The following is a 43,518-nucleotide window of genomic DNA, read 5'->3' on the forward strand; positions in this document are numbered from 1 at the left end:
CCGCTCAGCAGATCCGTCGGTTGGCGCGGGGTGCCGCGCTCGCTCAAGTAAGCAGGAGAGGCCAGCAGCCGCAACCGCGAACGACCCAGCGGCAGCGCGCGCAGGGAGGAGTCGGTCAGCTCACCGATGCGGATGGCCATGTCCACCCGCCGCTCCATCAGATTGATAAAGCCCTCCGAGCTGTGCAGCTGCAACTCGATGGCAGGGTAGCGGCGGCGAAACTCGCCGATGATCGGCACCAGCCGGTGCAGGATAAAGGGGGTGGCCGCATCGACTCTCAACACCCCTTCGGGTTGTTCCCGGCGCATCAGCAGATGCCCCTCCGCCTCGCTCATCTCGGTCAGGATCTTCACCGCCCGCTGATAGAACCAGCTCCCCTCCTCGGTCAGACTGACTCGGCGGGTGGTGCGATTGAGCAGCACGGTGGAAAGCTTCTCCTCCAGCCGCTTGATGCCACGGCTCACCACCGAGTTGTCCATGCCGAGGTTCTCCGCCGCCTGGCGAAAACTGCCCGCCTCCACCACCGCCACAAACAGGGTCAGTTCATCAGAATGGGTCTTCATTGCTGTTATCCGGACAAGAGTAATGGGCCTTTATAGGCGCAGCCGCTGTGGATTGGCAAGCGTGCGCTGAGGCCAGTTCTTTTTTCTACAGAGAAAGAACGTGACCGCGAGCCCACATCATGCCCGCGATTTGTCAGTACAATGCAGCCTGAAAAGCACCGTATGGCACCACTTATTTCACAAGGATGAATACCATGACATTTGAAGAGCGGCTGGCCGCCGCCCATCAGGAGCTGGCTAACAAAGGGGTATGGCATGCCAACTACAATCCACCGCTGTGCAGACTGCTGCGCAGGTTCGGTTATCCCGTCAAACCGCCTCACTATGAAGGTTGGCTAACCAACGTTCTGGTATTCGGGGTAGGCATTGGTCTGGTATGGGGCATGGCGATGTGGTTTTTCAGTTGGCACCCCATGGGGATAGATCCGCTATTTGCCCTGCGCCAAACAGCCCTGTTTGCGGGATTCTGCGGCCTGACCATGGCATCTTGGCTCTGGCTACGGCGCAAGCAGCTTAAACTGACCCCGTGGGAACAACTTGCTGAGCCCAGCGATGCTGATGATGAGGGAGACGAACTGAATGAAAGCCCATGAAAAATTGAACTATGTGGAGTTTGCGGCCAGGGATCTCGCCGCGACCAAGGCCTTCTTTCAGGCCGTATTTGGCTGGCACTTTGTCGATTACGGCCCCGACTACTGCGCCTTTGCCGATGAGGGGCTGGATGGCGGCTTCTATCGGGCGGATCAGTGCAACCTGACCGCTCAGGGCGGCGCCCTGCTGGTGTTCTACAGCGCGGATATTGAAGCGACTCAAGCCAAGGTGAGCCAACACGGTGGCACCATCAACCGCCCTCTTTTCGATTTCCCCGGTGGCCGCCGTTTCCACTTCGTTGAGCCCAGCGGCAATGAGTTTGCGGTCTGGTCCGATCCGGTCTGCGCTTGATGGTTAGGGGGAAAAGCTCCACAGTTGCGCCCCAAAAACATCTAAAACCAGTCGTTATCTCTCGCAACCATCTAAAAATGCTAATGAGGCACTTAATTTGTGATCTTACTGCTAACAGCTAAGAGACCAAATAATTTATCATTGATAACATCAAATAACTCATTAGACACTTCAAATAAGACTTTAAATATATATATTTTTCTCATTACAGGGAGAGAACAATGCAAGTTAATGAACTATATGAGCTTACAGACTGGATAAATAAAGAAATATAAAACAAGCAATTATTACCGCTGTATCAGACTCTAACCTCAATATTACAACAAAATACTTACAATCAAAGTAGACAACCATTTGAAAATGAAAGAAAAACATTGATAGATGCAATATCTTCTGTTGATGTTAGTAGATTGACATATGCACAGGAAAACATGCTAAAACAACTTGAGATATATGATTTCATTTGTTCTCATGGTGTAGATAATATTAATGACATTTTGTATAAAAACAGCCTTGACATATCAACAGCATACTCACGCTTAGATCAGATATCAAAAAGCATTGAGTCCGGAATAAACAAAAGCGACCAAATGCATGCAATTCTAAAAGGTCTATTAGTTGTAAATGAAGTTAACTCTGATGAAAATAATTCTGATGATGTAATTATAAGAGTTCATTTTCAGAGGGATGTCAGTTTTGCTAATGTTTCTGGTTTTAAAAAATGGGGGCAAGTATGGTGGGAGATAGGTCGTGGAATTTCTATGGTTCACAATGCATGCCCTGAAGATATTAAAGTTGTTGGAGCACAGAAAGGCTCAATAATTATTGAATTAGCCACATTGGCTGTTATAGCAACAACTGCTAGTAAAATAATTCTATCCGCATTAAGTATTGCTGAACGTGTTCTAGCGATAAAAAAACAAATTGAAGAGATTAAGGCGTTAAAGCTAACCAATCAAAAATTAGAGCAAGAGTTGGAAAAAGAAATTGACATTTCTAAACACAATGGCCTTAAAAATATAAAAGATGATTTAATCAATGAACTTAAAATACAGCAAGATGGTGATGGCGAGAAGATAAAAGTTCTAGAGAAAGCTGTAAAAAACTTGATTGAGTTTGTTGAGCATGGTGGAGAAGTAGACTTCGTATCAAAAGTTCAAAACGATAATAACCCCGACATTCAGCAACTAAAAATGAATTTTAGTGAAATAAAACGTATAGAGAAAAAATATTAGGGATCGAACAAAAATAATTTATGTATGTAATACAAATCGAGTGATGAGATGGCACTGAATATTTCGGTGCCATCTATTTGCTCCCATTGCTGCTCTCCCCTCAATACTGTTTTGCGACCAGCGCCCTGTTTCCTGCAAGTCACGGCAGGCATACTGACCCTTCGTTTTTGCCAAGGAGGTTCAGATGTCATCACCCGTGATTGTGATTGCCCAGCTTGAAGCCAAACCCGAATTCGCCCCCCAGTTTCGCGCCGCCCTTGAGCCGCTGATTGCGGCCACCTTGCAAGAGGCGGGTTGCCAGCGCTATCAGCTACATCAGGACTTGGACAATCCACACAGCTGGATGCTCTACGAGGTGTGGGAGAGCGAAGCGGCCCTCACCGCCCATCAGGGCCAACCCCACTTTACCGAGTTTGTCGCCAAGGCCGAGCCCTGGTTTGCCAGCAGCACCATTCGCCGCTATCAGCCACTGGGCGCCTGACTGGCCCTAGAGCCTGTTTCTGTTCAGCCCATCAAGGGCCAACCACCACCCCATTGAGGAACGAGATGATCAATATGCCACCCATGGGTCTGGGCACCTTCCGCCTGAAGGGCGAGCCGCTGCTTGCCACCCTGACCAACGGTCTGGAGCTGGGCTATCGCCATATCGATACCGCCCAGATCTATGACAATGAAGCCGAGGTCGGTGCCGTGCTGACCCGCAGCACTGTTGCCCGCCACGAGATCTACCTGACCACCAAGGTGTGGACCAGCGAGTTTGGCCCGGGCAAGCTGATCCCGAGCCTTGAGGTGAGTCTGGAAAAACTGGGCACTGACTATCTGGATCTGGCGCTGATCCACTGGCCCTCCCCCAAGGATGAGGTGCCGATGGCAGTCTATCTGGAGCAGCTGGCAGAGGCCAAGGCCCGGGGCCTGACCCGGGAGATCGGGGTCTCCAACTTCACCGTGGCCCAGCTCAAACAGGCTATCGAGATTTTGGGGCCGGGGGCCATCGCTCACCAGCAGATAGAGGTTCATCCCCTGCTGCAAAACCGCAAGGTGGTCGAGTTCTGTAAAGCCCAGGGTATCGCCGTCACCGCCTATATGCCGCTCGCCTATGGCAAGGTGCTGAGCGAGCCGCTGCTGATGGAGATTGGCAAGCGCCACGGGGTATCGGCGGCGCAGGTGTCGCTGGCCTGGCTGCTGGCGCAGGAGATGACAGTGATCCCGAGCTCCACCAAGCGGGAGAATCAGGCCGCCAATCTGGCCGCTCTCGATATCACCTTGAGCAGCGAGGAGATGGCCGCCATCGCCACGCTGGATAGGGGCGAGCGCTGCGCCAATCCCGACTTTGCCCCTGCATGGGACTGACGCGAAAGGCGTGAGACTAACGCGAAAGAAAGGCTGGCTCGCCAGCAAGCCAGATAGAACAGGGAGAGCATCATGCTCTCCCTGTCTCTTTTCTTGCCTCACGCTTTGCAGCGCTTGCTGAACGTCCAGCCGCCACATTGATGCCAGATGCAGCCCCGCAATCAGGGCGCGTTCTGGCAAAGGGCAGGATCGAACACTTGCTTCCAGTCTGATTTCATATCGACCACCACCCAGCCCCGCGCTTTTGCCTGTGCCAGCCCGTCGATCAGCTTGCCGCTGGCTGGCGGATGGCTGTCGTAGGCGTATTCGCGCTTGGCATCGGTGTGGTGCACCAACAAACCAAAAGTGTGGTAATCCGGGTTGGTCGAGGTGTATTGCAGCATGGGCACGTCGCCATCGCTGTTACCAAAGGCGCCGACCGGACGCTGCCCCATAAAGAGGTGAATGGCGGCCGGTTTCGCCTTGCTGTCATCGAAATAAGCGCCGTTCATGGTCTTGCGGATCTCGCTGCCCTCCCCGGTCAGGGCAAACTCGCCGAGGGTAAAGGAGCCAATCACCTGCTGGGGCGGGATGCCATACATCTGCTCGGACATCACCCGCATAAAATCGACGCCGCCGCCGGAGACAATCCAGGTCTGGAAGCCATTATCCCGCAGATACCCCAGCAGCTGCTTCATCGGCAGATAACCGAGCTGATCATAGTGGCAGCCAAAACGGGGATCCTTGCTGCTGTTGACCCAGCGAGTGACCCGCTCGGCAAACTCGGTGGTGGTCATGCCGCTGTGGGTCAGTCCCACCAGCTTGGCGAGCCCCTTCTCCCCCGATTTGGCCACAGCCTTGAGATCATTGTTCAGCACTGCCGCGACGATGGGGTCGGCCTTCCACTCCGGATGTTCCGGCGCCAGGCGCTTGATCTCGTCCATCGCAAACTGCAGCTGATAGGTCATGGGCGCTTCAGGCCAGAGGGTGCCGTCATTGTCAAACACCACATGGCGCTTCTCTGGCGGAATAAAAGTGGCCTGTTGCTGATCGGTGGCATTGGTTACCCAGCGGGTGATCGCCTGCTTGGCTGCCGTGTCATTCCAGGCAGAGAGGGGATCGCTCTGGCCGGCCTGTACCGCAAAGGCGCCGCACAGCAGCAAAAGAGAGGAGAGTCGATTCAATGTCATCATGTTACCTGTCAGCTGGATATTGCCTGTCTATTGCCTGTAGATGAAAGCGCACGGCCATCACACCACCGGCGCACATGGGTTCAACACACACGGGTTTCACAGGGAAAATCCTATGGCGGCCAGCTTGTACTGGAGCTTAAGCAAGCTCAGAAAAAGAGCAGCGTTCATCCCGTTCTGCGAGGCAGATCACTGCGTTGCGCTCACGCCGCGGGCAACACAACCCCCTCCCCCCCATCGCCATTGCTGCTGATTTGGCAAAAGTAATTTGCTGTCACCGTCATTTTTGCCAACAAAACCCATCGGCATACTGGCGCCATTCTCCCGTCGGGAGTCCCTAACCAAGGAGTTGTTATGCCACTGGCGTTATTTGCCCTTACCCTGAGTGCCTTTGCGATCGGCACCACCGAATTTGTGATCGTGGGGCTTATCCCCACCATAGCCCAGCAGCTCAATGTCTCGCTCCCCTCGGCAGGCCTGTTGGTCAGCCTCTATGCCCTTGGGGTTGCCATCGGCGCCCCTGTGCTCACGGCGCTCACCGGCAAGGTGCCGCGCAAGTGGCTGCTGGTAGGGCTGATGGCACTCTTTACCGCCGGCAACCTGCTGGCCTGGCAGGCCCCCGGTTATGAGAGCCTGATTGTGGCCCGCATCCTGACCGGATTGGCCCACGGGGTCTTCTTCTCGGTGGGCAGCACCATCGCCACGGGTCTTGTGGCCAAAGAGAAGGCGGCGAGCGCCATCGCCATCATGTTCAGCGGCCTCACAGTGGCGCTGGTGACCGGCGTACCGCTCGGCACCTGGATTGGTCAGGTCTTTGGCTGGCGTGAAACCTTTCTGGTAGTGAGCCTGCTCGGCCTCGTCGCCATGGTGGGTAGCCTGCTGCTGATCCCGAGCAACCTGCCCAAGGGGGCTGCCTCGACCATCCGCGAGCAACTCTCGGTACTGACCAAAAAGCCACTGCTGTTGGTCTACGCCAAGACCGCCCTCGGTTATGGCGGCGCCTTCACGGCGTTTACCTTCCTCGCCCCCATCCTGCAGCAGGTGAGCGGCTTTAGCGCCGGTGCGGTGAGCCTGATCCTGCTGGTCTACGGAGTATCGGTCGCCGTCGGCAATATCTGGGGCGGCAAGCTGGCCGACAAGATGGGCCCATTGCCGGCGCTGAAGCTGCTGTTTGCCGGTCTGGCGCTGGTGCTGCTGGCCCTCACCTTCACCGCCCCCCATCCGGTGCTGGCGGTGCTAACCGTGCTGGTGTGGGGCGCCTTTGCCTTCGGCAATGTGCCGGGTCTGCAAGTACTGGTGGTCAAACAGGCCGAACTGCACACCCCCAAGGCGGTGGATGTGGCATCGGGCCTCAATATCGCCGCCTTCAACGTCGGCATTGCGCTCGGTTCCGTCGTCGGTGGCTTGGTGGTGGAACACCTCGGCCTGATGCACACCCCCTGGATCGGCGCCCTTATCGTGCTGCTGGCCTACGGGCTAACCCATGTCAGCGAGCGCCGCGAAGCCCTCCGGCTCGCTGCCTGTCAGGCATAAGCTGCGCCAGCAGGCGTCACGCAAAGACGTGGCGCCTGCTGCAATCGGCGCGGCAGGCTTCTATGCTGTGACACAGCGCCAACCCGTCAACTGTTTCAGCAACTTTTTCAGCAACCAAGCCTGTCACCCTCGCATCATTTGCCACGGAGTCTGTTATGAAGGTGCTTATTGTCTATGCCCATCCCGAACCAAAAAGCTTCAACGGTGCCCTCTTCTGCCACGCCATCAGGGCGCTGGAGCAGGCGGGTCACACAGTGATGACCAGCGATCTCTATGCCATGGGCTTTGATCCTGTCTCGGATCGGCGCAACTTCACCGCCGCCAGCGATCCCGATTTTCTCAAGCTGCAACTCGAAGAGCTGGCTGCCACCGAGCAGGGCAGCTTTGCCCCGCAGTTGGAGCAGGAGATGCAAAAGCTGGAGGCGGCCGATCTGCTGATCTTCCAGTTCCCGCTCTGGTGGTTTGGCCTGCCCGCCATCCTCAAGGGGTGGGTGGATCGGGTCTTTGCCATGGGGCGAGTCTACGGTCAGGGCCATATCTACGAGAGCGGCAAGTTTCGCGGCAAGCGGGCGCTGCTGAGCCTCACCACCGGCGGCCCTGCAGAAACCTATCAGCCCGACGGCTTCAACGGCGATATCGACGGGGTGCTGCGCCCCATCCAGCGCGGGATCTTGCAATTTGTCGGCTTTGACGTGCTACGCCCCCATATCAGCTATGCCCCGGTGCGGGTCTCGCAAGAAGAGCGGGAAGCCTGGCTCGCCCAGTGGGCCGAGCGCCTTGGCCAGATTGAGCAGGAGTCCCCTATCGCGGTCGGCCGCTACCAGTAGCGGCTGACGCAGCTGACACTCTCCCCCCAAAAGCACAAAAACAGCGAGCGGCCCCCGGCCGCTCGCTGTTTTTCACGCTCTGTCGTTATGGTTTTTGTTATCCGTGGGCAAGCCTTATGCCGCCTGTTGCACGCCTGCTTTGCCGGTCACGGCACGCTTGAGCCAGTAGTCGAGGCTGACGTAACGACCCCCGCCGTAAACCAGCAGCACCAGCAGCATCACGAAGTAGGTAGCGGCAAACTCCATCCCGTTGTTGAGCATCACGGGATCCCCGAGCTCAGTGATGTAGTTGTAGCGACCGGGGAAATTCGCCGCCAGCCACTCGATAAAACCGTTGAGGCGCACAGTAGCCTCCATGCTGCCGGTGGCGATGGCATCCCAGCCGTGCTTCCAGTGCACCATGGCGCTCGCCACGCTCATCAGGAAGATGGTGGGAATGGCCATGATACGGGTGAAGAGGCCAAGGGCGATGCAGATGCAGCCCAGTACCTCGGTACCTGCCGCCAGAAAGGCGAGCAGGGTCGGGAACGGCAGGTTGAGCCCCCCTTCCGAGACTGGCGCACCAAACCAGGCGACCGTGCCGGCAAAGCCCATCACCTTGGAGTGGGCCCCCACATAGATGACCGGAATGAGATAGAGGCGAATGGCCAGCAGGGCCAGAAAATCGAGCCGCTTGCACTGGGCCACCGCCCGCTTGTACCACTGGATCAGAGTGTTGTTCATGGGAATTCTCCTTGGTGTTTGCTAAATGAGGGCCGAAGTCAGGGCACAGGGGCCGCCGGGCTGGCGCTCGCCAACGGGCAAGGTCAGCAGACCCAGCCGGTAAAAATGGCGTGCCCACTCGATCAGATCAAAGTCGCGGCGAACCTGTTGTACCTGTTGTTGGAACGCGGCTTGGGTGATCCCCGGCTGCTGTTGCAGCAACTGGATCAGCGCCACGTCCCATTCGCGCAAACGCTGGGTCACCACCTGATGCTCCGGGCTGCGAAACAGGCCATAGAAGTGGTTGCCCTGCCGGGTCGGCACCACGCCGCTGCGACGAATGGCAAAGGGGAGCTCCAGCAGTTGCAGGGTGGGATTGAGCGTAAACGAACTCTCCGCCGTTACCTCCTCCCCCGGCAACACTTGCGGCACCACCCCTTCATCAATCTCGACACAGAGGCAGGCCCACTCGTACTCCAGCAGCGCCAGCCGCTGCCTAGGCCAGTTGAGAGAGCCTTCACTGTGGCGATGCTGCACATAGCGGACAAACTCGGTGGCGATATGGTGAAACTCGGGAGCCTCGGCGCCGTGCGCGATAACAAAGCCCTCCACCAGTTGCCACCTGTCCACCGGTGCCCAGTGAGCGTGGGTGAGCGGAAAAGCGCTCTCCAGCACCAACTCCACATTGGCGCGCACGCTGCGGGCATAGTGGCTGGCGATGCCATCCTGCGGCAGCCGCACCCGGCTCGCCAGCCAGGCGGTCTGCTGCTGCATCCGCTGCGGCGCCGTTTTGGACGATGTGATCAGAGATAACCGTCTATCCATAGCGCACCTCCTGCACCTGATGGTCGATCGCCTCGCAACAGGCGCCGTGCACCCGCGCCAGCTCGGCCTCCAGCTCTGCCAGCGGTGGCAGATGGTGATCCCGCTCCAGCAGCAGGGGGCGCAGGCCATGGGTCTGCACCGTATAACGGGCCAGCGCCACCACCTCTTCGCAAACCGGTTTTCCGTGGGTATCCAGCAGAGTGCCGTCCGCCTCTTCCAGATGACCAGCGATATGGAAGTAACGGATCGCATTGCTCGGCAGCCCGGCAATCATCCGCTTGGGGCAGTAACCGTGGTTGCGGCTGTTCACAAAAACGTTGTTGATATCGAGCAGCAGCTCGCAGCCGCTGCGCGCCACCAGCTCGGCGAGAAAATCCTCCTCCGGCATCTCGTAGTCATAGCCGTGGTAGTAGGAGATATTTTCCAGCACCAGCGGGCGGGCCAGCGCCTCCTGCACCTGCGCGATCCGCTCGGCCAGATAGGGAATGTTCTCCCACTGGCGCGGCACCGGCAGCAGTTCGTAGAGATAACCCTGCTGGTCGCGGGAAAAGCTCAGGTGCTCGCTATAGATCCCGATGCCGAACTCGTCCAGAAAGGTGCGGATCTGGCTGAGCAGGGTGCGATTGAGGGGCTGGCAATCGCCGAGGGAGAGGCTGAGGCCGTGGGCCACCAGCGGGTAACGCTCGGCCAGCTGATGCAGCTGCGCCCGCTTGGCGCCGCCTATAGCCATCCAGTTCTCCGGCGCCAGCTCGAGAAAATCGATGCCGGGGCGGACGGGGCCGGAGCAGAGCGCATCCAGATGCTCTTGGCGCAGTCCGATTCCCCGACTGCGGGAGCTTATTGGCCGCATACCCCCTCCGTCATCTTGCTGCCCTTGCGGGAGCTGTCGCCATCAATCCCCTCGCCCGCCACGCCGCACTTGCCATCGCGGGCGCGCACCAGCCGACCCTGCGGATCACTGTCGAGGGCTTGCTTTTCAAAGCGCTTCTCGGTACCGCACTTGCCCGCCGCACACTTGCCGCCGTGCTGTTCGCTGGGGGCGGCCTTGACCGGCGCATCGCTCGGGGTGGCCGCCAGCGCAAGTCCCGGGGTCAGGGCAATCAGGCTGGTCATGGCGATGGAGAGGGTCAGTTTGCCGGTGGTTTTGTTGCTGCTTGAGTTACTCATGGGCGGACTCCTTGACTGCTGAAACGGGGTAACTGGAGAGATCGCGGGCGGCCACGATCTGGCCGTGGAACTGCTGCTTGACGATGGCCATCGCCTCTTTCTTGTGATTGAGGCCGACTCCCATCCAGTGGTTGAGCACCAGCAGCTTGGGGTTCACCTCGGCGGCAATCTTGGCCACCACAGATGGCTTGGCGTGAAGCGAGGCGGAGACCGGGTCGGCCCCTTCGTGGATGGCGAGCGGCATCACCAGAATGTCGGCCCCCTTGGCAAACGGCACAAAGGCCGGGTTGCTGCCGTTCTGATCCGCCGAGATAACGATGGTCCCCTCGGCGCTCTCAATGCGATAGGCCAAACAGGGCACGTCACCGTGAGGGATGCCGAGTGCGGTGATGGTCAGCCCATCCTGCTGATAGACGGTGTGAGGCTGCGGGCTCTGGTAGGGCACATCGTGCAAGGTGATGGGGAAGAGGCCATCGGTGCCATCCTTGAAGCCGCTCAGGTAGGCATAAGCGCCCTTGTCTTTGTTGAAGAGGGCATCGAAGTAGCCGCTCATGCTGGGAAAGGCCGAACCGGCTTGCGGCCCCGCCAGATCCAGCGGATCGCTGCGTTCGAAGAAGTAGGCCCCCTTGAGCAGGGCAGGCAGGTCAGTCACATGGTCGGTGTGGAAGTGGGTGATGCCGATAAAATCGACCTCTTCGAGCTTGGCCCCCGCTTGGCCGAAGCGCAGGTAGACGCCGCCACCGGCATCGATCAGGATGCGGGATTTCCCCTTCCACCAGATCACCTCGCTGGAGGAGGCGCGCAGATCGTCGGAGATGGGGCCACCACTGCCGAGCACCTGCAGGGTGAAGGTTTTATCCAGTGGTGTCAGTTGTACCGGCTCGGCACAGGCCGGGGCGACGGTGAGCGCGCAGCCGATGGCCAGCGCCACCGCTTTCAATCTCTGTTTCATCACAATTACCTGTCGGTTGGTTGTCGGTTGAAAGTGTGTCGTGTGTGTCGTTTAAAGAGGGGGAGAGAGGGGCCGATGGCGACGTGTGAACGCCAACCACCGGCCGTGGCGGGGCGCGAGCCCCCGCCGTCAGTTGCCGTCCCGTTCGTCCGCCTGCCAGCGCGCTTCCAGCCAGAGCAGGTTGCACAGGCCCAGCTGCAGGGCGAATCCGAGGCCCAAAATCCAGGTGAAGTACCACATAGCAGATCCCTTGAGGTCAGTAGAGTTGATGGCTGTCGCGCTTGATGCGGGCACGGTCGAGCTTGCCGCGCACCACCCGATAGACCCAGCCGGTGTAGCCCAGGTTGACCGGCATCAGCACCAGCACGAGGCCGAACATGATGGCCAGGGTCTTGTAGCTGGAGGTGCTGTCCCACAGGGTCAGGCTGCTGACCGCATCGAGGGATGAGGGCAGCACGAAGGGGAACAGGGCGATGGCCACCGAGCAGAGCATGGCGGCGCAGGCAATGGCGCTGGCCAGCAGCGCAATCCGGCCCCGCTCCAGCCAGGAGGCAATCCCGCTCACCAGCGGCGCCAGCGTCCCGATGATCGGCACCAGCCACAACAGCGGATAGTCAAAATAGTTGCGCAGCCAGCCTCCGGCGTGGGGGATCACCCCCTTCATCAGCGGGCTGATGGCAGCATTCGGGTCAAAGGGTTGTGTGCCCACACCTGTCAGCTGAAACCCTTGCAGATCCACCAGATGCCAGCCGGCCAGCAGGTAGCAGAGGCTCACCAGCGGGGCCAGCAGGATGGCGATCCCCCGTGCGCGCAGCGCAGGGGTGCCGGTCACCTTGGCTTGCAGAAAACCGGCGCCGTGCAGCAGCAACAGACTGATGGCAGTGGCCAGCACCGAGAGCAACCAGCCCCAGTGGAAGTCGAAGGCGCCGTAGTGCAGACGCAGCGCCGTGTCGAAGCGAAACGGCAGCCCTTCCATCACCAGACCGATAGCCGCACCGAGGATGAGCGCCGGTATCAGGCCACCGGCCACCAGCGCCCGATCCCACCAGCGGCGCCACAGCGGATCGGCCAGCTTGCTGCGATAGTCAAAACCGACCGGACGCAAAAATAGCCCGAGCAGCAGCACCACCATGGGGATGTACAGCCCCGAGAAGGCGGCGGCATAGACCAGCGGCCAGGCGGCAAACAGGGCGCCGGCACCGGCAATCAGCCACACCTGATTGCCCTCCCACACCGGCCCCACGCTGTTGATCACCAGACGGCGGTCGTCGTCATCTTTCGACACCACCGGCAGCAGCATGGCGATGCCGAGATCGAAGCCATCCATCACGATAAAACCAACCATCATGAAGAGCACCAGCGCCCACCAGATGAGTTTCAGGGTTGCGTAATCCATCAGGCGATCCTCGCAAGTTCGGGTTGTTCACCGCTGTAGCGGCCGGTATGGAGAATGGCGGGCCCCTTGCGGATCACATGGCGCAGCAGGAAGAGCTCCACCACCAGCAGCAGGGTGTAGATGGAACAGATGGCGATGAGGCTGAACCAGAGTTGGCCCGGCTGAAGCAAAGAGACCGAGGCCGACACCGGCAGCACATCGCTGATGGTCCAGGGTTGACGGCCGAGTTCGGCCACCAGCCAGCCCGCCTCGATGGCAATCCAGGGCAGCGGAATGCTCCAGAGCAGGGTCTTGAGCAGCCGTGGCGAGTCTTGCAGCCGGTTGCGGCAGAGCTGGACAAAGCTCATCACCATCAGCCCCAGCATGGTGACGCCAAGCCCCACCATCACCCGAAAGCCCCAGAAGAGCGGTGCCACCGGCGGGATAGAGTCATCGACCGCCTTGGCAATCTCCGCCTCCCCCGCCTTGGCGATATTGCTGGCATAGGGGGTGAGCAGCATGCCGTAGCCGAGATCCTTGCCGTGCTGCTCGAAGCGGGCGCGGTTGGCCGGGGTGTCATCGCCCTGCCGGATCTGCTCGAGGGCCTCGGCCGCCACCATGCCGCTGCGAATGCGCGCCTCGTTTTGCACCTTGATATCCTTGAGGCCGGTCACCGCCTCGTCGATGGAACGGGTAGCGATGATCCCCATCAGATACGGGATCTTGATGGCTGCGTGGGTGGTCTCGGCAGTCTGATCCGGGAAGCCGAACAGGGTAAAGGAAGCTGGCGCTGGCTCGGTCTCCCACTCCGCCTCGATGGCGGCGAGTTTGACCTTCTGCACCTCGCCGGTGCGATAGCCCGACTCATCCCCGAGCACAATGACCGAGAGAATGGCCGCCAGCCCGAAGCCGGAGGCGATGGCGAAGGAGCGCAGGGCAAACTGCACCTCGGTCTTGCGCAGCAGATACCAGCTGCTCACCCCCATCACAAACATGGAGGCCGCCACATAGCCCGCCGCAACGGTGTGAACAAACTTCACCTGCGCCACCGGGTTAAAGAGCACGGCGGCGATATCCACCAGCTCCATGCGCTGGGTCAGCAGGTTGAACTCGGCCCCTACCGGGTTTTGCATCCAGCCGTTGCCGATCAGGATCCAGAGCGCGGAGAGGTTGGAGCCGAGCGCCACCAGCATGGTCACCAGCAAGTGCTTGCCGCGGGAGAGCTTGTCCCAACCGAAGAAGAAGAGCCCCACCAGGGTCGATTCGAGGAAGAAGGCCATCAGCCCCTCGATGGCCAGCGGAGTACCGAAGATGTCCCCCACATAGTGGGAGTAGTAAGCCCAGTTGGTGCCGAACTGAAACTCCATGGTGATCCCCGTGGTGACCCCCATGACGAAGTTGATGCCAAACAGTTTGCCCCAGAAGCGGGTGATGTCCTGATAGATCACCTTGCCGGTCATCACATAGGCCGACTCGGCGATCACCAGGATCCAGGACAGCCCCAGCGTGAGGGGCACAAACAGGAAGTGGAACAGGGCCGTGGCGCCAAATTGCAGGCGAGACAGGCTGACCACGTCATCCGGATTGATCATGCGTCACTCTCTTTTGTTGTATTTGCCTTGCACGTTTCGTGCATGACAAGTACATCACGGAGCATGACACCTATAACAGATGCAGTTATATTGAATTACACCTATAACAGTTGATCCAGATCATGTCCCTTTACCAGCAGTTGGCCGACCGCCTGCAAAGCCAGATCGACGATGGTATCTGGCAACCGGGGGAGCGCATCCCCTCCATTCGCCAGAGCTGCAAGACCCACGGGCTCAGCCCCATGACGGTGCTGCAGGCCTATCAACTGCTCGAAAGTCAGGGGCGGATCCTCGCCCGCCCCCAGTCCGGTTACTACGTCAAAGCCGCTTCGCCGCAGGTCGTGCAGCACACCCCGAGCCAGACCCACTACAGTGGCTCGGTGGATATCAACGATCTGGTGTTCGAGGTGTTGCAGGCGAGCAAATCGCGGGAGCTGGTGCCCCTTGGCATGTCGGTAGCCGACCCGACCCTGTTCCCCCATCCCCAGCTCGGGCGGGCGCTGGCCAGCTGCATGCGCAAGCTCGATCCCTTCAGCACGGTGGCCGACCTGCCCCCCGGCAACGAAGCGCTGCGCCGCGCCATCGCCCAGCGCTACGCCAGCGACGGGGTGGCGGTCAATCCGCAGGAGATCATCATCACCACAGGCGCCATGGAGGCACTCTCCCTCAGCCTGCAGGTGCTGACCGAGCCCGGTGACTGGGTGGTGGTGGAGTCCCCCACCTTCTATGGCGCCCTGCAGGCCATCGAGCGGCTGAAACTCAAGGCGGTGGAGATCCCGGTTATTCCGGGGGTGGGTATCGATCTGGCGCTATTGGAAGACGCCCTCAGCCAAATGCCGGTCAAGGCGTGCTGGCTGATGGGCAATGTGCAGCACCCTCTGGGACACACCATGCCAGATAGTCACAAAGCGCAACTGATGGCACTGCTCAACAGCCACGGGGTGCCGCTGGTGGAGGATGACGTCTATGCCGAGGTCTACTTCGGCCGCGAGCGCCCCAAGCCGATCCGCCACTGGGATCAGCGTGGCGACAGCCTGCTCTGCAGCTCATTTTCCAAGTGTCTGGCGCCAGGCTTTCGGGTCGGCTGGGTGGTGGCGGGGCCCCATGCCGAGCGGGTGCAGCGGCTGCAGCTGATGTCCACCCTCTCCACCAATGTGCCGAGCCAACTGGCGCTGGCCGAGATGCTGCGCCAGGGCGGGGTCGATGCCCACTTTCGCCGCCTGCGCCACACCCTGGCCCAGCGCCAGCAGCAGATGCGGGCGGCCCTGCAGCGCTTGCTTCCGGACGAGGTGCGGATCTCCTCCCCCGATGGCGGCTACTTTCTCTGGCTGGCGCTGCCTGCCCATTTCGACAGCCGCGCCCTGCACGCCAAGGCTCTGGGCAGCGGTTTTTCAGTGGCCCCCGGCGCGCTCTTTTCCAGTCAGGGACAACACAACCACTGCCTGCGCCTCAACAGCTCCCATCCCTGGAGCGAACAGCTGGAGCAGGCCCTCACCCGGCTGGCGGCGCTGATTGCCGCACAGCTCGGTGAAAAGTAACGAGGCAAAGAGCCGCTGGCGAAACGAACAAAGGCCCGTAACGGGCCTTTGTAGTTGGGGAGTGACGCGGCGTTACTCGCCATAACAAACAGCTCATCTGGCCATGATCTGCGACTGCACCTTGAAGCCCTGCGCCTCGTAGAGGGCTTTGGCGCGCTCGTTGAAGGCCATCACCTCCAGCCGGATTTGCTGAGCATCACGGGCCTTGGCCCACTGGTCGCAATGGGCGATCAGTGCCTTGCCAATCCCGCGGGAGCGGTGCTGCTCATCCACCACCACCGAGCCGATGCGGCAGATAGGCAGCTTGCTGAGAAACGGCACAGAGTCATTGATATCGATCCGCGCAGTCAAAAATCCCACCACCATGCCATCCTGCTCGGCAACGCAGAATAGACGCCCTTCCGCGCCGATGGCGCCGAGCAAAAACTCCCGCTCCTCTGGCGAAGGGGGGCTGAACACTTCGGGATAGTGCTGATGGTGGATCTCTCCAATCTGCCGGTTCAGCTCGACAATGGCGTCGATATCCAGTTCGCTTGCCTTGCGTATCTCCAACGGTTGCTCCTTGCAAAAATGGTGATGGTTCTGCGCCATCTTAGGGGCTGTGCCCCGCAATCCAAATAGGCTTATCCGCATCTTTTGACGAGCAGCAGAAACAACAACGCCCCTTGAGCGGGGCGTTATCGGCAATCCATGGCGGTGAGGGGTATCAGGCGGGGGCGTTAAGCTGGGCCACCTGCCGCTCGATGCTTCCCTTGAGGTTGTCATCGAGTTTGAGGGCGCGCGCCAGTTCGTCGAGATAGCCTCGCTCCATAAAATGATCCACCTCGATGGCGAGCAGGGAGGCGAGATAGACCTCGGTGGCCAGCTCCATGTCGGTCACTTCCCGCGCCAGCGCGTGGGGATCGAGGGGGCGGGCCAGCTCGGCGTCAATCCAGCGGGCGACATCGCTCTGACCCTGTTCGGTCAGGTACTCCTGAATTTTCTGGCGCTCGGCGCCGTCGATATGGCCATCGGCCCGGGCCGCAGCCACCATGGCGCGCACTAAAAGCGCCGCGCGGGCATCCAGCGCATTGCCTTCCAGCCCGCTGATGGGATGAGTGGGCTGGGCGGGCGCCGCCTGCTGGGCCTGCCAATCCTGATAGAGCTTGTAGGCCAGCCCGCCAAGGGCTGCGGCGCCGCCCACGGCAGCGGCCTTACCGCCATATTTGCGCATCTTCTTGTTGCCCAGCAGCAGACCGAGCGCGCCACCGGCCAGCGCCCCCTGCATCTGCCCCTTGCGCTTGTCTCCGCCTTCGTTGAGCCAGCCTTTGCCAGCCCCCAGCAACTGTTCCAACATCTGTTTCATGGTGTCACTCCTGCGGCTATGTTCCCGTCGATAGAGCAAGATAGTGACCCCGCCCCCCTGAATCGGGGATGAACCCTTGACCGGGCCGGCCGATGGGGCAAAGCTCAGGGAAACCCTTCAGGCAATAAGGATGTAACTGTGCCCAATCGCGAACTGACCCTGCAATTTCTGGCCGAACCCTCCGACGTCAATTTCGGCGGCAAGGTACACGGCGGCATGGTGATGAAGTGGATCGATCAGGCGGGCTATGCCTGCGCCGCCGGCTGGTGCGGCGGCTATGCGGTGACCGTCTATGTGGGGGGGATCCGCTTTTTGCGCCCCATCCAGATTGGCCAGCTGGTGGAGGTGCACGCTCAGGTGATCCACACCGGCACCACCAGCATGCATCTGGCGGTGGATGTCTACAGCCGCCACCCCACCGAGACCGAACGCCACAAGACCACCCACTGCATCATCATCTTTGTGGCGATGGATGAGCAGGGCAAGCCGACCCCGGTGCCCCAGTGGCAACCGGTGAGCGAGAGCGATCTGCAGTTGCAGCAGTACGCCAAAAAGCTCATCGCCCTGCGCGAGGAGATCGACAAGGAGATGCGCCAGCACCTCTGACCTTGGTGATTCCCCTGCCCGATATAGCGGGCGCTTTCGGCCAACGGCGGCGCCCCTGTATAATCCCCCCTCTTCCCGCAACCGGAACCCTGCCCATGTCACTGGAAACTGCCCCGCCCGAGGTGAAACTCGCGGTGGATCTGATTGAACTGCTGGAGACCAACCAGCTAGCCCCCGAGCTGGTGCTGGCGGCGCTGGCCATCGTCAAAAATGACTACGAGCGCAAGCTGGCGGAGGGGAAGGATCACTGATCCCCCCGCACATTTTCCGCCTTATCTTTCCGGCTTCAGTTTTTCCCCACAGAATTTTTCCTCACATAGCCACTCACTGTGGCCCCATCACCTCGTCACAGAGGGCGATCAAGGCTGTGCTCAAGCGGGTGAGCGGTTCGCTCCCGCTTCCCTCAGCATGGAGGGCCAGCTCCACCGGCGCCACCTTGGGCCACTGGGTCAGGGCCAGCTGATCGGCGGGCATCAGCCGTTTGGGCAGCAAGCTCACGCCGATCCCCGCGCTCACCGCCCCCTGCAAACTGGCAAGGCTGGCGCTGACATAGGCGATGCGCCAACGCCGACCGAGGCCATCGAGCGCCTCGGTCATCTGCCGCCGATAGAGCCCTTCGCTCGGGAATACCACCAGCGGCAGCGGATCCCGTTCCCGTGCGGGCCAGTCGCGACTGTCGACCCACACCAGCGGCTCGCGCCAGCTGGCAAGGGGCGAACCCTGCCCCCGCGTCTGCTTGACCAACGCCAGATCCAGCTCCCCCGCCTCGAAGCGCTGCCAGATCTCGTGGCTCAGGCCACTTTGCACCTCCAACCGTACCTCGGGGTAGTCGCGGGCAAAGGCGGCCAGCACCGGGGTAATGGCCCCTGCAGCAAAATCCTCCGGCACCCCGAGGCTGAGGGACACGCTCCCCTCGCTCACCTGCTCCTCGGCCTGCGCCAGCAGCGCCAGAATGCGGCGGGCCAGCCCCAGCAATTTTTCTCCCTCCGCCGTTGCCACCACCTGCCGACCGGAGCGGTCCAGCAGCGGACAGCCGAGCTGCTGCTCAAGGCGGCGGATCTGCTGGCTGATGGTGGATTGGGTCAGATGGACCCGTTCACCGGCGCGGGTAAAGCTGCCGGTGTCGATAATGGCGACAAAACTGCGCAGTAACAGGGGATCCAGCATGGGGCACTCCATTTACAAAACCACTGAACTCCATTCTATCATTTAATTTCCAAATGACTTTCGAGCCCGCTAGGCTGCGCTTTTGTCTCCTTTGACGGTGATCTGCCATGTTCAGCCCCGATGACTCCGTGTCCCGAGTGCCCCCTGTCTCTCCCAGAACCGGAAACTGCACCCGATGAATCAACGAAATACGGATCAACCCGCAGGCCAGACTGCCCTGCTGGTGCTGGTGATCCTGATTGGCCTTAACCTGCGCCCCTTTCTCACCGCCATCGGCCCGCTGAGCGGCGAGATTGGCCGCGCCCTGTCGCTCGGGATGGATACCCTGGCTTGGCTCACCCTGCTGCCGCTGTGGCTCATCGGGGTCGGCGTGCTGCTCACCCCGCGCCTGCGCAGCCTTGCCAGTGCAACCACCCTGCTGGGGCTGGCCCTGCTGCTGCTCACGGCGGGCAGTGCCCTGCGTTTTGATGCCCAGAGCGGCGCCCTGTTGATCACCACCGCCGCGCTGTGCGGTCTGGGTTCGGCGCTGGTACAAGGGGTGCTGCCCGCCCTTATCAAGCAGCACTTTGCCCGCAAGGTGCCGCAAGTGATGGGGATCTTCTCCGCCTGCATGATGGGAGGCGGCGCGCTCGGCGCCAGCCTGACGCCACGGCTGGCAGCGAGCCTCGACTGGTCGCGGGCACTGGCGCTCTGGAGCCTGCCGCTGCTGCTGGCCCTCATCTGGCTTGGGTGGAAAGTGCGTCTGCCACGGGCCGCCGCGGTCGCTATTCCCCACGGCGAGCATCGGCTGATCACCCTGCCCCGCAGCTGGTTGCTGATCGTCTGCTTTGGCATCATCAACAGCGGCTACGGCATCGTAGTGGCCTGGCTGGCCCCCGCCTATATGGCGCAGGGGTGGAGCGCCGCGCTGGCTGGCGAGCTGGTCGCCTGGCTGGCACTGGCGCAGACGGCGAGCGGCCTTGGCTTGCCGCTACTGGCGGCGCGCAGTCTGGATCGACGACCCTGGATGGGCCTTGCCATCGCCATGCAGCTGGCGGGATTTGGCGGCCTCTGGCTGGCGCCCGCCAGTGCCCCGATTCTCTGGTGCATGCTGTGCGGCGCCGGTCTTGGCGGCAGCTTTTCGCTGATCATGGTGATTGCGCTCGATCACCTGCCCGACCCGCGCCGCGCCGGCACCCTGAGCGCCCTGATGCAGGGATTCGGTTTTATGCTGGCCGCCACAGGCCCCTGGGTCGCGGCGCGGCTCTATCACCTGTTCGGTGACTTTGCGGCCGCCTGGCAGTGGCAGCTTGGGGGCCTGCTGCTGATGAGCCTGCTGGTGCTGCGCCTCGACCCGCGTCACTACCCTCGTGTCATGGGGTTACCGACCGCCAGCGAGCCGCCACTTTCGGCACCTCTCTCGGCCAGCTCTGCGGCCCAAAGCAACACACCGGCCTGAGGCCGATGTGTTGGGGATAACAGTCTGGGGGTGACAAGACGAGGCTGACGCCGCTCAGGTGGGCAACTCAGCGCCCCTTCTTCTGCCGTCCGGTGTTAGCGGTGCGCGGCTTGCCAGCGGCCGGTTTGCCACCCTTGGGTGCCCCTTTGCCTGCACTGCCCTTGCCAGCGCCGCCCTTGTTGGCAGCACCTTTGCCCGCGCCGCCCTTGCCCACCGGCAGCTTCTTCTCGAAGGCTTCCGGGCCCGGCACATTGGGACGACCGCCAATCTCGTGATCGTCATCGCGGCGCGGCTTTTTGCCCTGCCCCGGTTTGGCGGTTTGCGCCGCAGGGGCCTTGGCCGCCTTGGGCTTGTCGCCTTTGGCCGGTTTCACCTCGGAGGAGGAGTCCTCAATCAGCTTGAACAGATCGATCAGCTCGTCGTCGGTGAGATCGCGCCACTCGCCTACCGGCAGCCCCTTGAGGCTGACGTTCATGATGCGAATGCGCTCCAGCTTGGTCACTTCAAAACCGAAGTACTCGCACATGCGACGGATCTGGCGGTTCAGTCCCTGCACTAGCGTGATGCGAAAGACAAACGGCGCCTCTTTCTTCACCTTGCACTTCTTGGTCACAGTACCGAGGATCGGCACCCCGGCCGCCATGCCGCGCACAAACTCGTCGGTCACCGGCTTGTCGACGGTCACCAGATACTCTTTCTCGTGATCGTTGCCCGCCCGCAGGATCTTGTTGACCAGATCGCCGTGGTTGGTGAGAAAGATCAACCCCTGGGAATCCTTGTCGAGCCGCCCGATGGGGAAGACCCGGGTGCTGTGGTTGACGAAATCGACGATGTTGTCCTTCTCGCCCGCCTCTGTGGTACTGACGATGCCCACCGGCTTGTTGAGGGCGATCAGCACCAGACTGTCCGCCTCGCGCGGCTCGATCACCTGACCATTGACCTTGACCAGATCGCCAACCTGCACCTGATCGCCAATCCCGGCCCGCTTGCCGTTGATAAAGACGTGGCCCTGCTCGATAAAGCGATCGGCCTCGCGGCGCGAGCAGATGCCGCTCTCGCTGATGTATTTGTTCAGGCGCATGGATTCGTTAGCCAGCATGGATCACCTGCCACAGGTTCTGGGCCGCGCCCGGTTGTGCCATCGCCTGTTCCGGCTGCGCCGGGGAGGCTGTCTGCTGCATCAGCCAATTCACTACGTCAAAGTTCTGCATACCATTCCATCTTCAAAAAAGGCCAATGCCAGCTTATCCATCAAAAAACGCCGCTACAGTAGCATAATTGCCCCCTTTCAGGGGCAGATAGTTGCAAGGTCGCAGCGCCCAAGCGGGCATCCGCGGACAAGTTCACGCCGCCAGATGGCCCGCGATGCAGCTTTCGAACGGCCAGCCTGATGCCAACGGCGGGATCCGGTGCCCACAGCCTGCGCGGCCAAACGCCATCAACTATACATATCACCTTGTTTCCATTAGGCTTTAAGCCGGTTGGCTGCGCCCAATGTGCTGCGCCAAACTCGCCCGCCCAGAGGCGGCCCCACCCCTATCGCCAAGGATTGCACCATGCTGGCTCACACTCGCCGCCTTGTTCGCCGTGCTCTGCTGACCCTGTTGCTGTTGTTGCTGACCGCATGGGCGGTGATCGCCTACTTCGCCTGGCAGGCAGCGCCGCTGCAGCTGTGGCACACAGTGGTGCCTCCCGAACTCAGTGCCGATGAGCTCGACAACAGCGACTGGCAAGCCTATCTGGCCCGCGAAGCAGAGCTGTTCGAGCTGGTGGCCACCGAGGTAGTCGCCAAAACACCGCCGGAGCAGCAACTGGCCAGCAATCGCTACTATCAGGACGCCCCCATCAATCCCGCCCGCTTTCAGCAGAACTGGAACCGCTCCTACCTGCTGCGCCCCGAGGGGGAAGTCAAAGGGGTAGCGGTGCTGCTGCACGGCCTGACCGACTCCCCCTACAGCCTGCGCCATCTGGCCAGACGCTATCAGCAGCAGGGTTTTATCGCGCTGGGGCTGAGGATCCCCGGCCACGGCACCGTGCCCGCTGGCCTCGTGGATGTGGATTGGGAGACCTGGCTGGCCGCCACCCGATTGGCGGTGCGGGAGGCCAGATTGCTGGCACCGGGCAAGCGGCCGCTGCATCTGGTGGGCTTTTCCAACGGCGGCGCGCTGGCGGTGAAATATGCGCTCGATGCACTGGCCGACCCGAGCGGCACGCTGGCAAAACCGGATCGGCTGGTGCTGATCTCCCCGATGATCGGGGTGACCCGCTTTGCCCGCTTCGCCGGGCTCAAGGCCGTGCCTGCCCTGCTGCCCGCCTTTGCCAACGCCGCCTGGCTCGACACCATGCCGGAGTTCAACCCGTTCAAGTACAATTCGTTTCCGGTCAACGGCGCGCGCCAGTCCTATCGCCTGACCCACGCCATCCAGCAGCAGGTACGCCAGCTGGCCGCCAGTGGCGAGCTGGCGGCGTTTCCCCCCGCCCTCACCTTCCAGTCGGTGATGGACTACACCGTCAGCACCCGCTCCATCATTGCCGATCTCTACCACTACCTGCCGGCCAACGGCAGCGAACTGGTGCTGTTTGATATCAACCGCAGCACCCTGTTTGGCCCGCTGATGAGCTCGGCCTCCGAACTGGCGCTGCACCGCTTGCTGCCAAACGCCCCCGGGCACTATCGCCTCACCGTGGTGGGCAATGTAGAGCCCGCCTCCCCCGCGACGCAGGCCAGAACGCTGGCCAGCGCCGACCAGCCTGAGCAAGTTCACCCGCTGGGTATCGATTATCCCAAGGAGATCTACTCCCTCTCCCACGTGGCGCTCCCCTTCCCGATGGACGACCCCCTCTATGGCATGGCGGCGCGCCCGGAGCAGCGGGAGCAATATGGCATCAATCTCGGCGGTCTGGCCCTGCGTGGCGAGCGCGGGGTGCTGATCGTCAACCCCGGCGCCCTCACCCGTACCTCCTCCAACCCCTTCTACCCCTATCTGCAGCAGCGGGTGATGGAGACCCTCACCGCCCCTCCCGTCGTCCGGCCTGCCGCCGTAATCCCTGCCAGCAGCGGTCAACCTGATGCGGCCTATCAGGCCGAGCTGGAGCAGTTTTTACAGGAGAGCGACGAGAGCGGTGCGCCTTTCTAGGGCGTCTCTGCCAGATCGGCCAAGCGGCCGACGGTGCTTGGCGCGATAACGATACGAGAAAGGGGCCGTCAATTGACGGCCCCTTTCTATTGATGATGCGATGGGGGTGATGGCTTGGTGGGCTCAGGGATAAATGCTCACTTCTATCAGATTCTGATCCGGGTCGAGGAAGTAGATTGATTCTATCGGCCCGCAGGCACCGCTTTTGGCCACCGGCCCCTCGACAATCTCCACCCCGTGGCAGGCAAGCTGGGCCATCACCTGCTCCAGCGGCCAGCGGGTGATAAGGCAGACATCTCCCGACCCCACCTGCGCACGGTTGCGCGGCTCCTGCCCCGGCAGTTGCAGATTGATCTTCTGGTTGCCAAACCCCACCGCCCGGCGCCCCGCACCGAAGGTAATGGCCTCCATATTGAGCACCGAACTGTAAAATTCCACGGCCCGTTCGATATCACTGACCGTCAATACCAGATGGTCGATATGGCTGATCATGGTTACCTCCTGGTGGTGATCTGGCTGATGTGACCGGCATATACCCGCAAGCATCCGACTGTCGTCGCCACGGCGGGCAACCCCATCTTACCCGGCAAGGGGAAGCCCATGTGTGCCGTGGCGCGCAAAGAGAGCGCAAATGATCTGGTCAAATAAATACGCTTTACCGCACCGCTGCGCACGCTTTCTCCCGCTGGGCCAGCAGGGCTTCATCGTCACTGTCCATTGCCGCCAGAATCGCCTGATTGCAGGCGCGCTCCGCCAGCTTAGCCGGACTCTGCTTGGCATCCCCAATCTCTGCAATCATCGGCCGATAACTGACGGCAGCCGAGCAGTACATGGTGCGAAATTTGGGCAGTTGCCAGCTGCTGTCATCCTGCCGGGTCAAGTCATCACACAGCTTGTGAAACAAGGCGGACGCCTTGACCGTGCACTGGCTAAAGCGCCGCACATCCTGCTGGTATGGACGACAAACGCTCGGCTGCTGGATCTGCCACAGCTGAAAAGAGAACGGAACCGACTCCCCCTCATACTGCACCGCCAACGTCTTGACCTCGGTGCCATAGATATCCGCAACCTGCTGCTGTACCAGATTGAGATAAGCCGAAAAAAGATAGGAAACCGGATCCATCACCACCTCCCTGTGGTTGTTACTGCCGCGTTCTCTTACCGAAAACCGGGGCGATTTTCAAACGAGTAACAGGCGACAACAGCTTACTGATTTGGCAACAAAAAATAATTACTTTTCACACGCGGTAGAAGCTGGGCCGAGAGTGCTATCCGGTCAGTTATATGGACGGGAATGATCCATGGCGATCTGCAGTTCACGGCCACCGGCAATCTCGCCATGACTGATGCCGCTGGTCAGCCACCAGCTGATAACCAGAAGCAGTCGTTCCGGCGCATGGCGCAGACGCCCTTTCAGGGCACACTCCCAGATGATCAGACGGCGGATACCCAGTTGGTCCAGCTCGGCCAGATGACGGGCATCACGCGCACGATTGCTGGCGATCTTGGCTTGCCAGAAGTCGGTTCTGCTCGATGGCAGCTTGAAGAGATGACAATCATGACCATGCCAGAAGCAGCCATTCACCTCGATCACCGCACGGTAGCGCGCCAGCCAGAGATCCGGCGTACCCGGCAAGGCGGTATTGTGCAGGCGATAGCGAAACCCGGCATGATGCAACATGGCGCGCACCCGCTTCTCGGGACGGGTATCCCGGTTACGAATACCGGCCATCATCTCGCTGCGCTTTTGGGGCTTCACGATATCTGTCACAATGTCGCCTCGCTTGTGATGTCGCATTAAATACTGTATAAAAAACCAGTTCAATCACTGACTATTGATGATTATGCCTACAAATGGCTAAGAAATAAGTGAGTTATCTCTGTGAAAACCTTCTTGAAAAAATATGAAGATGCATTAAGCGCCCTGGCACATGAACATACCCCCACAGGAAGTGACCCACGAGCATTAATTCATCAATGGCTGCACGCCATTGCATCTGACACTGAACTGGCATGCCAATCAGCAAAAATCAACAAAGAAATCATCATCTCGGAACTCACCAAGCATGATTTGATTGCGAGCCCATCCGAGCTGAAAAAAACTCTGCATTCTCTTGTGGTAAGTCCACCATCAGATAAAAACGTTTTTACTTTTATAGATTTGTTTGCTGGCATTGGTGGTTTTAGAACAGCCCTGCAAAGCCTGGGGGGAGTTTGTACATTTAGCAGTGAATGGGATAAATCTGCACAGCAAACATATCTCAATAATTATGGCGAACTGCCATTTGGTGATATCACAGCTTTCACAAATGATAATATTAGTGACAAGCAGTTGAATACACTGGTCCCTTCACATGATATTCTTGCTGCAGGTTTCCCCTGCCAACCGTTCAGTGGTGCAGGTGTATCAGCTAGAAATGCTGTCGGCAAAGAACATGGTTTCAAATGTGAAACTCAAGGCACTCTTTTCTTTGATGTGATGCGTATTGCATCAGTAAAAAAACCTAAAGTTCTCTTTCTGGAGAATGTTAGAAATATTACCAGACATGATAAAGGTCGAACCTTTGATGTAATCAAAAGGTCCGTAGAGGAAATCGGTTATACATTCAAATATGAACTAATCGATTCATCATCGCTAGTACCACAACGTAGAGTACGTTGCTACATGGTATGCACTCGCAATGATCTGAATATCGACTTCAAATTCCCTGAATTTGACGGTCAACCTCTACCACTCAGGTCTATTCTGGAGCCGACTCCAGACGCAAGATTCACTATTTCTGATGCTCTCTGGCAAGGACATATAAAAAGAACAGAGAGAAACCTTGATAGAGGAACAGGCTTTACAGCCTTTACAGCAAATCTGGATAAGCCATCAAACACACTGGTCGCAAGATATGGTAAAGATGGTAAAGAATGCCTAATTCCTCAGGAAGGTAAAAACCCAAGGCTATTGACACCCAGAGAATGTGCAAGATTACAGGGATATCCTGAAAATTTTGTTATTCCTACAGCAAAAACTCCAGCCTACAAGCAATTTGGTAATTCAGTCGCGGTACCCGTTATCAGGAAGATTGCTGAAAACATAGTAGAGGCCATCATATGAGCTTTGAGGATTTCTGCACAAAATCAATGCGTTATGATAAGCAAAGGGTTCAATGTCAAGAATCCTTTGTCATCAGTTTCAATAATGAGAAAGATGAATGCTTTACCATAAAACCTGAGACGCTGATTGCATTTCTTCAATTCATGTTGGAAAACTACAATCAGATTAAAAATGCTTGGGGCTCTGTCCCAAGCAAAAAAAATAGCTTAAATATATACGAAGAAAAATCATATCGCGCAATTTATGGAAAAGCTTCAGACATCGATGAGTTGAAAAGCATCAGTTCTATAGGTCGCAGCCAAACGAAAGCAATAACAAAAGTAATATCTAAATTCATAGCTTATCTATTAGATGAAGAGTACATCGGCGTTGAATCAAACACTTTTTTTGTTGACTCATATTTAAAGTCGGCATTAGAAAAAGTCGCATCGGGATTCAAAGAATATGAAAATAAAAAATCGCCCTCTTCTTCTACCCCTCAACTAAAAGTGCTTTTCGAAAACTGGCTTGCGAAACAAAACCTTAGCACTAGCACTATAAAAAAATACTCGGAGCAGAGTATTACTAAAGCTGATGAAGTAGTGTCATCTATTGATGAATCACTCCCCAGATTTTATTCTGTTTCAGATGTTGGCATTTGTGAAAAACTAATAAACACCTTACTTAAAAGCGATGTTTGGAAAGATTTAAACACTGCGGGAAATGGGATGTACTCCTCGGGAGTGAAAAAATACGAATTATTTCTCAATCAGTATTTCATAAATAAACCCATCTCCTGTCATAAACCATTTTTACTTTTTGCCGGTATATCTGGCACAGGAAAAACCCGTTTTATTCGTGAGCAAGTCAAGGACTATCCAGGCCAGAAAAATTACTGCCTGGTACCTGTACGACCAGACTGGCACGAACCCTCTGATCTGCTGGGCTATATCTCCAGGATCAGTGGTAAAAAGGAGTATGTATCAACGCCGGTGCTGCATTTTATTACCCAAGCCTGGATTCATATTTACGAGCGTATTGGCGAAGTCAGAGCCGATGGCAAGATTGGTCTGAGCCAGGAACAACTGGACCATATTCCCCCCTTCTGGCTCTGCCTCGACGAGATGAATCTGGCTCCGGTTGAACAATATTTCGCCGACTATCTCTCGGTACTGGAGACCCGCCACTGGTATACCTCACCCGAACTGACTGCATTTAACGACAAAGAAGGGGTGGACTACGGCTATGTCTACCAGTGCGATCCCCTGCTCAAAGCAGATACGCTTAGCCAGCAACTGGATGAGAACGCGCGTACCGAACTGGCGGAAAAACTGGGACTGGACCTGAATATTGCCCTACATCAGCAGATCTGGGCCAGCTTCTGCCAGCACGGTATCGCTATCCCCTTCAATCTGATGGTGGCCGGTACCGTCAATATGGACGAGACCACCCACGGCTTTTCCCGCAAGGTGATCGACAGGGCCCTCACCTTCGACTTTAACGAGTTTTTCCCCAACGATTTCGATGCCTACTTTGCACCGGCATTGCAGCCAAAACGGCTGGGTTACCCGACCTGGTCAGACGGGCGTGCCATTACTGACATCCCCGAGCTGGAGAAACACAGTAAAGAGAGCGTCACGTTCCTGAAGGCAGTCAACGAGGTGCTGCAACAGAGCCCGTTCGAACTGGCCTATCGCGCCCTGAACGAGCTGATGCTGGCCCTGCTGGCCCATCACCCCGCCAATACCGCAGAACGGGTCGCCATCTGGGATGACTTTATGATGTGCAAGGTATTGCCGCGCATTGAGGGGGATAGCGACAAGTTGCGCAGCCATCAGACGGCTGATAGCGACCTGCTGACAGACCTGGAAAAAGTGCTGGCAGAACAATTTGGTAGTCACTGGGATAACACACGCCCTGACCTGTTTAACTGCAAGGTGGCTGCCGCCGGTGAAGATTCCGCCCCCGCAGAACCGCCGCACGTCCCCTGCCGCAGCAAGAAGAAACTGGCCTGGATGAAAGAGCGGCTGACACGGCAGTGCTTTACCAGCTTCTGGCCGTAAGGGGGTTTTGATGGAGTGCCTGTTTACCCTGCAGAGCCGTGACTGGATTTTACGGATCTATGCCAATGAGAAGACGGTCGGGGATCGTTATCGGCAGTTACAAGCTACCCGCGTCCATCATCAACAGGTGATCGGCAAAGCGGGCCTGCCAGCGAGTGCAGGCAGATACGAACCGCCAGTTGTGCGCTTCTCGCTGCCCCTTTCCATCACTCTGGCTGAGGCTGATGGCTGCCCGCTGGAGCTGCCTGATGATCAGGCGCTCTCCTCTCTGGTACTGCCAACCCCTCTGTTGTATGAGAACTGCTTTTACGAATTCGAATGGGAGTTTCTCCACGGCGTTAGCGAGGGGAGTGATGCGCCGCGGCTGGAGCATCATCTGCAGCGGATCTGCGAGTCGTTTCGCTTCAAAAGCAGGCATGGATCGCAGGAACTGCTGGGGGGATTCAATACCGGCAACGAAGTAGGCACACTTGCACTCCCCTTCTCTTATCAAACGAAATCGGCTGCAGGAAAAGCTGCTCGCATTCAGCTGACGCTCTGGTTCGAGGTCTATCCGGTCAAGCTGGATATCCGCAGGGATGTGCCGCTGATCCATCGGGTGCTGGATGAGCAGTACCCCTACTGGCGTTTTACCCTGAACAGCGCGACCAGTCAGCAAGGGGGCCGCAGCCAGCGCAAGGCCGAACCGTTCCCCCTGCTCTGGCTTGCCCATTTCGAAGCCCTGCACAAGGACCTTGAGCGGGGGATCCGCCAGATCATCAATGCGCCCCACAGCAGGCTGCAAAGCAAGACCGAATATCTGCTGGCCGCCAGAATGAAGCGCCCGCCACGCCCGAAGCTGGCCGAACAGATCCGCCAGGATCTGGATAACGGTATCGAGCGCAGATACCGGGTGGAACGTAAACAACTGACCACGGATACCCCGGAAAACCGCTTTATCAAGTTTGTGCTGGAGCGCACCGGAAGGATGCTGCAACAGCTGGCACAACAGGGCGATCGCACCCTGCTGTCCAGGGCCTTTTTTGACCGCCTCAAGGCGTGGAGCAAACCGCTGGATCAGGCGCTGGCTCACCCCCTGATGCAGGAGATAGGTCCGGCGGCAGTGTTACAACGCGAGTCTCTGGTACTACAGCAAAAGAGCGGCTATAGCGCGGTTTACCGGGTCTGGCAGCAACTGCGCCTCTATCTCGATGCGTTGGGAAATGATGCCGTGGCCGGCGTGCGCAGCATGGATCAGCTCTACGAGCTCTGGTGCGTGATCGAGGTGCGCCGGATTATCCTGACGCTGGGATTTACCGAGGTGAAAACACCTGCCTTTAACTTCACCAGGGATGGTTGGGATACCCGGCTGGCCGAGGGGATGAAATACTGCTGGGAGTACCTTCGTGCAGCAGACGGTGTAAGGCTCAAGCTGGCCCATGAACCCAGATTTCACAAGACCAACAAGCCGGTTCACTCCCTGCTGGTTCCCCAGAAGCCGGACATTTTGATCGAAGCCACCACTGGCAGTGGCGACACCTTTATCTGGCTGTTTGATGCCAAGTACCGGGTCGATAATGGCACTCAAGATGATCCGAGAGACAGGGTGCCCGATGATGCTATCAACCAGATGCACCGTTATCGGGACGCCCTGCTCTATCAGCAACAGGATGACCCGATACCAAGCCGCCCCACCTTTGGCGCTTTTGCGCTCTATCCGGGCTTTATGAGCCAGCAACCCGGAACGAAAAATCCCTATCAGGAGGAGATCGACCGGATTGGTATCGGTGCCTTTGCCCTGTTGCCAGCAGAGGATCACAGCGGCTCTTGCTGGCTGCAAACCTTCCTTGAGCAAAAGCTGGGTAAATCGGGGGAAGAGTTTCGCTATCCTGCCATCCGCTCGGGCCACTTCTATCTGGAAGAGCCCAGCCGGATTGCCACCCTGGGGATGCAGCAGGTCCGCCACCATGATCTCACCCTGATCATTCCGACCGCACCGGAAAACAGCCGCCCGGCGAGCTACTTCGATGCATTTCGTGATGGCTCTGCCCGCTGGTATCACACCCCTGCCGAAACCATTGCCACTCGTTACGATGATCAGCTGATGAACGAGATCAGCTATCTGGCCGTAGCGACCCTTGCGGCCGATGGCCTGACGCGTGAGGTAACCCGTGTCTGGCCTGTGTTGACACGCCGGAAGCTGCGAAGGGAACAACTGACCGAAGAGCAGACAGGTACACCGCTGGCCGAGGGGAATGTGAATCCTTACTGGTTGCTGGAGCTGGGGCCCTCTATTTCATTGCTCCACCCTCTGACACAGCTGGATGCGGCAAGTTTCAGAGCGGCAATGAGACTGACCGGACTGGCAGAATTGCAAGGCGAATTGACCGGATTTTCGGCACTGCCGGATTATTACGGGGAATTATTGCGCACGCATCCAGCCTGAACACCTGACTGCTATCCCGGCTTTGCCAGCCAAGTGCTGGCAAAGCCGCCAAACAACCGTCCGCAATCTTGCCCAAAACCCCGGCTAAATTATCCAGTTGCATAATAACCATGCGGCCTTGCGGTTGTTTAACTGGCCCTAACGTCAGATAATACCGCCCGCCTTCAACCCCCGATAACCCGACTTTCAGTGACGGTAATTGATGACTGAGTACCTGCTTTTATTGATCGGCACCGTGCTGGTTAACAACTTCGTGCTGGTGAAATTCCTCGGCCTCTGCCCCTTTATGGGGGTCTCCGGCAAGCTGGAAACCGCCATCGGCATGGGGCTGGCGACCACCTTCGTGATGACCCTTGCCAGTGCCAGCTCCTATCTGGTGGAGCACTATATCCTGCTGCCGCTGGATATCGCCTATCTGCGCACCCTCGCCTTTATTCTGGTGATCGCCGTGGTGGTGCAGTTTACCGAGATGGTGGTGCGCAAGAGCAGCCCGACTCTCTATCGCCTGCTGGGGATCTTCCTGCCCCTCATCACCACCAACTGCGCGGTGCTCGGGGTGGCGCTGCTCAGCATCAATGAGCGACACGACTTTATCCAGAGCGTGATCTACGGCTTTGGCGCCGCCACAGGCTTCTCGCTGGTGTTGATCCTGTTTGCCGCCATGCGCGAGCGTCTGGTCGCCGCCGATGTGCCCGCACCGTTTCGCGGGGTGTCGATTGCCATGATCACCGCCGGTCTGATGTCGCTGGCCTTTATGGGCTTTACCGGCCTTATCAAGATATAACCATGATCCATATTCTCTTTGCCATTCTGGTGCTCACCCTGCTGGCGCTGGCGTTCGGGATTATCCTGGGCTTTGCCGCCGTCAAGTTTCATGTGGAAGCAGACCCCATCGTCGATCAGCTCGATGCCCTGCTGCCCCAGACCCAGTGTGGCCAGTGCGGTTATCCCGGCTGCAAACCCTACGCCGAGGCGCTCGCCAACGGCGATCAGATCAACAAGTGCGTACCCGGTGGCGAGGCCACCATGCGCAAGATTGCCGATCTGATGGGGGTCGAGCCCCAACCGCTGGGGGGCAGTGACGAGGCCGCAGTGCCGGTCAAGAAGGTCGCCTTTATCCACGAAGATCAGTGCATCGGCTGCACCAAGTGCATTCAGGCCTGCCCGGTGGATGCCATCGTCGGCGCCACCAAGGCGATGCATACCGTGATTGCCAACGAGTGCACCGGTTGCGATCTCTGTGTCGATCCCTGCCCGACCGACTGCATCGAGATGATCCCGGTGCCCACCACGGTCGATAACTGGAAGTGGGACCTCAATAACGTGCATGTTCCGGGCAAGATTCCGGTCAAGATAGTGGAATAAACAGCGGAGCAACCATGCATTCCTTACTCGAACGTATCAAAGCCGGCACGCTCTGGGACTTTCACGGTGGCATTCACCCCGCCGACAACAAGCTGCAATCAAGCCAGAGCCCGGTGGTAGACGCCGGTCTGCCACCGCGCCTCATCATTCCGCTGCGCCAGCACGCAGGCCCCGCCGGCGATCTGCTGGTGCAGGTGGGCGACAAGGTCAAAAAAGGGCAGCCGCTGACCCGTTATGCCAAGGGGCGGGTCGTCCCTGTCCATGCCTCTACCTCGGGCACCATCACCGAGATTGGCAACCACACGGTTGCCCACCCCTCCGGACTCGGCGATCTCTGCGTCATCCTCACCCCCGATGGCGAAGATGAGTGGGGCGAGCGCAATGGCAAAGCCGATTACTGGAATCTGGAGCGGGGCGAGCTGCTCGAGCGCATCCAGCAGGCGGGGGTGGCGGGCCTTGGCGGCGCCGTGTTCCCCACTCACAGCAAGCTCGACGGCCGCGGCCAGCTCACCGAGATCCTGATCGTCAACGGGCTGGAGTGCGAACCCTATATCACCACCGACGATCGGTTGATGCAGCAGTACGCCGACGAGATCATGGATGGCATCCGGGTGCTCAAGCACCTGCTCAAACCGAAACTCACCCTGATCGGGGTGGAAGACAACAAGCCCGAGGCGATCGAGCAACTGACTCGCTACGCCACCGATGACGATGTGCTGGTCAAGACGGTGCCGACCAAGTACCCCTCTGGCGGTGCCAAGCAGACCATCGAACTGCTCACCGGCCGTCAGGTGCCCAAAGGCGGCCGCGCGGTCGATATCGGCATCATGGTGCTCAACGTCGCCACCGTGTTTGCCATCAAGCGCGCCATTATCGACGGCGAACCGCTGATCGAGCGGATCGTCACCCTCACCGGCGACAGCTTCAAGAAACCTGGCAACGCCTGGGTACGCCTGGGTACGCCGGTGCGCTGGCTGTTGCAGCGTTTCGAACTGCAACCGGAAGCGGAGCAGCGGGTGATCATGGGTGGCCCCATGATGGGCTTTACCCTGCCCCACGCGATGGTGCCGGTGGTCAAGGCTACCAACTGCCTGCTCGCGCCGACGCAGGCCGAACTACCCGCCCCCGGCCCGGAGCAGCCCTGCATCCGTTGCAGCGCCTGCGCCGATGCCTGCCCGGCCACTCTGCTGCCGCAAGAGCTCTACTGGTACAGCCGGGCCAAGGAGTATGACAAGGCCGAGAAGCTCAACCTGATGGACTGCATCGAGTGCGGCGCCTGCGCCTGGGTCTGCCCCAGCGAGATCCCGCTGGTGCAGTACTACAAGATCGCCAAAGACGACATTCGCGAAGCCCGTGCAGAGGCCGAAAAAGCCGAACGCGCCAAGCAGCGTTTCGAGGCGAAGCAGGCCCGTTTCGAGCGGGAGAAAGCGGCCCGCGAAGCGCGCCACGCCGAAGCCGCCGCCCAGCGCCGTCAAACCATGACGGCCGCAGGCGGGGAAGATCCGGTGGCAGCGGCTCTCGCCCGCATCAAAGCCAAGCAGGATGCCCCCATCACCGCCATTGCAGCCACCGCCGAGGGCTTGCCTGACAATAGCGCCGTGATCGCCGCCCGCGAAGCCCGCAAACGGGAAGCGGAAGCGCGCCGAGCCGCCAAGCTGGCGGAAAGCGCAAACAGCGAAACAGTCGCTGCGCCGCAATCCGCCGAAGCGGTTGACCCCGCCAGCGATCCCAAGAAAGCGGCCATCGCCGCCGCACTGGCCCGCGCCAAGGCCAAAAAGGCCGCTCAGGCAGGCGAGAGCGCCGAGCCTGTGACTGCCGAAGCCGTTGCTGCGCCTGCGGTAGATGCTGATCAGCAAAAAGCAGAGGTTGATCCGAAAAAGGCGGCGATTGCCGCCGCCATCGCCCGTGCCAAGGCCAAAAAGGCCGAGGCGAATGGCGAGCCGGTAAGCGCAGCCAACAGCGCGGTAGCAGACGCAGGCTCGCAAGGCGATGCGCCATCTGCTGCCAGCGAAGCAGTTGATCCCAAGAAAGCGGCTATCGCTGCTGCCATCGCCCGGGCCAAAGCCAAAAAGGCGGCCCAACAGGGTGACAGCGCTGAGGGCGATCTGACTGCAAACGCAGGCACCAGCGAATCCGCTGCAACCCAAAGTGATGCGCCATCTGCGGCCAGCGAAGCGGTTGATCCCAAGAAAGCTGCTATCGCCGCTGCCATTGCCCGCGCCAAGGCCAAAAAGCTGGCCCAGCAGGGCGCAAGTACCAGTGCTGAGGTAGAAAATGCCGGTGCTGAAGGTGCGCAGAGTGAGCCAGCTGCCAGCGCACAGACCCGCGACGTGGCGGTAGCCAAGAGCGAAGTAAACACCAGCCACAGCGATACGGCAGCAAGCGAAGCGATCGATCCCAAGAAGGCCGCAATCGCCGCTGCCATCGCCCGTGCCAAGGCCAAAAAGCTGGCGCAGCAGGGCGCAAGTACCAGTGCTGAGGTAGAAAGTGCCGGTACTCAGGTAGATAGAGCCGGAACTGAGGGTAAGCGCGCACCGGCCGAGCCGATGCAAAGCGATGCAGCCAGCAGTGAGCAACCACTTGCCGTCACTGCCGCGCCTGAAGCGAGCGCCCCTGCGGCTGACGCCCCGGTTGATCCGAAAAAAGCGGCCATTGCAGCAGCCGTGGCCCGCGCCAAGGCGAAGAAGCTGGCGGCCGAGGCAGCCAGAGCCGCAGAGACCGCCGCTGAAGATGCCCCGTCAGCCGACCGAACAACCACAAGGTAATCGACAGACTCATGTTCAATATTGCGACTGCGCCGTTTGCCCATAACCGCAAACAGACCCGAACCCTGATGCTGCTGGTGATCCTGGCCTGCGTGCCGGGCTTGCTGGCCCAGACCTGGTTCTTCGGCTGGGGCTCCTTTATCCAGATCCTGCTGGCGCTGATCACTGCGCTGCTGTGCGAGGCGCTGGTGCTCAAGCTCCGTGGCCGCGCCATCAAGCCTGCCCTGATGGATGGCAGTGCGGCGCTCACCGCCGTGCTGATCGGCCTCTCCCTGCCGCCGCTGCTGCCGTGGTGGATGCTGGTGGTGAGCACGGCCTTTGCCATCATTGTCGCCAAACACCTTTACGGCGGACTGGGTCAGAACCTGTTCAACCCGGCCATGGTCGCCTATGTGCTGCTGCTGGTCTCCTTCCCGGTGCAGATGACCAGCTGGCTGCCGCCGGAGAGCGTGCGCGCCTACAGCCTCGGGTTTGGTGATGCGGTGTCGGTGATCTTCACCGGCTTTAGTCTCGACGGCTACAGCATGGCCCAGCTCAAGCAGGGGGTGGATGGTCTCACCATGGCGACCCCCCTCGATACCCTGAAAACCGGCTTGACTCAGGGGCTCACCACCGGCGAGATCCTGAGCGGCCCGCTTTTCGAGGGTTGGGGCGGCATCGGCTGGAGCTGGGTCAACCTCGGCTATCTGCTGGGCGGCCTCTTCCTGCTGCAGCAGAAGGTGATCAACTGGCGCATTCCGACCGCTATTCTGGGCTCCCTGCTGGCGGCGGCGACCCTCGGCTACCTGATGAGCCCGGATGCGACCGCTACGCCGATGTTCCACCTCTTTAGCGGCGCAACCATGCTGGGGGCCTTCTTTATCGCCACCGATCCGGTCAGCGCCTGCACCACGCCGCGCGGCCGACTGGTCTATGGCGTGCTGATCGGGGTGCTGGTCTACATCATTCGCCGCTTTGGCGGCTATCCGGATGCATTTGCCTTCGCCGTGCTGCTGGCCAACCTTTGTGTGCCATTTATCGACAGCCTGACTCGCCCGAAAGTGTATGGAGCTCGTCGCCAATGATGTTTCTGCCCTTTTCCCCCATCAAAGCTGACGGAGCCCGGACATGTTAAAGAGCATGCGCAAGAACGGCCTTATTCTGGCGATGTTCGCGCTGGGCTGTACCGCGCTGGTGGTACTGACCAACGAGCTGACCAAGGATAAAATCGCCCACCAGCAGCAGCTGGAGAAGCAGCAGACCCTCTCGGTATTGCTGCCGGAGGGGAGCTATGACAACGATCTGGTGGCCAGCTGCAAGCAGGTGACCAGCAGGAAGTATCTGGGCAGCGATCAGCCGCAGGCCCTCTATACCGCCAGCAAGAATGGCGTGGTGACCGGCTATGCATTGGAGGCGATCGCGCCGGATGGTTACAGCGGGGCGATCCGCATCGTGGCGGGCTTTGATGCCAAGGGCACCATCACAGCCGTGCGTGTGCTCGCTCACAACGAGACCCCGGGCCTTGGTGACAAGATCGAGCTGAAGAAATCGGACTGGATCAACAGCTTTGCCGGAAAATTCCTGACCCATGACAACGAGCCCCAGTGGGCGGTGAAGAAGGATGGCGGCGAGTTCGATGCCTTTACCGGCGCCACCATCACCCCGCGAGCCGTGGTCAAGGCGGTGAAGAACCTGCTTAAACTGCAGCAGGAGCAACCCGAACTGCTCAGCAACGCCCCGGCTTGTCCGGCGGCGAACTAACGGAGTCGAGCCATCATGAACCAGATGGAACAGATTGAAACGGGCGCAACCCCGATTGCCGAGCTGGAAAGCCGCAAGGGCGAGCTCAAGGAGCTGATGAGTCAGGGGCTGTGGAAGAACAACCCCTCGCTGGTGCAGGTACTGGGGCTATGCCCGACCCTCGCCGTCTCCTCCACTTTTACCAATGCGCTGGGGCTGGGCCTTGCCACCATGGCGGTGCTGGTCTGCTCCAACCTTGCCGTCTCGCTGGTGCGCAACTGGGTGCCGAAGGATATTCGCATCCCGGTCTATGTGATGATCATCGCCTCGCTGGTGACCAGCGTGCAGCTGCTGATGAACGCCTACACCTATGGCCTCTATCAGGCACTCGGCATCTTTATCGCCCTCATCGTCACCAACTGCGTCATCATCGGCCGCGCCGAGGCCTATGCCTCCAAGAACCCGCCGCTGCTGGCGGCCCTCGACGGCCTGATGATGGGCCTTGGCTTTACCCTGGTGCTGCTGGTACTGGGCGGCATGCGCGAGATCATCGGCATGGGCACCCTGTTTGATGGCGCCGAGCTGCTGCTGGGCGAGTGGGCCAAATCCCTGCGCATCGAGCTGTTCCACGCCGATGCCAGCCTGCTGCTGGCGATTTTGCCGCCGGGCGGCTTTATCGGGCTGGGGCTGCTGATCGCCGCCAAGAACGCCATCAACGGCTGGCGTGATCGCAAACAGGCAGCCACCGTGGCCCACTGCAACGTTGCCCCGGCTCGCGTCCGGGCGACCGAGCTATGATCGGACGCAAGTCATGAACAACCAGAAACGCAGAGAGATCCTCGAGCGGCTGCGGGAAAACAATCCCCACCCCACCACAGAGCTCAACTTCAACTCGCCATTCGAGCTGTTGATCGCCGTACTGCTCTCGGCGCAGGCGACCGATGTCAGCGTCAACAAGGCGACCGACAAGCTCTATCCGGTGGCCAACACCCCGCAAGCGATACTGGATCTCGGGGTGGACGGGCTCAAGGAGTACATCAAGACCATTGGCCTCTTCAACACCAAGGCCGAGAACGTCATCAAGACCTGCGCCATCTTGCTGGAGCGCCACGGCGGCGAGGTGCCGGAGAACCGAGAAGCGCTGGAAGCCCTGCCCGGCGTCGGCCGCAAGACCGCCAACGTGGTGCTCAACACCGCCTTTGGCTGGCCCACCATCGCCGTCGATACCCATATTTTCCGGGTATCTAACCGCACCGGCTTTGCGGTAGGCAAGAACGTGGATCAGGTGGAGGAGAAGCTGCTCAAGGTGGTGCCCGCCGAGTTCAAGCTGGATGTCCATCACTGGCTGATCCTGCACGGGCGTTACACCTGTCTGGCTCGCAAGCCCCGTTGTGGTTCCTGTATCATCGAGGACTTGTGCGAATACAAAGAGAAGGTCTATCCAGAGAGCTGAATGACTGGGCGCCACAACCGTCCTACCTGTCTCGCTCGCAAACATCCACTGCAGTGGTTCCTGTATCATCGAGGACCTCTGCGAGTACAAAGAGAAGGTCTATCCAGAAAGCTGATAGCCTCGCAACCGAGATTGAAAGCAGTACACATCACCAACCCGGAGAACTGAGCAATGAGAATTCTGCATACCATGCTGCGTGTCGGCGATCTGCAACGCTCCATCGACTTCTACACCCGTGTCCTTGGCATGAAGCTGCTGCGCAAGAGCGAGAACAGCGAGTACAAGTACACCCTGGCCTTCGTCGGCTACGGTGACGAGAAGGATGAAGCGGTGATCGAGCTGACCTACAACTGGGGGGTGAGCGAGTACGAACTGGGCTCTGCCTACGGCCACATCGCGCTGGAAGCGGACGACATCTACGCCACTTGCGAAGCGCTGCGCGCCGCCGGTGCCAAGATCACCCGCGAGCCGGGCCCGGTTAAAGGCGGCACCACCGTGATCGCCTTCGTCGAAGATCCGGACGGTTACAAGATTGAACTGATCGCCAAGAAAGATGCCGGTACTGGCCTCGGTGACAGCTTCTAAGCTGCCCTAATCCCGCTGCCGAATGGCAGGATCAAAAAAGAGCGCAGATGCGCTCTTTTTTATGCTTCTCTGACCGGGGACGGCGCTAGATCTCGCCATTGCGCCCCATGCTGATCACCACCCGCCGGTTCTTGGCACGACCCTGCTCCGTTTCGTTGGAGGCGACGTGCTGCTTCTCTCCATGCCCCTCCACCGAGATCTTGCCGGGATCGATCCCCAGATCGACAAACACCTTCTTGATGGCATCGGCCCGCTTCTCGGAGAGTTTCAGGTTCGGCCAGCGGCCGCCATAGCTGTCGCTGTAAGCATCGATCACCACCACGTCGATGCCCTTGTCCGCCTTGATAAACTCGCTGATCATCGCCAGCCGCCGCTTGGAGGGGATGGAGAGCTGATCGCTGTTCTTGTCGTAGGTGAGCACGCTAAAGGCGATGTCGTTGAAGCTGTAGGGCAACAGCCCGCTCAGACAGTCGATAAAGGCCTGATATTTAACCCGAAAGTTGACTGACGAGAGGGACACTCGCACCGCGCGGTTCTGGCGATACCAGTCCCGATACTGGAAGGTCGGCATCCGCCCCCCCTCCAGCTCATCGAGCATGGTCCAGGCGGTTTGCCCTTCCACCAACCCATCGAACTGCTGATAGAAGCGCAGTTGACTCACTTCTCGTCCGGCGATGCCCGGGCGCCATACCGGCGGCATGATGCCAAGGCTCACCGTCTGGGTCTGGGCCTGTGGCCGCTTGCCCTTGAGCTCGAAGTCGAGGTTGATCTTGCGCCCGGCGCGGCTGACAAAAGCCCCCGTTCCCCAGTTGGGAATAGGATGCTCGAGGCGACACTCAATCTGGGTATCGGAGGTCAAACGCCAGACGGATTGATCCAGACCGGCACCAAATTCGGTGACCCCAGCCTGTAACTGCATACTCACGGATATGCTGACCAACCCCAACACCCAAGCGTTCAATTGCTTGTCCTCCACACGATCTCACAAGAGATATCGGCGGCAAGAGGCCAAGCTTTAGCGACAAACTGCAAAGGCGTGCCGTTGGTGTGGCAAAGGCTTGCCCCCGGCGGCAACCGACCACAAGCGGCGCTCACTCTCCCCCTCTTTGCTCCGTGCCAACCGGCAGGAAGCTCGCTACAGTAAAGCCAGGGCAATCAGATGCCGCTTATCGGGAATCACACTCATGCACAGCTCTTGCTTCTCTTTATTGCAGATGTTGTTGCCAATGCTGCTGGCGCTATTCGGCGGCGCCGTCAAGGCCGCAACACAGGATCAGGAGTGGGCACAGGAGCGCGCCAATGCGGTGCTCTCACTGATGACCTTCACCGTGGTGCCCGACATCACCGCCAGCAACCTCGATATCGGCAGCGGCACCAATCAATCTGCCGCCCTCAACATGACCCAGATCGGCGGCGGCGCCACCATGAGTGAAGCCGTGCCCATCTATCTGGAAGGGGCGATCGGCTTTAGCCGCTACGATCCCCAGTTTGTGGTCAGCAACGGCACCGAGAGCCGCACCCTCCCGACCAAGTGGAACAGCCTGACAGCTTCGGGCGGGATCGGCTGGGATATCGCCCTCCATGAAGACCTGCGCGGTGGCCACTGGGTGCTGCGCCCTATCGCCAACGTCTCGCTCGGTACCATGGCCAGCGATCTGCGGATCGGCAACTGGCTGCTGGAGCGCACCAAGGGCTACTCGCTGGATTTTCTCGATGGTGGACAGCTCAATATGTACGGACTGGGGGGCTCGCTGATGCTCGACTACGAGCTCTTTTCAAAGGCGCAGGATATCGATATCGAAGTGCGTTACTCCTACCAGCACCTGCAGAGCTTTGGCGGCACCTCGACCAGCGTCCGTGGTCACGCCGAGGCGGAGAACCTCGGTCTCTATCTGCGCCGTCGGGCCCCGCTATTCCACTGGACACTGCTCGACAGACCGGTGCGCTATGTACTGGAGGGGGCTCATACCGCATATCTGGGGGAACAACGGGGGTTGCTTGGCTTTGACTCCCTCAACTCCATCGGCGCCGGCCTGGAGCTGGACAGCAGCAAATACGACATCATAGTCACCCGTACCCGGCTGGTTGCCCGCTATATGTTCAGCCACAACACCAGCGGTTATTCCATCGGGTTGGCCATGAGTTTCTGAGTCGTTAGTTTTGCCTGCCAAGAGTGGGCAATCCTCAGGAAAACACATTAACACTCCATATAATCATGCCTCTATTGACGGAGGGTTTATTTATCTTGTCCCCTTCATATTCCTCACCACCCAGCCATATCAGGTAAAAATATCCACCTGCTGGTAGGCTAATTTTCCCCCCTCGCACACCGAATATTGGAGTTTTTGTCTTTGTATTTACGGCGCGCAATGGCTGATTGGCCCTTGATGTTGCCAGCCTGTGCCCGCTTGCAACAGAAAAAATACCAAACGCCCGACATCACAGACCGATGGCCAACTTTATCGATACCCATAAGGAACCATATCGGAGGTCCCCCCTCTTTTGCAAAGTTACCCAAACCAAACCTAACCCATTGTTTTAAATGGTTTATAGTTTTTCATATTTTATGAATCCAATTAATCCTGTTTTATTTTACTTACATCACCCGACTGCTAAATTTGGCGTCATCCCGGCGGGACGAGGCGCACTGAAACGACTGACTGCGGGCTACCAATAACAGGTGTGCAATGAGCACATAAATAACGTTCAGGCATAGCAACCGTTATTTTGACGACATCACACTTGCTGATCCTTGTTGATTTGAGGTTATCTGATGAAAAAAACGCTGCTTGCTCTCTCTGTATTGGTCATGACCGGAACCGCATATGCAGGGGTGCCTGATTTATCCGCCAGCTGTCCTGGACATATTAATCTTCGCGTCGAAGATGGCACGGCTTATATCAATAACCAGCAAGTTCCGCTTAAAAAAGTGAATTCAAATTTCTACGAGGCGAGCAAGGGGCGCACCACCCTCTCCATGGTGAAAAATGGCGACTGGGGCATCACCTATTTTGTCAAAAATGGCGACAGCGGCGCCTGCCAGCTCAATGACGATGAGAACGATGTCGACGGCGATGATGATGAGAGCGCCAGTAGCAGTGCCTACAACGGCAGCACTGCACAAACCAAGGTTGCCGAGAACGCCTGCATGAACGCCGTCGCCAGAAAAGCGGGCGTCAGCCGCAGCAAACTGACCCTCGACTATGTGGCCGACTCCCAGGCGGGGATGATGATTGATATCAAGGGGCCCCATGACCGGCTCTGGCACTGTCTCACCGACTCCCGCGGCCATATTTCGGGGATCAATCAGGACTGATTTCGAGCCATGGCTCAACGGGGCCCACACCGACCGTGGGGGCTCCACCCCTTATCCATTGCAATTATTTGATACAGGTAAATGAAAATGAAATCCAAACAGACTCTGCTCAATGTCACCCTCGGTTGCCTGCTGGCGGTCGGTATCTCCGGCTGCGCCGTGGCCAAAACCCATCACGGCCACAAGACCCATGCCCAAGCGCACGCTCAGGAAGGGGCCGTGCAGTATGGCGACGAAAGCCCGTGGGCTGGCAACTATAAAGCGGTTACTGACGATGGCCGCACCGTGGCCGAAATTCACGTCGATACCACAGGGGAGACCTATATCGATGGCAATCAGGTCAAACCAAGCCACAGCGGCAGCGACTACCTGAAATTCAAGCAGGAGACCATCACTTACACCCTGCGCAAAAGCGGTGCCAGCTGGAAAGACAGCGATGCCGGCACCAGCGGCCGCATCCTGTTCGATTGATAATCCCGACACCGGCCTTGCCAGACACCAAGCCCCGCCAAGGGGCTTTTTTGCACCTGCAAAATACTATCAGCCTCTGCATGATCACCAACGAGAAAATAGCACGTTGCAAACTCAGCCTGCTAGCGCTCGCCAAAGAGCTCAATAATGTCAGCAAAGCCTGCAAGCTCATCGGCTACAGCCGTCAGCAGTTCTACGAAATTCGCCGTAATTACCAGACCTATGGCGCCGAGGGATTGCTCGACAAATTGCCGGGCTGTAAAGGGGCTCATCCCAACCGGGTTGCGCCCGAGATTGAACAGGCCATCCTCGATTACTCCCTCACCAGACCAACTCATGGCCCGCTGCGGGTCGCCCAAGAACTGGCTCTGCAAGGTATCAACGTCAGTGCCGGTGGGGTGCGTGGCGTATGGCAACGGCACGACTTGCTCTCCAAACACGACCGTTTGTTGCGCCTCGAGAAAACCCACCGGGAGCAGACCATTGAGCTCAATGACGAGCAAATTCGCCTGCTCGAACGCTTCAGCCCCGAGTTTCGCGAACGCCAGATTGAGGTCCACTACACCGGGGAACTGGTGGCGGTCGACACATTCTTCGTCGGCGCGCTCAAGGGAGTTGGCAAGGTGTATCTACAAACCGTGCTGGACTGCTACAGTCGCCACGCCTGGGGACGGCTCTACACCAGCAAGCTGCCGGTGACCTCGGTTCATGTACTCAATGAAACGGTGCTGCCGTTTTTCGAGGCCCACGAGGCACGGGTCTATACCATCCTGTCGGACAACGGGCGCGAGTTCTGTGGACGACCTGA

Annotated in this window: 46 protein-coding genes (1 of these 46 cut by a window edge); 27 read left to right on the plus strand and 19 right to left on the minus strand. The window is 59.0% G+C overall.

Annotation, left to right across the window (positions count from 1 at the left end):
* Positions 1 to 563: the 5' portion of a LysR substrate-binding domain-containing protein gene (locus AB5Y99_RS01080; RefSeq protein ID WP_107682356.1), read on the minus strand. 340 nt of this gene lie to the left of the window's left edge; the window shows 563 of its 903 coding nt (coding positions 1-563); its start codon is at positions 561 to 563; its stop codon lies off the left edge, out of view.
* Positions 564 to 757: 194 nt separating this feature from the next.
* Here AB5Y99_RS01080 and AB5Y99_RS01085 point away from each other — a divergent pair, with 194 nt between their 5' ends.
* The 5 genes from AB5Y99_RS01085 to dkgB all read left to right on the plus strand — a co-directional run bounded on the left by AB5Y99_RS01085 (position 758) and on the right by dkgB (position 4,090).
* Positions 758 to 1,156 carry a DUF6404 family protein gene (locus AB5Y99_RS01085; RefSeq protein WP_206901596.1) on the plus strand — a complete coding sequence of 133 codons (399 nt, stop codon included), beginning with the start codon at positions 758 to 760 and terminating at the stop codon, positions 1,154 to 1,156.
* Entirely contained in the window at positions 1,143 to 1,505 is a 363-nt protein-coding gene (locus tag AB5Y99_RS01090) for a VOC family protein (RefSeq protein WP_323892588.1), read from the plus strand. Before AB5Y99_RS01085 ends, AB5Y99_RS01090 begins: the two co-directional genes overlap by 14 nt.
* Positions 1,506 to 1,936: 431 nt before the next feature.
* Positions 1,937 to 2,740: a hypothetical protein gene (locus tag AB5Y99_RS01095; protein WP_368208445.1), complete on the plus strand. Its 804-nt coding sequence runs from the start codon at positions 1,937 to 1,939 to the stop codon at positions 2,738 to 2,740.
* Between the two features lie 184 nt (positions 2,741 to 2,924).
* The gene (locus tag AB5Y99_RS01100; RefSeq protein ID WP_019446774.1) at positions 2,925 to 3,221 is read left to right on the plus strand and encodes a putative quinol monooxygenase; all 297 of its coding nucleotides are present in this window, start codon (positions 2,925 to 2,927) and stop codon (positions 3,219 to 3,221) included.
* 65 nt (positions 3,222 to 3,286) lie between these two features.
* The gene (gene dkgB / locus AB5Y99_RS01105) at positions 3,287 to 4,090 is read left to right on the plus strand and encodes a 2,5-didehydrogluconate reductase DkgB (protein WP_257697421.1); all 804 of its coding nucleotides are present in this window, start codon (positions 3,287 to 3,289) and stop codon (positions 4,088 to 4,090) included.
* A gap of 161 nt (positions 4,091 to 4,251) precedes the next feature.
* Here the strand turns inward: dkgB and AB5Y99_RS01110 are convergent, their stop codons facing one another.
* Positions 4,252 to 5,262, minus strand: coding sequence for an HAD family phosphatase (locus tag AB5Y99_RS01110; protein ID WP_234881634.1), 1,011 nt, complete (start codon positions 5,260 to 5,262; stop codon positions 4,252 to 4,254).
* Positions 5,263 to 5,613: 351 nt separating this feature from the next.
* Here AB5Y99_RS01110 and AB5Y99_RS01115 point away from each other — a divergent pair, with 351 nt between their 5' ends.
* Positions 5,614 to 6,792, plus strand: a complete 1,179-nt coding sequence (locus AB5Y99_RS01115; protein ID WP_263717552.1) for an MFS transporter — start codon at positions 5,614 to 5,616, stop codon at positions 6,790 to 6,792.
* 155 nt (positions 6,793 to 6,947) lie between these two features.
* Positions 6,948 to 7,619 carry an NAD(P)H-dependent oxidoreductase gene (locus tag AB5Y99_RS01120; protein ID WP_323892579.1) on the plus strand — a complete coding sequence of 224 codons (672 nt, stop codon included), beginning with the start codon at positions 6,948 to 6,950 and terminating at the stop codon, positions 7,617 to 7,619.
* A 114-nt stretch (positions 7,620 to 7,733) separates the two neighbouring features.
* On the opposite strand, the gene AB5Y99_RS01125 is transcribed toward AB5Y99_RS01120, so the two are convergent.
* The 8 genes from AB5Y99_RS01125 to AB5Y99_RS01160 form a co-directional block, all read right to left on the minus strand.
* Positions 7,734 to 8,342 (minus strand): DoxX family protein, encoded by a 609-nt coding sequence (locus AB5Y99_RS01125; protein ID WP_323892578.1) that lies wholly within the window; start codon positions 8,340 to 8,342, stop codon positions 7,734 to 7,736.
* A 21-nt stretch (positions 8,343 to 8,363) separates the two neighbouring features.
* Positions 8,364 to 9,146 (minus strand): putative DNA-binding domain-containing protein, encoded by a 783-nt coding sequence (locus AB5Y99_RS01130; RefSeq protein ID WP_323892575.1) that lies wholly within the window; start codon positions 9,144 to 9,146, stop codon positions 8,364 to 8,366.
* A complete protein-coding gene (locus AB5Y99_RS01135; protein ID WP_323892573.1) occupies positions 9,139 to 9,996 on the minus strand; it encodes a DUF692 domain-containing protein in 858 nt (285 codons plus the stop codon). Before AB5Y99_RS01135 ends, AB5Y99_RS01130 begins: the two co-directional genes overlap by 8 nt.
* The gene (locus AB5Y99_RS01140) at positions 9,984 to 10,313 is read right to left on the minus strand and encodes a hypothetical protein (protein ID WP_323892571.1); all 330 of its coding nucleotides are present in this window, start codon (positions 10,311 to 10,313) and stop codon (positions 9,984 to 9,986) included. The genes AB5Y99_RS01135 and AB5Y99_RS01140 overlap by 13 nt, the downstream gene beginning before the upstream one ends.
* A complete protein-coding gene (locus tag AB5Y99_RS01145) occupies positions 10,306 to 11,265 on the minus strand; it encodes an MBL fold metallo-hydrolase (RefSeq protein ID WP_005337571.1) in 960 nt (319 codons plus the stop codon). The genes AB5Y99_RS01140 and AB5Y99_RS01145 overlap by 8 nt, the downstream gene beginning before the upstream one ends.
* A 129-nt stretch (positions 11,266 to 11,394) precedes the next feature.
* Positions 11,395 to 11,505, minus strand: a complete 111-nt coding sequence (cydX, locus tag AB5Y99_RS01150) for a cytochrome bd-I oxidase subunit CydX (RefSeq protein WP_323892568.1) — start codon at positions 11,503 to 11,505, stop codon at positions 11,395 to 11,397.
* Between the two features lie 16 nt (positions 11,506 to 11,521).
* Complete coding sequence (gene cydB, locus AB5Y99_RS01155; protein ID WP_323892564.1) at positions 11,522 to 12,661, minus strand: cytochrome d ubiquinol oxidase subunit II; 1,140 nt, start codon at positions 12,659 to 12,661, stop codon at positions 11,522 to 11,524.
* On the minus strand, positions 12,661 to 14,232 hold the full coding sequence (locus AB5Y99_RS01160) for a cytochrome ubiquinol oxidase subunit I (protein WP_323892561.1): 1,572 nt from the start codon (positions 14,230 to 14,232) through the stop codon (positions 12,661 to 12,663). The genes cydB and AB5Y99_RS01160 overlap by 1 nt, the downstream gene beginning before the upstream one ends.
* A 122-nt stretch (positions 14,233 to 14,354) precedes the next feature.
* Here AB5Y99_RS01160 and AB5Y99_RS01165 point away from each other — a divergent pair, with 122 nt between their 5' ends.
* On the plus strand, positions 14,355 to 15,770 hold the full coding sequence (locus AB5Y99_RS01165) for a PLP-dependent aminotransferase family protein (RefSeq protein ID WP_323892559.1): 1,416 nt from the start codon (positions 14,355 to 14,357) through the stop codon (positions 15,768 to 15,770).
* 93 nt (positions 15,771 to 15,863) lie between these two features.
* On the opposite strand, the gene AB5Y99_RS01170 is transcribed toward AB5Y99_RS01165, so the two are convergent.
* Both AB5Y99_RS01170 and AB5Y99_RS01175 read right to left on the minus strand, forming a co-directional pair.
* The gene (locus tag AB5Y99_RS01170) at positions 15,864 to 16,322 is read right to left on the minus strand and encodes a GNAT family N-acetyltransferase (RefSeq protein WP_323892557.1); all 459 of its coding nucleotides are present in this window, start codon (positions 16,320 to 16,322) and stop codon (positions 15,864 to 15,866) included.
* Positions 16,323 to 16,476: 154 nt separating this feature from the next.
* Positions 16,477 to 17,115: a tellurite resistance TerB family protein gene (locus AB5Y99_RS01175; RefSeq protein ID WP_115544535.1), complete on the minus strand. Its 639-nt coding sequence runs from the start codon at positions 17,113 to 17,115 to the stop codon at positions 16,477 to 16,479.
* 138 nt (positions 17,116 to 17,253) lie between these two features.
* On the opposite strand from AB5Y99_RS01175, the gene AB5Y99_RS01180 reads away from it, so the two are divergent.
* Positions 17,254 to 17,721 carry an acyl-CoA thioesterase gene (locus AB5Y99_RS01180; RefSeq protein WP_005337580.1) on the plus strand — a complete coding sequence of 156 codons (468 nt, stop codon included), beginning with the start codon at positions 17,254 to 17,256 and terminating at the stop codon, positions 17,719 to 17,721.
* 95 nt (positions 17,722 to 17,816) lie between these two features.
* Entirely contained in the window at positions 17,817 to 17,972 is a 156-nt protein-coding gene (gene rsmS, locus AB5Y99_RS01185; protein ID WP_005359642.1) for a pleiotropic regulatory protein RsmS, read from the plus strand.
* Between the two features lie 73 nt (positions 17,973 to 18,045).
* On the opposite strand, the gene AB5Y99_RS01190 is transcribed toward rsmS, so the two are convergent.
* Positions 18,046 to 18,888 (minus strand): LysR family transcriptional regulator, encoded by an 843-nt coding sequence (locus AB5Y99_RS01190; protein WP_368208449.1) that lies wholly within the window; start codon positions 18,886 to 18,888, stop codon positions 18,046 to 18,048.
* 175 nt (positions 18,889 to 19,063) lie between these two features.
* Between AB5Y99_RS01190 and AB5Y99_RS01195 the strand changes: the two genes are divergently transcribed.
* Positions 19,064 to 20,326, plus strand: coding sequence for an MFS transporter (locus AB5Y99_RS01195; protein WP_368208450.1), 1,263 nt, complete (start codon positions 19,064 to 19,066; stop codon positions 20,324 to 20,326).
* A gap of 67 nt (positions 20,327 to 20,393) precedes the next feature.
* Here the strand turns inward: AB5Y99_RS01195 and rluF are convergent, their stop codons facing one another.
* Together rluF and AB5Y99_RS01205 are read right to left on the minus strand one after the other, a co-directional pair.
* Positions 20,394 to 21,425 carry a 23S rRNA pseudouridine(2604) synthase RluF gene (rluF, locus tag AB5Y99_RS01200; protein WP_279464710.1) on the minus strand — a complete coding sequence of 344 codons (1,032 nt, stop codon included), beginning with the start codon at positions 21,423 to 21,425 and terminating at the stop codon, positions 20,394 to 20,396.
* On the minus strand, positions 21,415 to 21,537 hold the full coding sequence (locus AB5Y99_RS01205) for a hypothetical protein (protein ID WP_005359634.1): 123 nt from the start codon (positions 21,535 to 21,537) through the stop codon (positions 21,415 to 21,417). The genes rluF and AB5Y99_RS01205 overlap by 11 nt, the downstream gene beginning before the upstream one ends.
* Before the next feature lie 345 nt (positions 21,538 to 21,882).
* On the opposite strand from AB5Y99_RS01205, the gene AB5Y99_RS01210 reads away from it, so the two are divergent.
* A complete protein-coding gene (locus tag AB5Y99_RS01210) occupies positions 21,883 to 23,463 on the plus strand; it encodes an alpha/beta hydrolase (RefSeq protein WP_368208452.1) in 1,581 nt (526 codons plus the stop codon).
* A gap of 123 nt (positions 23,464 to 23,586) precedes the next feature.
* Here AB5Y99_RS01210 and AB5Y99_RS01215 read toward each other — a convergent pair whose 3' ends face one another.
* The 3 genes from AB5Y99_RS01215 to AB5Y99_RS01225 all read right to left on the minus strand — a co-directional run bounded on the left by AB5Y99_RS01215 (position 23,587) and on the right by AB5Y99_RS01225 (position 25,234).
* Positions 23,587 to 23,955 carry a VOC family protein gene (locus AB5Y99_RS01215; protein WP_368208454.1) on the minus strand — a complete coding sequence of 123 codons (369 nt, stop codon included), beginning with the start codon at positions 23,953 to 23,955 and terminating at the stop codon, positions 23,587 to 23,589.
* Positions 23,956 to 24,118: 163 nt separating this feature from the next.
* A complete protein-coding gene (locus AB5Y99_RS01220; protein WP_368208455.1) occupies positions 24,119 to 24,586 on the minus strand; it encodes a hypothetical protein in 468 nt (155 codons plus the stop codon).
* 153 nt (positions 24,587 to 24,739) lie between these two features.
* Positions 24,740 to 25,234: a very short patch repair endonuclease gene (locus AB5Y99_RS01225; protein ID WP_368208457.1), complete on the minus strand. Its 495-nt coding sequence runs from the start codon at positions 25,232 to 25,234 to the stop codon at positions 24,740 to 24,742.
* Between the two features lie 111 nt (positions 25,235 to 25,345).
* Between AB5Y99_RS01225 and dcm the strand changes: the two genes are divergently transcribed.
* From dcm to gloA, 11 genes are all read left to right on the plus strand, one after another.
* Positions 25,346 to 26,569, plus strand: a complete 1,224-nt coding sequence (dcm, locus tag AB5Y99_RS01230) for a DNA (cytosine-5-)-methyltransferase (RefSeq protein WP_201998049.1) — start codon at positions 25,346 to 25,348, stop codon at positions 26,567 to 26,569.
* Complete coding sequence (locus tag AB5Y99_RS01235; protein WP_368208458.1) at positions 26,566 to 28,611, plus strand: McrB family protein; 2,046 nt, start codon at positions 26,566 to 26,568, stop codon at positions 28,609 to 28,611. The genes dcm and AB5Y99_RS01235 overlap by 4 nt, the downstream gene beginning before the upstream one ends.
* A gap of 10 nt (positions 28,612 to 28,621) precedes the next feature.
* On the plus strand, positions 28,622 to 31,036 hold the full coding sequence (locus AB5Y99_RS01240; RefSeq protein WP_368208460.1) for a DUF2357 domain-containing protein: 2,415 nt from the start codon (positions 28,622 to 28,624) through the stop codon (positions 31,034 to 31,036).
* A gap of 202 nt (positions 31,037 to 31,238) precedes the next feature.
* On the plus strand, positions 31,239 to 31,820 hold the full coding sequence (rsxA, locus tag AB5Y99_RS01245; protein ID WP_005337600.1) for an electron transport complex subunit RsxA: 582 nt from the start codon (positions 31,239 to 31,241) through the stop codon (positions 31,818 to 31,820).
* Between the two features lie 2 nt (positions 31,821 to 31,822).
* On the plus strand, positions 31,823 to 32,401 hold the full coding sequence (rsxB, locus tag AB5Y99_RS01250) for an electron transport complex subunit RsxB (protein WP_005350799.1): 579 nt from the start codon (positions 31,823 to 31,825) through the stop codon (positions 32,399 to 32,401).
* 14 nt (positions 32,402 to 32,415) lie between these two features.
* A complete protein-coding gene (gene rsxC, locus AB5Y99_RS01255; RefSeq protein WP_368208461.1) occupies positions 32,416 to 35,166 on the plus strand; it encodes an electron transport complex subunit RsxC in 2,751 nt (916 codons plus the stop codon).
* 11 nt (positions 35,167 to 35,177) lie between these two features.
* Entirely contained in the window at positions 35,178 to 36,230 is a 1,053-nt protein-coding gene (gene rsxD / locus AB5Y99_RS01260) for an electron transport complex subunit RsxD (RefSeq protein WP_019445995.1), read from the plus strand.
* A 43-nt stretch (positions 36,231 to 36,273) separates the two neighbouring features.
* Positions 36,274 to 36,906 (plus strand): electron transport complex subunit RsxG, encoded by a 633-nt coding sequence (rsxG, locus tag AB5Y99_RS01265; protein WP_005359614.1) that lies wholly within the window; start codon positions 36,274 to 36,276, stop codon positions 36,904 to 36,906.
* A gap of 24 nt (positions 36,907 to 36,930) precedes the next feature.
* Positions 36,931 to 37,683: an electron transport complex subunit E gene (locus tag AB5Y99_RS01270; protein WP_368208466.1), complete on the plus strand. Its 753-nt coding sequence runs from the start codon at positions 36,931 to 36,933 to the stop codon at positions 37,681 to 37,683.
* Positions 37,684 to 37,696: 13 nt separating this feature from the next.
* Positions 37,697 to 38,338, plus strand: coding sequence for an endonuclease III (gene nth / locus AB5Y99_RS01275; RefSeq protein WP_368208462.1), 642 nt, complete (start codon positions 37,697 to 37,699; stop codon positions 38,336 to 38,338).
* A gap of 171 nt (positions 38,339 to 38,509) precedes the next feature.
* A complete protein-coding gene (gloA, locus tag AB5Y99_RS01280; protein ID WP_005337610.1) occupies positions 38,510 to 38,923 on the plus strand; it encodes a lactoylglutathione lyase in 414 nt (137 codons plus the stop codon).
* 85 nt (positions 38,924 to 39,008) lie between these two features.
* Here gloA and AB5Y99_RS01285 read toward each other — a convergent pair whose 3' ends face one another.
* Positions 39,009 to 39,884, minus strand: coding sequence for an OmpA family protein (locus AB5Y99_RS01285; protein ID WP_005350788.1), 876 nt, complete (start codon positions 39,882 to 39,884; stop codon positions 39,009 to 39,011).
* Between the two features lie 265 nt (positions 39,885 to 40,149).
* On the opposite strand from AB5Y99_RS01285, the gene AB5Y99_RS01290 reads away from it, so the two are divergent.
* The 4 genes from AB5Y99_RS01290 to AB5Y99_RS01305 all read left to right on the plus strand — a co-directional run.
* Positions 40,150 to 41,073, plus strand: coding sequence for an autotransporter domain-containing protein (locus AB5Y99_RS01290; RefSeq protein ID WP_323892621.1), 924 nt, complete (start codon positions 40,150 to 40,152; stop codon positions 41,071 to 41,073).
* Between the two features lie 623 nt (positions 41,074 to 41,696).
* Positions 41,697 to 42,239, plus strand: a complete 543-nt coding sequence (locus tag AB5Y99_RS01295) for a hypothetical protein (protein WP_323892523.1) — start codon at positions 41,697 to 41,699, stop codon at positions 42,237 to 42,239.
* 87 nt (positions 42,240 to 42,326) lie between these two features.
* Positions 42,327 to 42,710, plus strand: a complete 384-nt coding sequence (locus AB5Y99_RS01300; protein WP_005359606.1) for a hypothetical protein — start codon at positions 42,327 to 42,329, stop codon at positions 42,708 to 42,710.
* Between the two features lie 80 nt (positions 42,711 to 42,790).
* Positions 42,791 to 43,518: helix-turn-helix domain-containing protein (locus AB5Y99_RS01305; RefSeq protein WP_368208468.1), on the plus strand; the 728-nt coding region annotated here is incomplete at its 3' end.

It is taken from the genome of Aeromonas sp. R4-2 (assembly GCF_040908295.1).
In the GTDB taxonomy this organism is placed as follows: Bacteria; Pseudomonadota; Gammaproteobacteria; order Enterobacterales; family Aeromonadaceae; genus Aeromonas; species Aeromonas veronii.

What these genes read in the sequence shown, in the direction of transcription:
- AB5Y99_RS01085 (WP_206901596.1), top strand. Translation starts at nt 758, where the DNA reads ATGACATTTGAAGAGCGGCTGGCCGCCGCCCATCAGGAGCTGGCTAAC.
- AB5Y99_RS01090 (WP_323892588.1), top strand. Translation starts at nt 1,143, where the DNA reads ATGAAAGCCCATGAAAAATTGAACTATGTGGAGTTTGCGGCCAGGGAT.
- AB5Y99_RS01095 (WP_368208445.1), top strand. Translation starts at nt 1,937, where the DNA reads ATGCTAAAACAACTTGAGATATATGATTTCATTTGTTCTCATGGTGTA.
- AB5Y99_RS01100 (WP_019446774.1), top strand. Translation starts at nt 2,925, where the DNA reads ATGTCATCACCCGTGATTGTGATTGCCCAGCTTGAAGCCAAACCCGAA.
- dkgB (WP_257697421.1), top strand. Translation starts at nt 3,287, where the DNA reads ATGATCAATATGCCACCCATGGGTCTGGGCACCTTCCGCCTGAAGGGC.
- AB5Y99_RS01110 (WP_234881634.1), bottom strand. Translation starts at nt 5,262, where the DNA reads ATGATGACATTGAATCGACTCTCCTCTCTTTTGCTGCTGTGCGGCGCC.
- AB5Y99_RS01115 (WP_263717552.1), top strand. Translation starts at nt 5,614, where the DNA reads ATGCCACTGGCGTTATTTGCCCTTACCCTGAGTGCCTTTGCGATCGGC.
- AB5Y99_RS01120 (WP_323892579.1), top strand. Translation starts at nt 6,948, where the DNA reads ATGAAGGTGCTTATTGTCTATGCCCATCCCGAACCAAAAAGCTTCAAC.
- AB5Y99_RS01125 (WP_323892578.1), bottom strand. Translation starts at nt 8,342, where the DNA reads ATGAACAACACTCTGATCCAGTGGTACAAGCGGGCGGTGGCCCAGTGC.
- AB5Y99_RS01130 (WP_323892575.1), bottom strand. Translation starts at nt 9,146, where the DNA reads ATGGATAGACGGTTATCTCTGATCACATCGTCCAAAACGGCGCCGCAG.
- AB5Y99_RS01135 (WP_323892573.1), bottom strand. Translation starts at nt 9,996, where the DNA reads ATGCGGCCAATAAGCTCCCGCAGTCGGGGAATCGGACTGCGCCAAGAG.
- AB5Y99_RS01140 (WP_323892571.1), bottom strand. Translation starts at nt 10,313, where the DNA reads ATGAGTAACTCAAGCAGCAACAAAACCACCGGCAAACTGACCCTCTCC.
- AB5Y99_RS01145 (WP_005337571.1), bottom strand. Translation starts at nt 11,265, where the DNA reads ATGAAACAGAGATTGAAAGCGGTGGCGCTGGCCATCGGCTGCGCGCTC.
- cydX (WP_323892568.1), bottom strand. Translation starts at nt 11,505, where the DNA reads ATGTGGTACTTCACCTGGATTTTGGGCCTCGGATTCGCCCTGCAGCTG.
- cydB (WP_323892564.1), bottom strand. Translation starts at nt 12,661, where the DNA reads ATGGATTACGCAACCCTGAAACTCATCTGGTGGGCGCTGGTGCTCTTC.
- AB5Y99_RS01160 (WP_323892561.1), bottom strand. Translation starts at nt 14,232, where the DNA reads ATGATCAATCCGGATGACGTGGTCAGCCTGTCTCGCCTGCAATTTGGC.
- AB5Y99_RS01165 (WP_323892559.1), top strand. Translation starts at nt 14,355, where the DNA reads ATGTCCCTTTACCAGCAGTTGGCCGACCGCCTGCAAAGCCAGATCGAC.
- AB5Y99_RS01175 (WP_115544535.1), bottom strand. Translation starts at nt 17,115, where the DNA reads ATGAAACAGATGTTGGAACAGTTGCTGGGGGCTGGCAAAGGCTGGCTC.
- rsmS (WP_005359642.1), top strand. Translation starts at nt 17,817, where the DNA reads ATGTCACTGGAAACTGCCCCGCCCGAGGTGAAACTCGCGGTGGATCTG.
- AB5Y99_RS01190 (WP_368208449.1), bottom strand. Translation starts at nt 18,888, where the DNA reads ATGCTGGATCCCCTGTTACTGCGCAGTTTTGTCGCCATTATCGACACC.
- AB5Y99_RS01195 (WP_368208450.1), top strand. Translation starts at nt 19,064, where the DNA reads ATGAATCAACGAAATACGGATCAACCCGCAGGCCAGACTGCCCTGCTG.
- rluF (WP_279464710.1), bottom strand. Translation starts at nt 21,425, where the DNA reads ATGCTGGCTAACGAATCCATGCGCCTGAACAAATACATCAGCGAGAGC.
- AB5Y99_RS01205 (WP_005359634.1), bottom strand. Translation starts at nt 21,537, where the DNA reads ATGCAGAACTTTGACGTAGTGAATTGGCTGATGCAGCAGACAGCCTCC.
- AB5Y99_RS01210 (WP_368208452.1), top strand. Translation starts at nt 21,883, where the DNA reads ATGCTGGCTCACACTCGCCGCCTTGTTCGCCGTGCTCTGCTGACCCTG.
- AB5Y99_RS01215 (WP_368208454.1), bottom strand. Translation starts at nt 23,955, where the DNA reads ATGATCAGCCATATCGACCATCTGGTATTGACGGTCAGTGATATCGAA.
- AB5Y99_RS01220 (WP_368208455.1), bottom strand. Translation starts at nt 24,586, where the DNA reads ATGGATCCGGTTTCCTATCTTTTTTCGGCTTATCTCAATCTGGTACAG.
- AB5Y99_RS01235 (WP_368208458.1), top strand. Translation starts at nt 26,566, where the DNA reads ATGAGCTTTGAGGATTTCTGCACAAAATCAATGCGTTATGATAAGCAA.
- AB5Y99_RS01240 (WP_368208460.1), top strand. Translation starts at nt 28,622, where the DNA reads ATGGAGTGCCTGTTTACCCTGCAGAGCCGTGACTGGATTTTACGGATC.
- rsxA (WP_005337600.1), top strand. Translation starts at nt 31,239, where the DNA reads ATGACTGAGTACCTGCTTTTATTGATCGGCACCGTGCTGGTTAACAAC.
- rsxB (WP_005350799.1), top strand. Translation starts at nt 31,823, where the DNA reads ATGATCCATATTCTCTTTGCCATTCTGGTGCTCACCCTGCTGGCGCTG.
- rsxC (WP_368208461.1), top strand. Translation starts at nt 32,416, where the DNA reads ATGCATTCCTTACTCGAACGTATCAAAGCCGGCACGCTCTGGGACTTT.
- rsxD (WP_019445995.1), top strand. Translation starts at nt 35,178, where the DNA reads ATGTTCAATATTGCGACTGCGCCGTTTGCCCATAACCGCAAACAGACC.
- rsxG (WP_005359614.1), top strand. Translation starts at nt 36,274, where the DNA reads ATGTTAAAGAGCATGCGCAAGAACGGCCTTATTCTGGCGATGTTCGCG.
- AB5Y99_RS01270 (WP_368208466.1), top strand. Translation starts at nt 36,931, where the DNA reads ATGGAACAGATTGAAACGGGCGCAACCCCGATTGCCGAGCTGGAAAGC.
- nth (WP_368208462.1), top strand. Translation starts at nt 37,697, where the DNA reads ATGAACAACCAGAAACGCAGAGAGATCCTCGAGCGGCTGCGGGAAAAC.
- gloA (WP_005337610.1), top strand. Translation starts at nt 38,510, where the DNA reads ATGAGAATTCTGCATACCATGCTGCGTGTCGGCGATCTGCAACGCTCC.
- AB5Y99_RS01290 (WP_323892621.1), top strand. Translation starts at nt 40,150, where the DNA reads ATGCTGCTGGCGCTATTCGGCGGCGCCGTCAAGGCCGCAACACAGGAT.
- AB5Y99_RS01295 (WP_323892523.1), top strand. Translation starts at nt 41,697, where the DNA reads ATGAAAAAAACGCTGCTTGCTCTCTCTGTATTGGTCATGACCGGAACC.
- AB5Y99_RS01300 (WP_005359606.1), top strand. Translation starts at nt 42,327, where the DNA reads ATGAAATCCAAACAGACTCTGCTCAATGTCACCCTCGGTTGCCTGCTG.